Genomic DNA, 55,475 nt, shown 5'->3' with positions numbered 1-55,475 from the left:
CGCACCTCTCCTTCGGCGGCGGTCCGCACGAGTGCCCGGGCCAGGACATCGGCCGTGCCATCGCCGACGTCGGCGTCGACGCGCTGCTGATGCGGCTCCCGGACGTCGAACTCGACTGCGACGAGGACGAGCTGCGCCGGACCGAGTCGATCGCCTCGCGGCATCTCGTGGAGCTGCCGGTGCAGTTCGTGCCGAAGGCGCAGCAGGACGTACGGGAGAAGCCGTCGATCAGGGCCGTGCCGGCGCAGCGGCCCGCCTGGCAGATCGGCACCCCGGCTCCGGCCCCGCGGCCGGCGCCTCCGGTGCAGCCGTCGCAGGCTTCGCAGCCGTCGCAGGCTTCGCAGGAGGAGCCGCCCCAGCCGTCCGCCGCCGGGGCGCCCATGCCTCTTCCGGCCGGGCGCCCGGGGGCCTGGCAGCGGTTCCTGCGGTGGTGGCGCGGCTACTGACGGGCTGCCGCGGGCCGGTTCGCGGCGCGGGTCACCGGCCCGCCCAGTCGGCGTACGACGTCCATGCGGCGAGTTCGCGGGTGCTGGTGAAGCGGTGGGCCGCACCGGTGACCGGGTCGGTGAACTCCAGGGTGCGTGCCAGCAGTTGCAGGGGACGCCGGAAGTCGCCGGCCGGTACCGGCGGGGCGGGCTCGGGATAGAGAGGGTCGCCGAGGATGGGTACGCCGAGCGCGTTCATGTGCACACGGAGCTGGTGGGTCTGCCCGGTGGCCGGTACCAGCAGATAGCGGGCGTGTCCGTCGCCCCGGTGCTCGGCCGGTCCGATCCGGGTGACCGCGTTCGGCTCGCCCTCGACCTCGCGGGCGGTGAGCACCCCGCGCTCCTTCACGATCCTGCTGCGCACGGTGCGGGGGAGGGCGAGCCGGGGGTCGTGGGGGGCGACGGCCTCGTACTCCTTGTGCACCCGGCGGTCGCCGAACAGGGTCTGGTAGGCGCCGCGTTCCTCGGGCCGTACGGTGAACAGGACCAGGCCGGCCGTGAGCCGGTCCAGCCGGTGGGCCGCGCCGAGCGCGGGGAGGTCCAGGTCGCGTCGGAGCCGGGCGAGGAGCGTCTCGGAGACGTGGCTGCCGCGCGGGGTGGTGGCCAGGAAGTGCGGCTTGTCCGCGACGACGATGTGCTCGTCGCGGTACACGACCTCGACCGGGAAGGGAACGGGCACCTCGGGAGGCAGCTCTCGGTGGAACCACACGTACATGCCCGGCACGTACGCCGTGTCCGCGGTCACGGGACGCCCGTCGGCCCCGACGACCAGCCCGGCGTCCAGCATCCGTGCGACGACGCCGGTGCCCGCGCCGGACAGCCGCTCCACCAGATGCTCGCCGACCGTGGCCCACGCTCCGGTGCCGGGCAGCCGCACCCGCACCGGATCCACACCGTCGCGCTGCGGCAGAGGGGAGGGCGGGGGAGGGGTACGGCGTCTCATCGCAGGCAAGCCTACGTCGCCCCGGGCGGCGCGTTCCGTCCCGGCGGACCCGTCCCGGCGGGGCGGGCCGGGTCCGTGCCCCGCGGTCCTGTGCCCGTGCCTTTGCCCCGGGCGAAAACCCGTTGGTCCCCTCCGGGCCGCTTGGCAGGATGCGCGGCATGCCGTATCTGACCGAACCCGTTCTGCCCGCGGGGAGCCTCGGCCGCCCGCAGCCCGTGATCCCCACCGGGGACGGCCTCCTGCTGCGCCCCTGGCGGGAGCCGGACGCGCCCGCGGTGTACGCGGCCTTCCAGGACCCGGTGCTGCGCCGCTGGCATGTACGGGCGGCCGGCTCCGAGGACGAGGTGCACGGCTGGATCGAGGAGTGGAACGCCGCCTGGGCCGAGGAGCGGGGCGCCCAGTGGGCCGTCGTCGACGCCGTCGAGGACACGCTGCTGGGGCGGGTGGCCCTGCGGGAGATACGGCTCGACGAGGGCGTCGCCGAGGTCGCCTACTGGACCACGGCCCAGGCCCGGGGCCGTGGCGTCGCCGCGCGTGCCACGACCGCGCTCTCCGGGTGGGCCCTGAAGGACGTCGGCCTGCACCGCCTCGAACTGCTGCACTCCGTGGCCAACGAGGCGTCCTGCCGCGTCGCGGGAAAGTCGGGGTTCGCCCTCGAAGGCACCAAGCGCAGCTCGGGCCTCCACGCCGACGGCTGGCACGACATGCATCTGCACGCGAGGGTCCAGGGCGACTGACGCACGGCCGGGCGGCGGCACCCCGTCGACGGGGTGCCGCCGCCCGCGCGGTCTCATGCGGCCGGAGCCGTGCTCTCCTGCTCGGCCTCGATGCGGGCGTTCCACTCCCGCTTGGACGCCTGCCAGCCGTCCTCGTCGTGCCCGAGCCGCCAGTAGCCGGAGATCGACAGGTCCTCGCGGGGGATCTGCCGTTCCACCCGCAGCAGTTGCCGCAGCTCCTTCACACAGCTCGCCTCGCCGTGCACGAAGGCGTGCACGCGGCCGTCGGGCCAGGAAAGCCCCCGGACCGCCTCGACCAGCGCCTCACCGACCCGCCGGTCACCGCGGTGCAGCCAGACGACCTCGACGTCGGAGTCGATCTTCACCTCCTCCTCGGCGCCGGAGACCTCCACGAAGGCGCGCACGTCGGCGCCTTCGGGCAGTGCCTCCAGGGCGGCCGCGATGGCGGGCAGCGCGCTCTCGTCGCCGGCCAGCAGATGCCAGTCGGCCTGCGTGTCGGGGGCGTAGGCGCCGCCGGGGCCCATGAACCGCACGGTCTCACCGGGCCGGACGCGCGTCGCCCAGGGGCCGGCCAGGCCCTCGTCGCCGTGGACCACGAAGTCCAGGGTCAGTTCGCGCGTCTGCCGGTCCCAGGCACGGACGGTGTACGTCCGGGTCACCGGCCACTGCTCGCGGGGGAACTCCTCGCGGATGCGCTCCAGATCGAAGGGCTCGGGGTAGGTCACACCCTCGGCCGGGGGGAACAGCAGTTTCACGTAGTGGTCGGTGTGGGTGCCCACGGTGAAGTCGGCGAGGCCGTCGCCGCCGAGCACCACGCGCTGCATGTGCGGGGTGAGCCGCTCGGTGCGGACGACCTGCGCGGTGTGGGGCTTCCGTGCCGTGCGGGCCGGACGTAGTGCCATGGCGGCCTCCCTGCGTTACCGTGCTTAGGTATACCTAAGTTATCACTACCCCCCAGACATGTGCGCGCAACGGGTGCCCACTTGAGCACCGCTGAAGACGGAATCGATCAGGTTCCCAGCGTCAGCAGAAGCCGGTTCAGCGAGCCGCCCAGTCCCCAGCGCGCCCCCAGCTCCGTCACCGCGCCCGGATCGCGCGGGGCGCGCGGCAGGGCCGGGTCGACGTCCGGCAGCGGGACGTCGCCCGCCACCTGCACGACCTTCGGGGCCACCGCGACATAGGGCCGCGCCTCCGTGAGCCGCTTGCGCTGCGAGGGCGTGAGCTTCGCCTCCGGGTCGTCCACCGCGGCCATGATCCCGGCGAGGTCGCCGAACTCGGCCAGCAGTTTCGCGGCCGTCTTCTCTCCGATGCCGGGCACCCCCGGCAGGCCGTCGCTCGGGTCGCCGCGCAGCAGGGCCAGGTCCGCGTAGCCGGGGCCGTCCACGCCGTACTTCTCGCGCAGCACCGCCTCGTCCGTGAGCTGGAGCGTGCCGACACCCTTGAGCGGATACAGCACGCGCACCCCGCGCGTGTCGTCGACCAGCTGATAGAGGTCGCGGTCGCCGGTCACGATGTCGACCGGGCCCTCGGCCCGCGCGGTGAACGTGCCGATCACGTCGTCCGCCTCGTAGCCCGCGACGCCCACGCGCGCGATGCCGATCGCGTCGAGGACCTCCTCGATCACCGGCACCTGGGGCGAGAGGGTGTCCGGCACCTCCTCCTCGTCCGGTCCGGCCTCGCGCTCCTCGGCGACGCGGTGCGCCTTGTACGAGGGGATCAGGTCGACCCGCCACTGCGGGCGCCAGTCGGCGTCCATGCAGGCCACCAGCTGGTCCGGGCGGTGGTCCCGGACCAGCCGGTCGATGAACTCCAGCAGCCCGCGCACGGCGTTCACCGGGGTGCCGTCCGGGGCCTTCACGGACTCCGGGACGCCGAAGTAGGCACGGAAGTAGAGCGAGGCGGTGTCGAGGAGCATCAGTCGTCCGGTCACGCCTCGCATCATGCCGCACCCCACCGACAACCTCCCCGCCGCACGCCGCACGCCGCACGCCGCACGCCGCACGCCGCCGACCCTGCCCCGGACCCCGGCCCCGGCGGCGTCCCGTCGCCCGCCGCTGGCGGCGGGCCGGACGAAACGTGTTGCGTCCTGCGCAACCCCGGTGAGCCGGCCCACTTCTGCGTTTGTGGTGTGCGGCCCGGGGCAGGCGCCGCCGCGGAGCGGTATCGGCCGTCGACCCCCCTCACACGGCGGCCGGCCGCTCCCTTTCCATTGCCCCCGAGACAAGAGGTTCGTGTGTCAGCCAGGCTTGAGGCCGACCATCTGTACAAGGTGTTCGGCAGACGACAGGACGAGGCGGTCGACCGGCTCCGCGAGGGAGCCGGCCGGGAGGAACTGCGCGCCGACGGCACCACCGCCGCCGTGATCGACGCCTCCTTCACGGTGGACGAGGGCCGGATCTTCGTCGTCATGGGCCTGTCCGGCTCCGGCAAGTCCACGCTGCTGCGCATGCTCAACGGCCTGCTGGAGCCCACCGCCGGGCAGGTCCGCTTCGACGGACAGGACCTGACGGCGCTCGGCGCCCGCGAGCTGCGCGAGGTCCGCTCGAAGAAGATCAGCATGGTCTTCCAGCACTTCGCTCTCTTCCCGCACCGCAGCGTCCTGGACAACGCGGCCTACGGTCTCGCCGTGCAGGGCGTCCCCCGCCCGGAGCGGGAGCGGCGGGCCGCCGAGGCCCTGGAGCTGTGCGGCCTCGCGGGCTGGGAGAAGTCGTGGCCGGACGAGCTGTCCGGCGGCATGCAGCAGCGTGTGGGCCTGGCCCGCGCGCTGGCCACCGACGCCGACCTGCTGCTGATGGACGAGTCCTTCAGCGCGCTGGACCCGCTGATCCGCCGCGACATGCAGGACCAGCTGCTCGCCCTCCAGCGGACCCTGAAGAAGACCGTCGTCTTCATCACCCACGACCTCAACGAGGCCATGCGCCTCGGCGACCGCATCGCCGTCATGCGCGACGGCCGGATCGTGCAGAACGGCACCGCCGAGGACATCCTGCTGCGCCCCGCCGACGACTACGTCGCCTCCTTCATCAAGGACGTCGACCGCTCCCGTGTCCTGACGGCCGCCGCCGTGATGGACACCGAGCTGCGCGGCGACGAGGCCGACTGCGGCTGCGAGACCGCCGCCCCCGGCACGCCGTTCGGCGAACTGTGTGCGATCAGCGCCCGGCTCACGCATCCGGTGGCCGTCCTCGACGAGCGGCGCACGCTCGTCGGCGTCGTCCCCCGGCAGCGGCTCGTCGGCCTGATCGGCGACGAGGAAGGGGTGCCCACGCCCTGCGGCCGGCCCCGCGGCGAGGGGAAGGTGACCGCCCGTGCCTAGGCTCCCTCTCGGCGACTGGGTCGACTCCGGCGTCGACTGGCTCGTCACCCATCTCTCCTGGCTCTTCGACGCGGTCAAGACGGTCGTCGAGGGCCTCTACGACGGTATCGACGCCGTCCTCACCGCGCCCGAGCCCCTGCTGCTCGCGGGCATCCTCGCGGTGCTCGCCTGGTGGCTGCGCGGCCTCGTCGCGGGTGTGCTGTCCTTCGCCGGGTTCGCCCTGGTCGACTCGCTCGACCTGTGGGACCAGGCGATGTCCACGCTGTCCCTGGTGCTGGTCGCGACCCTGATCGCCCTGGTGATCTCGATCCCGCTGGGCATCTGGGCCGCCCGCTCCCGGACGGTGAGCGCCGCCGTGCGGCCCGTGCTCGACCTGCTCCAGACGATGCCGTCGATGGTGCTGCTGATCCCGGCGATCCTGTTCTTCGGCATGGGCGTGCCCGCCGGTGTCGTCGCCACGCTGATCTTCGCGCTCGCCCCCGGCGTCCGCATGACCGAACTGGGCATCCGCCAGGTCGACGCGGAACTCGTCGAGGCCGCCGAGGCGTTCGGCACCACCCCGCGCGACACCCTGCTGCGCGTCCAGCTGCCGCTCGCCCTGCCGACGATCATGGCGGGCGTCAACCAGGTGATCATGCTGGGCCTGTCCATGGTCGTCATCGCCGGCATGGTCGGCACCGGCGGCCTCGGCGGCGCGGTCAACGAGGCCATCGGCCGGCTCGACATCGGCCTCGGCTTCGAGGCGGGGCTCGGCATCGTCGTCCTCGCGATCTACCTGGACCGGGTCACCGGCGCGCTCGGCCGGCAGCTGTCCCCGCTGGGCCGCCGCGCCACCGCCAAGGCACGCCGGACCGTGTGGACGTACCGCCCCCGCCCGGCCGTCGCCGTGGTCGGCGCGGTCGTGCTCGCCCTGGTGGCCGGCGGCATGAACGTCTTCGGGACGAACGCCGGCACCGCCGAGGCGTCCGGCACGGACGTCGGCAAGGGCCGCGAGATCAGGATCGGCTACATCCCGTGGGACGAGGGCATCGCCTCGACCTACCTGTGGAAGGAGCTGCTGGAGCGCCGCGGCTTCGACGTCACCACCACCCAGTACACGGCGGGTCCGCTCTACACGGGCCTGGCCACCGGCCAGATCGACTTCCAGACCGACTCCTGGCTGCCGGTCACCCACGCCGAGTACTGGAAGAAGTACGGCAAGCAGCTCGACGACCTCGGCAAGTGGTACGGCCCCACCTCCCTGGAACTGGCCGTCCCGTCGTACATGAAGGACGTCGACACCCTCGCCGACCTGAAGGAGCACGCCGCCGACTTCGGCGGCAGGATCGTCGGCATCGAGCCGAGCGCCGGGATGATGGGCCTGCTCAAGGACAAGGTGCTCAAGGAGTACGGCCTGGAGGGCTCCTACGAGGTCGTCGACGGCTCCACCCCGGCGATGCTGGCCGAGCTGAAGCGGGCGTACGCCGCGAAGAAGCCGGTCGCCGTCACGCTGTGGTCCCCGCACTGGGCGTACAGCGACTACGACCTGAAGAAGCTGAAGGACCCCGAGGGCGCCTGGGGCGCCGGCGACGGCGTGCACACGCTGGCCCGCGACGGCTTCGCCGCCGACAACCCCGAGGTCGGCCGCTGGCTGAAGGACTTCTCCATGACCGAGCAGCAGCTCACCTCCCTGGAGTCGCGCATCCAGAAAGCGGGCAAGGGCAAGGAGCAGGACGCCGTGAGGGCGTGGCTGAAGGACGACCCCGGACTGGTCGACCGGTGGGCACCGGTCGCCGGGGACACGGACCGGGCGGCCGGGTGACCTGACGCACCCCGCCGCCCGAACGAGGGGCGGGCCGCCGTACGGCATCTCCCGCGTACGACGGCCCGCCCCTCCTCTTCGCCCCGGACCGGCCACCGCAGGGATCCGGCCAACCACGCAGAGCCACGCCGGGGCCCCTGAGCGGGCCGGGATCCCCGCCGAGTTCGACGCTGAGCGTTTCCGGGCATCGGGAACATGCGCGGGTCCTCACGCATTGAACCCGGAACGACCCTGTCGGCTGGCGTGAACTGTGAGGTCGGACCTCCGACAATGTGTCGTCGATGCGGCGGTCGCATGCAACGGTCTGCCGAACCTGCGTAGGGTGCAGAGAACCCTGCGGAGGACTCGGCCGGGGACCCGGCACGGGACGCGGCGGAGAACTCGCCGGAACAAGGGCATCCGCGACCGGACCGACGGGCGAAGGAGGGAGCCGGAGCGATGGGCGACCACAAGGAGCAGCCTCTGCGCGTGGGCGCGGCCGTGCGGCGTCGTCGTCGTGCGCTGGAGCTCACCCTTGCCGTCGTGGCCGAACGCAGCGGCCTGTCGGTGCCCTTCCTGAGCCAGATCGAGAACGACCGCGCGCGGCCCAGTACCGGCTCCCTGGAGAAGGTCGCCGACGCGCTGCGCACCACGGCCGTGGAACTGCTCGCCGCCGCCGACCCGGCGTGCACCGTCGACGTCGTCCGCGCGGAGGACCCCGAACCGCACCCCGAACCGCGGGTGCGGTCCCTGGTGCGAGGCCACCACCAGATGCACGCCTCGGAGTTCACCGGCGGCCACGAGGCGGGCCGGGAGTTCCAGCACCGCAACGACCAGCTGCTGTTCGTCGCCGACGGCGGTGTGGAGATCGAGGCGGAGGGCCGGGCCTACCGTCTGGGCCGCGGCGACACGCTGTATCTGACCGGGGGAGTGCGCCACCGCTGGCGGGCGACCGTGCCGGAGACCCGTGTGGTCGTGGTGGCCGTGGCCGACCACATCGAGGCCGTCGAGGACCGGAAGCGCCCATGAGGATCGTCTCGCTGGTGCCGTCGCTCACCGAGGCCGTGGCCGTGTCCGTGCCCGGTGTCCTGGTCGGCGCGACCGACTGGTGCACCCACCCTGCCGGCCTCGGTGTCACCAGGATCGGTGGCACCAAGAACCCCGCGCTCGACCGGATCCTCGCCCTCGGCCCCGATCTCGTGGTCGCCAACGAGGAGGAGAACCGCGAGCCCGATCTGGCCGCCCTGCGCGCCGCGGGCGTCGAGGTGCTGGTGACCGAGGTGCGCGACGTGCCGCAGGCATTCACCGAACTGGAGCGCGTCCTGCGTGCCTGCGGGGCCACGGCACGGCCGCGCTGGCTGGACGAGGCCGAGGCCGCCTGGGCGGCGCCGCCCGCCCTCCCGGGCCGTGCGACGGCCGTGGTGCCGATCTGGCGGCGGCCCTGGATGGTGCTGGGCCGGGACACCTTCGCCGGCGATGTGCTGGCCCGCCTCGGCGTGGACCATCTCCACGCCGGGCACGCCGACCGCTATCCGCGCATCGCGCTGGAGGAACTCGTCGCCGCGGCCCCGGACGTGGTCGTGCTGCCGGACGAGCCCTACCGCTTCACCGCCGACGACGGCCCCGAGGCGTTTCCCGGGCTGCCCTGCGCGCTCGTGGGCGGCCGCCACCTCACCTGGTACGGGCCGTCGCTGGCCGAGGCACCGCGGGTGCTGGGCGAGGCCCTGCGAGCAGCTCTCCGCCCCGCAGCCCCCTGACCGTGCCGATCGCGGCGGCGGCCCAGGCGCCGGCCAGGACGGCGTACAGCGCCGCCGCGAGCGCGTCGAAGGCGAGCAGCCCGGTGTGCCGGCCCAGCGACAGCGCGCCGGTGACACAGGTGCCCACCGGGAAGGTGAACGCCCACCACGTCATCGCGAAGCCCATCCCGTGCCGCCGGGCCCGCAGCACATGCGCCGTGGCGAGCCCCAGCCACAGCAGGGCGAAGCCCATGACCGGCACGCCGTACAGGACGGCCAGGACGCCGAAGCCGTCGGCGTACGGGGCGGGCACCACACCCGGTGCCACGTCGGCGAAGTTGCCGACGGCGGTGGTGGACTGGCCCAGCGGGCCGAGCACCAGGAACAGCGTCGGGGTCAGCGCGAGCGGCAGCGGGCCGCCGGCGACCAGCCGGGCGAACACCAGCGGCAGCATCACCAGCGTGGCCAGCAGGCTCAGCCCGAACAGCGCGAGACAGCCGAGCAGCAGTGTCTCGCGGGCCTGTCCGGCCGGCAGATGCGGCACCAGCAGCGGCCCCTGCGCCGCCGACACCATGGGCGCGACCAGCGGCAGCAGCCACACCGGCGTGGCCTGCTCCGGCGTCACCCGGTGCCGTACGGCCATCAGGTACGGCACGGCCACGGCCGCGGCCAGCCCCACGGCGGTACCGGCGCTGAACAGCACGGCGTCGAGGGCGAGCGCCGCCCGCGGGCCGATCCAGACCTGCCCGGCGGTCATCGCCCCGCCGCCTACGGCCAGCAGCGCCATCGCCAGGCAGCCGTAGAAGGGCGCCGTCGCCGGGTCCAGGAGGTGGGCGCGGGCCTGGTCGCGGTGATGGCGCCAGTGCAGGGCGCGGGCGGTCAGCAGGACCGCCAGCAGCACCAGGGAGAGCGTCCAGACCGCGGCGCGCAGCGCGTCCGGCCCGGGTGCGTGCGGCGGCAGCGCGCCGGCGACGATCGCGGTGCCCATGACCGTGGCGTACCAGTTCGGGCCGAGGTGCCGGACGGAGGCCGCGCGGGGGCGGCGGGACGGAGCGGACGCGGGCAGGGGATGGGCGGCGGTGACCATGGCCCCACGGTCTCCCCGCCGTCGGGTCGTCACCAGGGATGATGTTCCTATGAGGGCATAAGGTGAGGTTATGAGCAGCAGGGATGGGCAGATCGGTGACACCCGGCCGGGCGGGGGTTCGCTGGCGCACCGGGTGCCGGACCTGGGCGCGCTGGAGCTGCTGCTCGCGGTCGCCCGGCTGGGCAGCCTCGGCGCGGCGGCCCGGGAGGTGGGCATCACCCAGCCCGCCGCGAGCAGCCGCGTCCGCTCGATGGAACGCCAGCTGGGTGTCGCCCTGGTGGACCGCTCGCCGCGCGGCTCCCGTCTCACGGACGCGGGCGCGCTGGTGACGGACTGGGCGCGGCGGGTGGTGGAGGCGGCGGAGGCGTTCGACGCGGGCGCCCAGGCCCTGCGGGACCGGCGCGACTCCCGACTGAGGGTCGCCGCCAGCATGACGATCGCCGAGTATCTGCTGCCCGGGTGGCTGCTCGCGCTGCGCGCCCAGCGGCCCGACACGGCCGTGTCCCTGCTCGCGGGCAACTCCCTCGCCGTGGCCGAGCGGCTGCTGGCGGACGAGGCCGACCTGGGGTTCGTGGAGGGGCTGACGGTCCCCGCCGGACTGGACTCGGCGGTGATCGCCCATGACCGTCTGATCGTGGTGACCGCCCCGGCTCATCCCTGGGCCCGCCGCGGGCGCCCGCTGGCCGCGGACGAGCTGTCGGTCACGCCGCTGATCCTGCGCGAGAAGGGCTCCGGCACCCGTCAGGTCCTCGACGCGGCCCTCGGCGGCCTCGCCCGCCCGCTGATCGAGCTGTCCTCCACGACGGCCGTCAAGGCGGCCGCGGTGGGCGGCGCCGGACCCGCCGTCCTGTCCGAGCTCGCCGTCGGGGAGGAGCTGGCCATGCGCCGTCTGGTGCGCGTTCCTCTGGACGGCGTCACCCTGGAGCGCTCCCTGCGCGCGGTCTGGCCGACCGGTCACCGCCCGACCGGCCCGGCGAGGGACCTGCTGTCGCTGACCCGGGGGTAGGAGCTGCCGTCCGGATCGGGCCGCCGGATCGGGGCGGCTGTGAGGAGCCGGCCGCGGAGGGGGGCCGTGGAGGGCCGGCCGGGTCGGTTCGTCCGGGTCGGTTCGTCCGGGTCGGGGCGTCCGGGTCGGGCGGCTGTGAGGAGTCGGCCGCGGAGGGCGGCCGCGGAGGGGCCGTGGAGGGGCGGCCTCTCAGGTGAGCGGCGCGGGCGGGCCGGCGTGGCGGGCCGCCGCCGTGACCAGGGCGCGCACGACCCGTGGGTCCTCGCCCATCTCCGGATGCCACTGCACCCCGAGCACCCAGTGCGGGCCGGGCAGCTCGACCGCCTCCACCGTGCCGTCGGCCGCGTGGGCCGACGGGAGCAGGCCGGTGCCGAGGCGGTCGACCGCCTGGTGGTGGTGGGTCGGCACGGAGGTCTCCTCGGGGACCGCCCCGGCGTACCGCGTGCCGGGGACCGGCCGCACCGGGTGCCGGCCGAAGACGCCGGGGCTCTCGGTATGGCCGTCGATGTGCTGGAGCAGAGTGCCGCCCAGAGCGGTGTTCAGCAGCTGCATGCCCCGGCAGACACCCAGCAGCGGGGTGCCGGCGGCCAGCGCCGCCCGGATCAGGGCCAGTTCCCAGGCGTCCCGCGCGTGCGCGGGCGGCCCCGTGCGCGGGTCCCGCTCGGCGCCGTAGCGGGCCGGGTCGACGTCGGGGCCGCCGGCGATCACGAGCCCGTCCAGCCGGGCGACCGTCTCCTCGGCATGGTCCGGCGTGTCCGGGGGCAGCATCGCGGCGAGCCCGCCCGCCCGCTGGACCAGCCGGGGATACCCGGCCGGGAGCAGCGCGGCCTCCAGATCCCATACGCCCCAGCGCGTCCGTGCCTCCAGGTACGTGCTGATCCCGACGAGCGGCCTGTCCGCCATGTGCTCTCCCGCGCTCTCAATGGACTGTGCAGATACCTTTGCCGGTGCCTTTGCCGTGCCGGTCCCCGGGCCGCCGTACGGAAGGGGTCCTCAGGTGAGGAACCCCCGCAGGAGCGCCGCCGTGCCCGCGCAGTGCTCCCGCATGATCTCCCGCGCCCCGTCCGCGTCCCCCTCCAGCACCGCCTCCACCAGCGCCGTGTGCTGGTGCTGCGAGTGCTCCAGGTTGCGCACCAGCAGCGGGATGCAGTCGAGCAGGTCGTTCACCGTGGCCCGCACGGCCGCGTACCGGGCGGCCAGCGTGGGGGAGCCGGACAGCTCGGCCAGGGTGAGATGCAGCAGCGTGTCCGCCCGCCGGTAGTCCGCCAGCGGCGCGTCGTGCGTCCGGGCCAGCGCCTCGCGCAGCCGCTCGCCCCGCCCGTCCGCCGGCCCGTGCGCCGCGCAGAGCCCGGCCGCGCCCACCTCCAGCACCTCCCGGAACCGCAGCACGTCCTCCACGTCGACCCCGGCGACCCGCCGCCGCAGCTCGTCCTCGCCCGTGGCGTCCCGGCGGGGCAGCACGAACGTGCCGCCGTACCGGCCCCGCCGCGACTCCAGCAGGCCCTGCTCCTGGAGCACCTTGAGCACCTCGCGCAGCGTGACCCGGCTGATCCCCAGCCGCTCCGCCAGCTCCCGCTCCGCCGGCAGCCGCCCGCCGACGGGCACCAGGCCGAGCCGGACGACCTGGAGGATCTGCTCCAGGGCCTCCTCGAACCCGTTGCCCGCCCGTACCGGCCGCAGCACCGCCGTCAGCCGGTCACCCGCTCCGGCCGCGTCCTCCGGCATCCCGCCGTGCCCCCTTCCCAAGCAATGGTTTCCGGCAATACCTTATGGCTCGGCTGGTCGAAGGAGAACGAGGAAGCCCCGAGGAGGCCCTCCCGTGACAGACCGCACACCCCCGCTCGGCGTCGAGGAACTGCACGCCCTCGTCGCCGCGGGCGAGATCGACACCGTCGTCCTGGCCTTCCCCGACATGCAGGGCCGCCTCCAGGGCAAGCGGTTCGCGGCGCGCTTCTTCCTCGACGAGGTCCTCCGCCACGGCACCGAGGGCTGCAACTACCTCCTCGCCGTCGACGCCGAGATGAACACCGTCGACGGCTACGCCATGTCCTCCTGGGACCGCGGCTACGGCGACTTCGCCATGCACCCCGACGCGGCCACCCTGCGCCGCGTCCCCTGGAACCCCGGCACGGCGATGCTGATCGCCGACCTCGCCTGGGAGGACGGCACCCCGGTCGTCGCCGCGCCCCGCCAGATCCTGCGCCGCCAGCTGGAGCGCCTCGCCGGGCACGGCTGGACCGCCCAGGTCGGCACCGAGCTGGAGTTCATCGTCTTCCGGGACACCTACGAGGCGGCCTGGGACGCGCACTACCGCGGACTGACCCCCGTCAACCAGTACAACGTCGACTACTCCATCCTCGGCACCGGCCGCGTCGAACCCCTGCTGCGGCGGCTGCGCAACGACATGGCGGGCGCCGGCCTCACCGTCGAGTCCGCCAAGGGCGAGTGCAACCCCGGCCAGCACGAGATCGTCTTCCGCTACGACGAGGCCCTGGTCACCTGCGACCAGCACGCGGTCTACAAGACCGGCGCCAAGGAGATCGCCGCGCAGGAGGGCGTGTCGCTCACCTTCATGGCCAAGTACAACGAGCGCGAGGGCAACTCCTGCCACATCCACCTCTCGCTCACCGACGCCGACGGCGCCGGCGTCATGGCCGCCGGGGACGGCATGTCCGACGTCATGCGGCACTTCCTCGCCGGACAGCTCGCCGCCCTGCGCGACTTCTCCCTCCTCTACGCCCCCCACATCAACTCCTACAAGCGGTTCCAGCCCGGCTCCTTCGCGCCCACCGCCGTCGCCTGGGGCCGTGACAACCGCACCTGCGCCCTGCGCGTCGTCGGCCACGGCCGCTCCCTGCGCTTCGAGAACCGTCTGCCCGGCGGCGACGTCAACCCGCACCTCGCCGTCGCCGGACTGGTCGCCGCCGGCCTCCACGGCGTCGAGAACCGGCTCCAGCTGCCCGAACCCTGCTCGGGCAACGCCTACGCCGGCGACTACGAGCACGTGCCCACCACCCTGCGCGAGGCCGCCGAGCTGTGGGAGAACAGCCCGATCGCCAAGGCCGCCTTCGGCGACGAGGTCGTCGCGCACTACCGCAACATGGCACGCGTCGAGCTGGAAGCCTTCGACGCCGCGGTCACCGACTGGGAGCTGCGCCGCTCCTTCGAACGCATGTGAGGCACCCCTTGCCCGATCCGTCCGACCCGTCCGCGCTCTCCGGTCTGCCCGACGAGCTCCAGGTGCTCAACCCGGCCACCGAAGAGGTCGTCGCCACCGTCCCGGCGGCGAGCCCGCACGACGTGGACGCCGCCGTCCGCCGCGCCGCCGCCGCGCAGGCGCTCTGGGCCGCCCTGGCACCGGGCGAGCGGGCGCGGCTGCTGCGCCGGTTCGCCGTCGCCGTCGACGAGCACCGCGAGGAACTGGCCCGGCTGGAGGTCCGAGAGGCCGGCCACACCCTCGGCAACGCCCGCTGGGAGGCCGGCAACGTCCGTGACCTGCTGGACTACGCGGCCGGGGGAGTGGAGCGCCTGACCGGCCGCCAGATCCCGGTGGCCGGGGGCCTGGACGTCACCTTCCTCGAACCGCTCGGCGTGGTGGCCGTCATCGCCCCCTGGAACTTCCCCCTGCCCATCGCCGCCTGGGGTGCCGCCCCCGCCCTCGCCGCCGGCAACGCCGTGCTGGTCAAACCCGCCGAGACCACCCCCCTGACCGCTCTGCGCCTCGCGGAACTCGCCCTGGAGGCCGGTCTGCCCGAGAGCCTCCTCCAGGTGCTGCCCGGCCACGGCCCGGTCACCGGGAACGCCCTCGTCGAGCACCCCGGCGTCGCGAAGATCGTCTTCACCGGGTCGACCGCCGTGGGCAGGCAGGTACTGGCCAAGGGCTCCGCCCTGCTCAAGCGCGTCACCCTCGAACTCGGCGGCAAGAGCCCCAACATCGTCTTCGCCGACGCCGACCTGAAAGCGGCCGCCGACCCCTTCTCCTTCCTCGACAACTCCGGCCAGGACTGCTGCGCCCGCACCCGCGTCCTCGTCCAGGAACCGGTCTACGACGAGGTCCGCGCCCTGCTCGCCGACGCCCTCGCCTCGGTCGTCGTGGGCGACCCGGCCGACGAGAAGACCCAGATGGGCCCGCTGATCTCCCGCAGACAGCTGGACCGCGTCCGCTCCTACGTCCCCGACGACGCCCCCGCCCTGCGCGGCAGCGCGCCCGAGGGGCCCGGCTTCTGGTTCCCGCCGACCGTGCTCACCGGCGAGCGGCCCGACTCGGCGGCCGCCCGCGAGGAGATCTTCGGCCCCGTCGCCGTCCTGCTGCCGTTCACCGACGAGGAGGACGCGATCCGTCTGGCCAACGACACCCCCTACGGCCTCTCCGGCTCCCTGTGGACCCGCGACATCGGCCGCGCCCTGCGGGTCTCCCGGGCCGTCCGCGCCGGGAACCTGTCCGTCAACTCCCACTCCAGCGTCCGCTACTGGACCCCGTTCGGCGGCTTCAAGCAGTCCGGCCTCGGACGCGAGCTGGGGCCGGACGCACTGACCGCCTTCACCGAGACCAAGAACGTCTTCATCAGCACGGAGGGCCCCGCACAGTGACCGACACCCCTGTCTGCCGCCGCCTGGTCGGCCGTACCGCCGTCATCACCGGAGCCGGCAGCGGCATCGGCCTCGCCACCGCCCGCCGCCTCGCCTCCGAGGGAGCCCACGTCGTCTGCGGCGACATCGACGAGGTCCGCGGCAAGGCCGCCGCCGACGAGGTCGGCGGACTGTTCGTCGAGGTCGACGTCACCGACCCCGGACAGGTCGAGGCACTGTTCCGGGCGGCGCACGACACCTACGGCAGCGTCGACATCGCCTTCAACAACGCCGGGATCTCCCCGCCCGACGACGACTCCATCCTGGAGACCGGCCTGGAGGCGTGGAAGCGCGTCCAGGAGGTCAACCTCACCTCCGTCTACCTGTGCTGCAAGGCCGCGCTGCCCTACATGCGCCGCCAGGGCAGGGGCTCCATCATCAACACCGCTTCCTTCGTGGCGAGGATGGGCGCGGCGACCTCCCAGATCTCCTACACGGCCTCCAAGGGCGGTGTCCTCGCCCTGTCCCGCGAACTGGGCGTGCAGTTCGCCCGGGAGGGCATCCGGGTCAACGCCCTGTGCCCCGGACCGGTCAACACCCCGCTGCTCCAGGAGCTGTTCGCCAAGGACCCCGAGCGCGCCGCGCGCCGCCTGGTGCACATCCCGCTCGGCCGGTTCGCCGAGGCCGACGAGATCGCCGCCGCGGTCGCCTTCCTGGCCAGCGACGACTCCTCGTTCGTCAACGCCACCGACTTCCTGGTCGACGGCGGGATCTCGGGGGCGTACGTCACGCCCCTGTAGGGCTCCCCCTAGAGTGCCGGGATGAGCATGACACCACCGCCCGGCTGGTACCCCGACCCCCATGCCCCGCACGTGGAGCGCTGGTGGGACGGGAACGCCTGGACCGAGCACCGGCGTGCCCCCGGGCCCACGGGGCCGCCGGTGACCGTCGCCGTGCCCGCCGCCGACGGCCCGGGACGGGCCAGAGCCGTGGCTCTGACGGTGGCCGGAGCGGTCCTGGTCGCCGCGATCACCACCGGCGCGATCGTGCTGGGCGGCGGGGACGACGGCAGCGGCACCCGGTCCGACCCCGCGCCGACCACCCCGTTCACCGCCGCACCCCCGACGACCGGGCCGGCCCCGTCCTCCCCGGAGACGGAGGAGTCCGCGCCGGACACCGGGGATCCGTCCGTCGTCGTGGACCAGCTCAACGGGATCACCTTCCCGCTGCCCGAGGGCTGGGTCCCGCCCGAGCACGTCACCGACAACTCCGTCGTGATGACCACCGACGGCACCTACGACTGTCCCGGCGACTGGGGCGTGTGCCGGCACGGCCTCGTCAGCTCGCGCACCGTCAGCTCGGACGGGAAGACCCCCGAGGCCCTCGCCGAGGAGGACATCGCCGACGCCGCCGAGGAGGCGTACGGCCGCAACCGGATCGACCGGCGCCCCTACGGCGGCATCACCTCCCACCGGCAGGTCGCCGCCGGACCGGTCGCCGTGGCCGGACGCGCCGGGCACTACGTGCGCTGGCGGGTCAGCACCGCCGAGGGGCCCGGCGGATACGTGCAGTCGCTCGTCTTCCCGTCCACCGTCGGCGTCGGGTCGCCCGTCGTCGTCCGGTTCGTCCTCGACGCGGGCGAGGACGGGCCCCCGCTCACCGACATCGACCTGATCACCGACGGCATCCGGCCCGTCGGCGACGCGGACACCGGCGGCGGCGTGGGCACGAGCGTGGGCCCGTCCGACTGAGCGGCGGGTGTGCCTTCCGGGTCCGGGTGCGCCTTCCGGGCGAGGGTGCGCGTCCCCGGTCCGTGCGCGCATCCGGGCCCGGGGGGCCTACAGGAAGGTCCGGCCCTCGCCCCGGTACGTCGGCACGGTCGCCGTCACCTCGTCCCCCTCCACCAGGTGCAGCGTCTCGAAGCGCTCGCACAGCTCGCCGGCCTTCGCGTGCCGGAACCACACCTTGTCGCCGACCAGCAGATCGTCGGCCGGGGAGCCCAGCAGCGGCGTCTGCACCTCGCCGGGGCCCTCCTGGGGGTCGTAGCGCAGCCCCTCCGGCAGATACGGCACCGGGAGCCGGTCGGGCCCCGCCGCACCGGAGGCCGGGTAGCCGCCGCCCAGGACGGTCACCACCCCCACCCCGGGCCGGCGGACGACGGGCTGCGCGAAGAGCGCGGCCGGACGCCCGCTGAACGAGGTGTAGTTGTCGAACAGCCGCGGCACGTACAGTCCGGACCCCGCCGCGATCTCCGTGACCGCGTCCTCGGCGGCCGTGTGCTGCACACTGCCCGTGCCGCCGCCGTTGACGAACTCCAGACCCGGCACCACGGCACGCACCGCCCGCACCGCCGCCGCCCGGCGCTCCGCCAGTTCCCGGCGGGCCGCCGACTGCATCAGCCGGATCGCCCGCGACCGCAGCGGCCGGCCGGCCACCGCGTCGCCCACGCCCGCGACATGGCCCTCGTACGCCATGATCCCCACGACCTCGAAGCCCGGCCGCCGGGTCACCGCCCGGGCCACTTCCGCGAGTTGAGCGGGGGAGTGCAGCGGGGAGCGCAGCGCGCCGACCCGCACGCGGCCGCCGAGCAGCTTCAGGGACGTGTCCAACTCCAGGCACACCCGCACCACTTCGCGGCCGCCCGCACGGGACGCCTCGATCAGATCGAGCTGTGCCACGTCGTCGACCGTCACCGTCACCGCCGCGGCCAGCTTCGGATCGGCCGTCAGTTCCGCGAAACCGGCCCGGTCGGCCGACGGGTAGGCCAGCAGCACGTCGTCGAACCCGGAGCGGGCCAGCCACAGCGACTCGGCCAGTGTGTACGACATGATCCCGGCGAAGCCGTCCCTGGCCAGCACGCGTTCCAGCAGGGCCCGGCAGCGTACGGACTTGCTGGCGACCCGGACCGGCTTCCCGCCCGCCCGCCGGACCAGATCGTCCGCGTTGGCGTCGAATGCCTCCAGATCCACGATCGCGACGGGGGCGTCGAGATGGGCGGTGGCCCGGTCGTAACGGGCCCGGTCGGCGGCGCGCGCAGTCATGGACGCAGCCTGCCAGACAGGATTACCGCAGGGTAGGGGGACGATCCGGGCAGATGCCTCCGGCTCGTGGACCGGTTCCCCCCGGGGCCGGGGCAACCCGTAGAGTGACGCGCACGCACACGCGCCGACGAGGCATCCGCAGGCGCACCGGCGAGGCGCTCGCACCACCGGCGAGACCACCCGCAGGCGCACCGCGGGTACGTCCGCCGACGCACCGAGAGGGCGTCCGCAGGCGCACCGAGGACACGCTCACGGGCACATGGACACGCGCTCGCGGGCGCACCGGGCACGGCACGAGGAACGCCGTCACGGCACGAGGGAACGGGGGGTGCATGAGCACGGAAGCGCAGCGCGCCCCCGTCCCCCCGCGCCCCTCCGCCCCGCCGATGCCGGCCTCGCCCCCTCCGCCCGCGGACCCGCAGGCCCCCCGTCCGTCCGAGCCCCGGGGGAGCGCCCCCGCGCCCGCAGCGTCCGGCCCGTCCCGCGGGGACGAGCCCACCCGGGGGACAGCCCCGTGGCCGCCCCCCGCCGCCCCTCCCCGCCCGGCCTCCGCCCCGTCCGTCCCCGGCGCCCCGTCGCGCCCGGCCTCCGGTCAGGGCCCTGCTGTGTCTGCATCCGCGCCGGGTCCTCGTCCGGCCTCCGCCCCGTCCGTTCCCGGCGCCCCGTCGCGCCCGGCCTCCGGTCAGGGCCCTGCTGTGTCTGCATCCGCGCCGGGTCCTCGTCCGGCCTCCGCCCCGTCCGTTCCCGGTGTCCCGTCGCGCCCGGCCTCCGGTCAGGGGGCCGCTGTATCTGCTTCGGCCTCCGGGGCGGCCGCGCCCGGCTCCGCGTCGCTCTCCGGCCAGGGGCCCCGGTCCGCCTCCGGGGCGTTTCCGTCCGGGCGTGGCCGGTCCGGTGAGGTGCCCCGTCTCCCGAGGCCGGGGGCCGCCGGAGAGCGGCCCCGTGGTGAGGCGGTGCCCCCGCCTCCGCGGGCATCCGCCCGTTTCCCGGACGCGCCGCCGGGCGCCGCCGGGGCGCCGGGCGGGATACCCGAGGAGATCACCACCCGCCTCCGCCCGCTCCCGGCCGAAGCCCAGGAACCCGCCCCCGTCCTCCCCCCGCCGATGCCCCCCACCTCGCACCCCCACGGCCCCGACGCCTTCGACTCCTGGGCTCCTCCCGAGACGCGGCCCGTCGTGACGTTCGGGCAGCCGGAGACGTACGACGACCGGGGACGCGCCCCGCGCGGCCGCGGCCGCACCGCCGTGGCCACCGCCTGCGTGGTGCTCGGGCTCGGCCTCATCGGCGGCGCGGTGACCGGCAGTTGGCTGGTCGGCGACTCCGCCGAGGAGCGGCAGCGCAGTGCCTTCGCCGCCGCCGGCGACCTGTGGCACAACATGCCGGTCGACGGTCTGTTCCCGCCCACCGTGGAGGGCGGCGGCGCCGGCCCCGGCGGAGCCGACCGCACCTGGACCCGGGTCGCCGTCGCCCCGGACACCGGCTGCGCCGGCGCCTTCGACCCGCTGCTGGGCAAGGCCCTCGCCCCCGTCGGCTGCGAGCGTCTGCTGCGCGCCACCTACGCCGATGCCACCGGAAGCCATGTCACCACCGTCGGCCTGCTGTTCACCGAGGCCGAGGCGCCTGCCATGCGCTCCCTGGAACGGCAGTTCGAGACGGAGAACCTGGCCCGCCGCACCGATCTGATGCCCCGCCCCTACGCCGCGAAGGGCACCGTCGCCGCCGGCTTCGGCACCCGGCAGCGCGCCTCCTGGACCGTCTCGGTGCTGACCGACGCACCCGTCGTCGTCTACGCCGTCTCGGGCTGGGCGGACGCCCGCAGGGTCGACGACCCCCAGCCCGCCGCCGAGGCCATGCGCGACGACGCCACGGCCGCGTCCGCCCAGGCCGGCCTCGGCCACGAGGCGCAGGGCCTCGCCGACCGCATCGAGCGCGGCCTGCGCAGACATGCCGCCACGGCCACGGAGCAGCCGTCATGACCCGCCGTACGACCGCCAGGACCGCCCTCCTCGGGAGCCTCCTGGCCGCGTCCCTCGCCCTGGTGCCGCCGACCGCCGCCCACGCCGACTCGATACGGGGCGAGCAGTGGGCGCTGGAGGCCATGCACACCGACGAGGTCTGGAGGACCACCAAGGGTGAGGGCATCACGGTCGCCGTCCTCGACACCGGCGTGGACGCGAGCCACCCCGACCTGGTCGGAAACGTCCTGACCACCAAGGACATGGTCGGCTTCGGCGCGGGCAGGGGCGACCGTGCCTGGGCTCGGCACGGCACGGCGATGGCCGGCATCATCGCCGGCCACGGACACGGTCCCGGCGGCGCCGACGGCGTCCTCGGGGTCGCCCCCGCCACGAAGATCCTCCCGGTCAGGGTGATCCTCGAGGACGGCGACCCGGCCCGTGCCAAGGCCCGCAAGTCCCGTGGCAACGCCCTCGCCGACGGCATCCGCTGGGCCGCCGACCAGGGCGCCGACGTCATCAACCTCTCCCTCGGCGACGACTCCAAGTCCGCGCACCCCGAACCCGCCGAGGACGAGGCCGTCCAGTACGCCCTGAAGAAGGGCTCCGTGGTCGTCGCCTCCGCCGGCAACGGCGGTGAGAAGGGCGACCACATCTCCTACCCGGCCGCGTACCCGGGTGTCATCGCGGCCACCGCCGTCGACAAGTTCGGCACCCGCGCCTCCTTCTCCACCCGGCGCTGGTACGCCACGGTCAGCGCCCCCGGCGTCGACGTCATCATCGCCGACCCCGACCGCAAGTACTACGAGGGCTGGGGCACCAGCGCCGCGGCCGCCTTCGTCTCCGGGGCCGTGGCGCTCGTCAAGTCCGCCCACCCCGGTCTGACCCCCGCCCAGATCAAGAAGCTCCTGGAGGGCACGGCCCGCAACGCGCCGGAGGGCGGCCGCGACGACTCCCGCGGCTTCGGCTTCGTGGACCCGGCGGCGGCCGTCGAGGCGGCGGCCCGTCTGGAGCCGGAGGGCCTCAGCGCGGCGGCGTACGGCAAGAAGTACTTCGGCGAAGGCCCCGACGAGGCGAAGCCCGACACGGGCCCGGCGGACTGGGCGGCCCCCCTGGCGGGCACGGCCGGCGGCGCCCTGCTGGTGGTGGCGGTAATCCTCTGGCGAGGCCGCAGACGAACCCCGTGAAGGTCACGGGAGACGCCCCGGCACTCCGGCGGCATCCCGCACGCCGACACCCGAGGGGCGCGGGGAACTGCGCGACCGGCCGACAGCGACCCGCACCTGTACGACGACGGATCCCCTGCGACGACGGATCCCCTGCGGCCCGGAGACCGCGACCGGCGAGCCACAACAGCTGCACCGAACCACTGAACGGCTGAGCCGAACCGCTGAGCGGCCGCACCGAACTACGCCGACTCGGCGAGAACCCCCACCGCCGCCACCGCCGCGCCCTCCACCAACGCGACCCCGTCGTCCATCGTGGCGTTCCCGTCGGACAGCACCGCGACCAGGTACGCCCGCCCGTCCAGGGCGACGCGCCCCACACTGTTGACGTCCCACCGCCCCGTCGCGGTCCGCGGCAGCCACCCGTTCTTCAGCGCGCACCCCGCCCCGTCCGCGGCGGCGGACACCCCCCAGTCCTGCCCCGCGACGACCTGCCCCATCAGCCCCTGGACATAGGTCCGGGACTCCTCGCTCAGCTCCGACCCGGACCCGAACACCTGCCGGAGCAGCACCAGCTGATCCGAGGCCGTGGTCTGCGTGAGTCCCCACAGCGCCCCGTCACCGCCCTGTGTGCCGGTCATCCCGAACCGCTCGTTGGCGGCGTCCAGACCCGGTGCGCGCCCGATGGACTCCCAGAGGGCGGAGGCGGAGGCGTTGTCGCTGTGCTCGATCATGGCGGCGGCGTACGTCTTCTCGGCCGCGGTGAGCGACCGGCCCTCGTCCTGCGCCCGCAGCAGCAGTGCCGCCAGGATGTCGACCTTCACGATGCTCGCGGTGTCGTAGGAGCCTGCGCCGTGCACCGCGCGGTCCCCGGACGCCAGGTCCAGCACGGCGACGGACAGCCGGACCCCGTCCGGCACGGACAGCGCCTCCAGGGCCTCGGCCAGCAGCGCGTCCTGGTCCTCCGCCGGCTCCACCACAGGTTCCACGGCAGCCTCCCCGTCCGTCGCCACGGACCCCGTCCCGGACCCGGTGGGCGACGATACGGCCCTCGGCGCGGGCACCCGCACATGGGCCACCCCGGCGGCCGCACCGGCGATCACGACGGCACAGGCGAGAGCGGACCACAGGAACCACAGGGACCACAGGAGCGGACGGCGGCGGCGGGGGACTCCGGACGACTGCATGACCGAGATCGTCGGGGCCTTGTATGTGCGCGCCGTAAGACGGACGTTAGATCCACGTACGGGAACCCTGAGAAACAGGTGAGGGACCGGCCCCCGATAGGGTCGGGCGCGTGAACAAGAACATCCCCGACCCCGGTTTCCGCGACGACGACGGCTCCGCCGACCCCCGGCTGGCCGCGGCCCTCGCGGCCTGGGCCGAGGACCGCACCGCTGTCGGCCCGGTGCTTCAGGCACTCAAGGGCGCCCGGCTGCTCGTGCCCGTCGTGGCCGTGCTCGGCGAGGTCGAGGAGGACGAGAACGGGCTGCGCCGCGAGAAGACCAGCGACATGGCCGTGCCCACCCTGAAGGCCGGCGGCCGCACCGCACTGCCCGCCTTCACCTCGACCGACTCGCTGGCCCGCTGGGACCCCGAGGCCCGCCCCGTCGCCGTGCCGCTGCACCAGGCGCTCCGGGCGGCCGCGCACGAGAAGGCCGACACGGTGGTGCTGGACCTGGCGGGGCCGGTGGCGTTCGAGCTGACCGGGCCCGCGCTGCTGGCCCTCGCCGAGGGCCGCACCAGCACCGACCCGCTGGCCGACCCGGCGGTCGTGGAGGCCGTGCGCACGGCGGTCGCCGCCGAGCCCGCCGTGCTCAGCGCCCACCTCGGCCCGGGCCAGGCCGACGGCACCCTCGCCCTGGTCGTGGACCCGGCCGTGCCGCCCGCCGAGGCCGCGCGGGCGGTGGCGCGGCGGCTGGCGGCCGACGAAACGCTGAGGGCCCGCCTGGTGCACGGCCTCGACCTGGCACTGCTGCCGGCCGGGACCACGCCTCCCGGCGAGCCCCTGTACGTACGCGGATGAGCTCCGGCTAGCCGTAGACCGGCCCGGTGTACTTCTCGCCCGGGCCCTGGCCCGGCTCGTCCGGGACGACGGACGCCTCGCGGAAGGCGAGCTGGAGCGACTTCAGGCCGTCGCGCAGCGGGGCGGCGTGGAAGGAGCTGATCTCGGTCGTGCTGGCGTCCAGCAGACCGGCGAGGGCGGTGACCAGCTTGCGGGCCTCGTCCAGGTCCTTGTACTTGTCGCCCTCCTCGGTCAGGCCGAGCTTCACCGCGGCGGCGCTCATCAGGTTGACGGCGACCGTCACGATCACCTCGACCGCCGGCACCTCCGCGATGTCGCGGGTCATCTCGTCGTAGGCGGGCGTGTCTGGAGAGGTCTCACTCATGCCTCTCACGATAGGCCCCGGATCAGCCCGGTTAGCACCACCCCCGGCTTGCTGCTAGCCTTGTGTAACGACCGGCTGGACATTCACGTGTCCGGCCCACAAGTGGAGGCTCCGTTCTCCCACCCGACCGCCCTCCGGGACGGCGGGTCTCCGGTCAGGCGGCCACCATCGTTCCGTACGGACGATGGAGTCGCCCGAAAGCGCGCCCCGCGATCGTTCGCGGCGGTGCTCCGGTTGTATGGAGCCCCGCCTGTGATCGTCCGGGGCATTTTTTGTGCTTCGGCGCGGTTAGGTCTCACGAAAACAGACGTACGCGGCCGTCCGCCAGACCGCCGTGTGGTGCTACCGAGGAGGATCCATCAGCGCCGAGCCCCGCATCAACGACCGGATTCGCGTTCCCGAGGTGCGACTTGTCGGTCCCAGCGGCGAGCAGGTCGGGATTGTTCCGCTTGCCAAGGCCCTGGAGCTTGCGCAGGAGTACGACCTCGACCTGGTCGAGGTGGCGGCGAACGCCCGTCCGCCGGTCTGCAAGCTCATGGACTACGGGAAGTTCAAGTACGAGTCGGCCATGAAGGCCCGTGAGGCGCGCAAGAACCAGGCGCACACGGTCATCAAGGAGATGAAGCTCCGGCCGAAGATCGACCCGCACGACTATGACACCAAGAAGGGTCACGTCGTCCGGTTCCTCAAGCAGGGCGACAAGGTCAAGATCACGATCATGTTCCGTGGTCGCGAGCAGTCCCGGCCCGAGCTGGGCTACCGACTGCTGCAGCGTCTCGCGGAGGACGTCCAGGACCTCGGTTTCGTCGAGTCGAACCCGAAGCAGGACGGCCGGAACATGATCATGGTTCTCGGTCCGCACAAGAAGAAGACCGAGGCGATGGCCGAGGCCCGCCAGGCGCAGGAGGCCCGCAAGGCCGACGCGAAGGCCAACCCCGGCCGCTCGCAGAACGCCGCGGACACCGACAACGCCGCGGAGCCCGAGGCCGTCGAGGCCCCTGCCGAGGCATCCGCCGAGGCGTGATCCCGGGGGACGCGAGTCCCCAGGACGTAACCGATACAAGAGCGACGCTCCACCGTGCCCGGTTCTCGGACCGGGCACCGGAGTGCCACCGACGAGGAGAGAACGGCGCTATGCCGAAGAACAAGTCGCACAGCGGTGCCAGCAAGCGCTTCAAGGTCACCGGCTCCGGCAAGGTGCTCCGTGAGCGCGCCGGCAAGCGCCACCTGCTCGAGCACAAGTCGTCCCGCGTGACGCGTCGCCTCACCGGCAACGCCGAGATGGCCCCGGGCGACGCCGCGAAGATCAAGAAGCTTCTCGGCAAGTGAGGTCGGGCGCACAGCGCCTGATCCACCGACACCGGGACCCAATCGTTTCCGGGCCGTGTGACGACAACCACGGCCCCGCTACAAGGAGTTAACAAGTGGCACGCGTCAAGCGGGCAGTCAACGCCCACAAGAAGCGCCGGGCGATCCTCGAGGCGGCCTCCGGCTACCGCGGTCAGCGTTCGCGCCTGTACCGCAAGGCCAAGGAGCAGGTCACCCACTCTCTGGTCTACAACTACAACGACCGCAAGAAGCGCAAGGGCGACTTCCGTCAGCTGTGGATCCAGCGCATCAACGCCGCTGCCCGCGCCAACGGCATGACCTACAACCGCTTCATCCAGGGTCTGAAGGCCGCCAACGTCGAGGTCGACCGCAAGATCCTCGCGGAGCTCGCCGTCAACGACATCAACGCGTTCGCCGCGCTGGTCGAGGTGGCCCAGAAGGCGCTGCCGAGCGACGTCAACGCGCCGAAGGCTGCGTGACGCCGCGCCGGCCCTGAGCCGACGTGACCGACGGACCCGTGGGCTGATGCCTGCGGGTCCGTCGTTTTCTGTGTGGTGCCGAGACATGAAGGTGAACCGATGTCCCCAGCCAGCCCCGAGCTGATCTCCCCCCGCTCGCCCCGCGTGTCCGCCGCGCGACGGCTCGCCAGGCGCAACTTCCGGGGCAAGGAGCGGTTGTTCCTCGCGGAGGGGCCGCAGGCCGTACGGGAGGCGGCGGGGCACGGGGACCACCTCGTCGAGCTGTTCACCACCGTCGAGGCGGCGGAGCGGTACGCCGACATCGTCGGGGAGGCGCGCGACGCCGGGGCGCGGGTGCACCTCGCCTCCGAGGAGGTCGTCGCCGACATCTCCACCACCGTCACCCCGCAGGGGCTGGTCGGGGTGTGCCGGTTCCTGGACACGCCCTTCGAGGAGATCCTGCGCGCCCGCCCCAGGCTCGTCGCCGTCCTCGCCCACGTCCGCGACCCCGGCAACGCGGGCACCGTGCTGCGCTGCGCCGACGCGGCCGGAGCCGAGGCGGTCGTCCTCACCGACGCCTCCGTCGACCTCTACAACCCCAAGGCCGTACGGGCCTCCGTCGGCTCCCTGTTCCATCTGCCCGTCGCCGTCGGAGTCCCGGTCGAGCGGGCCGTCGCCGGGCTGAAGGAGGCGGGTGTGCGCATCCTCGCCGCCGACGGGGCCGGGGACCGCGACCTCGACGAGGAACTGGACAAGGGCACCATGGGCGACCCCACGGCATGGGTGTTCGGCAACGAGGCGTGGGGGCTCCCCGAGGAGACCCGCGCGCTCGCGGACGCCGTGGTGCGCGTGCCGATCCACGGACGGGCCGAGAGTCTGAACCTCGCGACCGCCGCCGCCGTATGTCTGTATGCCTCGGCCCGTGCACAGCGCGCGGCCGGAGGCTGCCGCTCCGTCACCCAGAGCTAGTAGGGTGACCTGCCCGGGGGCCGACCTCCACCGAGCTCTCGGCCGCGCTCGTCGAGCGGGGAGGCACCCCCATGCCGTCTGAGAGGTGGGACACGGCGATATGACCGTCGGCACGGGCAGCGCACCGGGGGCAGGAGAAGCCGGACGCCCCCTCGACCCGAGCCGAGCCGCCCCCACCGGTCTCGAACACACCTCCGGCGCCCGAACCCGTGTCGGCGCCGCCGGGCTCGGGATAGACCCCGACGACCTGCCCGAGGGACTCGTCGTCGCGGACGCGCGGGGCCGGGTGATCTGCTTCAACGCCGCCGCCGAGCGCATCACCGCCGTCCGCGCCGCCGACGCGCTCGGCCGCCCGCTGGACAAGGCGCTGCCGCTGGAGGACCTGGAGGGCCGCCGCTGGTGGCAGCTCACCGACCCCTACGGCGGCCTCGCCATCCGCGTCGGACAGCCCGAGCGCAACCTGCTCCTGCCCGGCGGCCGTGAGGTGCTGGCCTCCGCCCGTTACGTGCGCAGCGAGCCCACCGGCCCCGTCAGCCGGGTCGTGGTGTGCCTGCGCGACACCGAGGCCCGCCGCCGCACCGAGCGCAGCCACGCCGAGCTGATCGCCACGGTCGCCCACGAGCTTCGCTCCCCGCTCACCTCCGTCAAGGGCTTCACCGCGACCCTGCTCGCCAAGTGGGAACGCTTCACCGACGACCAGAAACGGCTGATGCTGGAGACGGTCGACGCCGACGCCGACCGTGTCACCCGGCTCATCGCCGAACTGCTCGACATCTCCCGCATCGACTCCGGCCGCCTGGAGGTGCGCCGCCAGCCCGTCGACATCGGCGCGGCCGTCGGCCGGCACATCCAGGCGTACGTCGCCGCCGGTCAGCCCGCCGACCGGTTCCTGCTGCGCATCGAGCAGCCGCTGCCCGACCTGTGGGCCGATCCCGACAAGATCGACCAGGTGCTCGGCAACCTCCTCGAAAATGCCGTGCGGCACGGTGAGGGAACTGTCACGATCGAGGTGAGGCCCGCCGCCTCGCCCCGCGAGGGGGAGGACACCGGCACGTCGGTCACGGTGAGCGACGAGGGCCCCGGCATCCCGGAGGAGTCCATGAACCGCGTCTTCACCCGCTTCTGGCGGGGCAGCAAGCGCGGCGGCACCGGGCTCGGGCTCTACATCGTCAAGGGCATCGTCGAGGCCCACGGCGGCACCATCACGGTCGGCCGCGCCCCCGCCGGCGGAGCCGAGTTCCGATTTACCCTGCCCGTGGCAGCCCCGGCGTATCTCGCCTAGTGGCCCACGGGCGCATCCGCGTACCTCCACCCCGTTAGACTCGGCCTTTGGCACCTTTGTGTCCTGCTCACGGCCCTGCCGAGCTCACCGGCCGGTCACGGGGACCATCCGCCAGCCAATCGGAAGCACGGGAAGAGATGTCGGCACCGAATAAGTCGTACGACCCTGTCGAGGTCGAGGCGTTGAAACCGGAAGAGATCGAGCGCATGCGGGACGAGGCGCTCGCCGCCTTCGCCGCAGCGGGCTCCCTCGACGCGCTCCAGGAGGCCAAGACCGCCCACGCCGGCGGCACCTCCCCCCTGGCCCTCGCCAACCGCGAGATCGGCGCCCTGCCCCCGCACGCCAAGGCCGCGGCGGGCAAGCTCGTCGGCCAGGCCCGCGGCGCGGTGAACAAGGCGCTCGCGGTCCGCCAGACGGAGCTGGAGGCCGAGCGCGACGCGCGTGTCCTGGTCGAGGAGGACGTGGACGTCACGCTGCCGTACGACCGCGTACCGGCCGGCGCCCGCCACCCGCTGACCACCCTGTCGGAGCGCATCGAGGACATCTTCGTGGCCATGGGCTACGAGGTCGCCGAGGGCCCGCAGGTCGAGGCCGAGTGGTTCAACTTCGACGCCCTCAACATCGGCCCGGACCACCCGGCCCGCGGCGAGGCCGACACCTTCTTCGTCGAGGGTCCGGACGGCGGCTCCGAGTCCGGCGTCGTGCTGCGCACCCACACCTCGCCCGTGCAGATCCGCTCCCTGCTCGACCGCGAGCTGCCGGTCTACGTGATCTGCCCCGGCCGCGTCTACCGCACCGACGAGCTGGACGCCACCCACACCCCGGTCTTCCACCAGGTCGAGCTCCTCGCCGTGGACGAGGGCCTGACCATGGCCGACCTCAAGGGCACCCTGGACCACATGGTCCAGTCCCTGTTCGGCGAGGGGATGAAGACCCGGCTGCGCCCGAACTTCTTCCCGTTCACCGAGCCGTCCGCCGAGATGGACATGGTGTGCTACGTCTGCCGCGGCGAGTCCGTCGGCAACCCCGACCGGCCCTGCCGCACCTGCTCCAGCGAGGGCTGGATCGAGCTCGGCGGCTGCGGCATGGTCAACCCGAAGGTGCTGGCCGCCTGCGGGGTCGACCCGGAGAAGTACAGCGGCTTCGCCTTCGGGTTCGGCATCGAGCGGATGCTGATGTTCCGCCACAACGTCGATGACATGCGAGACATGGTCGAGGGTGACATCCGGTTCACCCGGCCCTTCGGGATGGAGATCTGATGCGGATCCCGCTTTCTTGGCTGCGGGAGTACGTCGACCTGCCGGCGAGCGAGACCGGCCGTGACGTCCAGGCCAAGCTCATTTCGGCCGGCCTGGAGGTCGAGACGGTCGAGCAGCTCGGCCACGACCTCAAGGGCCCCCTCGCCGTCGGCCAGGTGCTGACCGTCGAGGAGCTGACGGACTTCAAGAAGCCGATCCGCTTCTGCACCGTCGACGTCGGCCAGGCCAACGGCACCGGCGAGCCCCAGGAGATCATCTGCGGCGCCCGCAACTTCCAGGTCGGCGACAAGGTCGTCGTGGCCCTCCCCGGGGCCGTGCTGCCCGGCGACTTCCAGATCGCCGAGCGCAAGACGTACGGCCGGATGTCCCGCGGCATGATCTGCTCCAGCGACGAGCTGAACATGGGCGACGACGGCACCAAGGGCATCATCGTCCTGCCGCCGGAGACCGAGATCGGCCGCGACGGGGTCGAGCTGCTGGAGCTGGTGGACGAGGTCCTCGACATCGCCGTCACCGCCAACCGCGGCGACTGCCTGTCCATCCGCGGCGTGGCCCGCGAGACCGCCATCGCCTACGGCCTGCCGCTGCGCGACCCGGCGCTGCTCGACGTGCCGGCCCCGAACGCGTACGGCTACCCCGTCGAGGTCTCCGACCAGGCCGGCTGTGACCGCTTCACCGCCCGGACCGTCTCCGGCCTGGCTCCCGAGGCGCGCTCCCCGATCTGGCTCCAGCGCCGGCTGCAGAAGGTCGGCATGCGCCCGATCTCCCTCGCCGTGGACGTCACCAACTACGTGATGATGGAGCTCGGCCAGCCGCTGCACGCCTACGACCGCAGGCTGGTCCAGGGCACCATCGGCGTGCGCCGTGCCGAAGAGGGCGAGAAGCTCAGGACCCTCGACGGCGTCGAGCGCACGCTGCACGCCGAGGACCTGGTCATCGTCGACGAGCGCGGCCCCATCGGCCTCGCCGGTGTCATGGGCGGCGCCGACACCGAGATCGCCGACCACGACGACCTGGAGAACGCCACCGGTGACGTGGTGATCGAGGCCGCGCACTTCGACGCCGTCTCCGTCGCCCGTACGGCCCGCCGCCACAAGCTCTCCTCCGAGGCGTCGCGCCGCTTCGAGCGGGGCGTCGACCCGGCCGCCGCCGCGGCCGCCGCGCAGCGGACCGTGGATCTGCTGGTCCTCCTCGCCGGCGGTACCGCCGACGCGGGCGTCACCGAGGTCGTCGGACCGTCCGCGCCGCACACCGTCACCGTCGCCGCCGACCACCCCGACAAGGTGGCGGGTGTGACCTACGGCCGTGAGACCGTGGTGCGCCGCCTCCAGGAGATCGGCTGCGACGTCCACGGGCAGGACGAGCTGATCGTCACCGTCCCGTCCTGGCGCCCCGACCTCGTCGAGGTCAACGACCTCGCCGAGGAGGTCATCCGCCTGGAGGGCTACGAGAACCTCCCGTCCACCCTGCCCAAGCCGCCGTCCGGCCGCGGACTGACCCACCGCCAGCGTCTGCACCGCCGTGTCGGCCGGGTCCTGGCGGGCGCGGGCTACGTCGAGGCACCGAACTACCCCTTCGTCGGCGAGCAGGTCTTCGACCAGCTCGGCCTGGAGGCCGACGACCCGGCCCGCCGCGTCGTCAGGCTGGTCAACCCGCTCAACGACGAGGAGCCCGCGCTGCGCACGACGCTGCTGCCGGGCCTGCTCGGAGCGCTGCGCCGCAACGACGGCCGGGGTTCGCACGACCTCGCGCTGTTCGAGACCGGACTGGTCTTCCACCCGCGCGAGGAGCAGCGGGCGGCCACGCACCTGTCGGTCGACCGCCGGCCCACCGCCGAGGAGATCGCCGAGCTGGACGCCGCGCTGCCCGAGCAGCCGCGCCATGCCGCCGTCGTCCTCGCGGGCGCCCGCGAGCAGGCCGGATGGTGGGGCAAGGGCCGTCCGGCCGACTGGGCCGACGCCGTCGAGGCGGGACGCCTGGTCGCGCGGGAGTCCGGTGCGGAGCTGATCGTCCGCAAGGGCGCCCACGGGCCGTGGCACCCCGGCCGCTGCGCCCAGTTCGTGGTCGTCGCCGACGGTGCCGAGCAGGTCGTCGGACACGCCGGTGAACTGCACCCGCGGGTGGTGAAGGCGTTCGGTCTGCCCGAGCGCGCCTGCGCCATGGAGCTGGACCTGGACGCGCTGGAGCGGGCCGGCGACGGCGTGCCCCAGGCGCCGGGCATCTCCGCCTTCCCCGTCGCCACGCAGGATGTCGCGCTCGTCGTGGACAAGCCGGTGCCGGCGACCGAGGTGGAGGCCGCGCTGCGCGAGGGCGCGGGTCCCCTGCTGGAGGCCATCCGGCTGTTCGACGTGTACGAGAACGCCGAGCAGCTGGGCGAGGGACGCAAGTCGCTGGCGTACGCGCTGCGCTTCCGTGCCGGTGACCGCACGCTGACCGTGGACGAGGCATCGGCCGCGCGGGACGCCGCCGTCGCCCTCGCCGGTGAGCGGACCGGGGCCGTGCTGCGCGGATGAGTGCGGTGGGGGGCCGCGTGAGTCACCCGGCCGCGGCTTCGCCGTGGTTCCTCGCGCGGCGCTCCTCGCCCCCGGAGGGCTCCCCGGCGGATCACATCACTCGTACGGGTGACAAAACCGGGCGTAGTGGCCCTCCTCGGCCCTGAGTCGACAGAATCGGACCGGCCTTTCGGGGCCGGCCCGATTCTGTGCTGTCAGGGCCTGGTCTGTGCTGTCAGGGCCTGGACGGGGGGCCAACGACATGATCCGCATCAGGCGGACCTCGCGCAGGGCCCTCGTGCTGGGGCCGTCCACGGCGTGGGGCGCCATGGCCGTCACGTACAAGCTGGCCTGGCCGACGGAGCAGCAGGCCGGGCTCGGTGTGCGGATCGGCACCAGCGCCCTGTTCTTCGCCGTCGGCACCGGGCTGATACTGCATGTGCGGTGGGTCCTGCTGCGGGAGCTGCGGCAGGCACGCCGGGTCGCCCGCGCCGCGCAGAGCGTGCTGCTGCGGCCACCGCCCCCGCGTGTCGACGGACTGAGCACCGCCGCCGTCCAGCTCTCCGCCGACCGCGGTGCGTGCGTCGGGGGAGACCTGTACGACGTCGTCGCCACCGAGCACGGCGTACGAGCCGTCATGGGCGACGTACGCGGACACGGTCTCGGCGCGCTGGGGGCGGTCGCCGCGCTCCTCGGCAGTTTCCGCGAGGCCGTCCACGACGAGCCCGACCTCGGCCGTGTGCTGCGCCGCATGGACCGTGCGTTCGCCCGCCATCTGCGTGAGCGGGCCGACGGGGAGCATCCCTGCGGCGCGGCGCCCTCCGACCCGGTGACCGAGGAGTTCGTCACCGTCCTGCTGCTGGAGATCCGCCCCGACGGCGGGATTTTCGCCCTCAACTGCGGCCACCCCTGGCCGTACCGGACGGCTGCCACGGTGGAGTCCCTGACCAGGGCCGACCCGCTGCCTCCGCTGGGCCCGTTCCCCCTGCCGGCCGACCTCCCCGCCCTGTCCTGCGGCCCCCTCCTGCCGGGCCAGTCCCTGGTCCTCTACACGGACGGGGCGGAGGACGCCCGTGACGGCCGGGGCCGCTTCTTCGACCTGCGCCAGGCACTGGGCCGGACGGCCGGGGACCGCCCGCGGGTGATGCTGCACACGGTCCTGAAGGCCCTGAAGAGGCACACGGGCGGCCGTCCGACGGACGACGTCGCTCTGCTGATCCTGCAGAACGACCGACCGGAGCCCCCGTGCACCCCCTCGGGGGCGCGGGACGCCGACGTCGGGGACTCCGCAGCGCGGGCGCGAGAAGCGGCCACGCACCCGCAGCCGACGCCTCACACCTAGCCGGCCCGGGCGGTGCCGCTCCGCAGGGGCCGGCAGGCCGTCCGCCCCGCCACGGAGTGTCGGGCAGGCAGCTGGGCGGACGGCGGGAAGCGGGCCGCCGATCTGTACGAGGGGGAGCCGACGGCCCGGCCGGCCTCTTGCGAGGCACCCAAGTCAACCGGCCGGAAACTCTCCGCAACAGCGCGCACACAGCGCGGATTCGCGCACTCCGTTCACACCCCGTGTGAAGACGGGCACACAGAGGAATCCCACCCACTACGCTGTCGGCACCGAGCCTTCGGGGGGCACCCATGCAGCCCAACACACTGCTCGACGCGATCCTGGACGAAGCCGGGATCTCGCACGCCGGGCTGGCCGCACACGTCAACCAGACCGGGCGGGGCCGCGGTCTGGCGCTGCGGTACGAACACACGGCCGTGGCCCGCTGGCTGAAGGGCCAGCGGCCGCGCGGACAGGTGCCGGACCTGATCTGCGAGGTGCTCGCGGCCCGGCTGCACCGGCCCGTCACCCTCGACGACATCGGCCTGGGCGTCCCCGGCGAACCCGCGGTCACGCACTCCGGCTCGCTGTCCGGGTTCGTGGAGCGGGCCACCGCCCTGTGGCGTTCCGACGAGCAGCAGCGCCCGCACATCCTCGGCGCCCCCGCGGTCACCGGCACACCGGCCGTGATGCCGGTGTGGGAGTGGGAGAACCCGCCCGAGGACGTGGACGTCTCGCGCGGCGGCCGGCACCGCGTCACCCCGGCCGACCTGGAGATGCTGCGGGCCGCCCGGACGCACTACGAGCAGATGTACCGCAAGGCCGGCGGAGTGGCCACCCGCAGCCGGATCGTCGGCTTCCTCAACGCCGAGGCCGCTCCGCTGCTGCGCGGCGGCTACACCGACGCGACGGGCCGTCAGCTGCACCGGGCCACCGGGGGACTGGTGGCCGTCGCGGGCATCTGCGCGTACGACTCCGACGCGCACGGCCTCGCCCAGCGCTACTTCCACCAGGCACTGCGGCTCGCGAAGGCCAGCGGGGACCGGGGTCTGGGCGCCTATGTGATCGCGCTGCTGGTCAACCAGTCGCTGTTCATGTGCGAGCACCGGCAGGCCGTCGCCTTCGCCGAGGCCGCGCTGCGCACCGCCGGCCGGCACATCACCCCCGCCCTCGCCTCCGACCTCTATGCGATGCAGGCGAAGGCGTACGCGCACCTCGGTGACGGCACGAGCGCGCTGTCCTGCATACGGCGTGCCGAGACGGCCGCCGGACGCATCCGGCGCGGTCACGAGCCCGACGAGACCGGCTATGTCCAGCCGGGCCTGGTCAACGTCCAGGTGGCGGAGGCGCTGCTCAGCCTCGGCGAGCTCCGGGCGGCCGCCGAGCACGCCGCCGCCGCGGTGGACACCCCCGCGCACGACCGCGGCCGGGTGCACCGGCTGGCCATGCTCAGCACGATCGAGCTGCGTCAGGGCAACGCCGACAAGGCGGTGGCCACCGCGGTGCAGATGGCGGAGCAGGCCAGGGGAATGGAGTCCCAGCGCCTGCGCGACAGACTCCGGGCGGTGCGCGAGCACCTGGTGAACAGCGGGTGTTCGGGCACCGCCGAGGCCGCCGAACTCATCGACGGGGCGCTGCGCGTACCGCTGTGACCCCCTGAGGCTCTCTGCTCCACCGCGACCCGGTGCGCCCGTCGCGCTGCGAACGGCTGTCCCTGTCCCTGCTGTCGGGCCGTTCCTGCTGCGATATTGCCACTTACTCGGCGGAAGGTGGCAGAACCATGCAGTGGACGAAACAGAACGAACAAACTGTGTACTCAAACCGCTGGTTCAGCGTCAATCTGGCAGATGTGGAACTGCCGGACGGACGGCATCTCGACCATTTCCTGATCCGGCTGCGGCCCGTCGCCGTGGCCACGGTGGTGAACGAGGCCAATGAGGTCCTCCTTCTGTGGCGCCACCGTTTCATCACCGACAGCTGGGGGTGGGAGCTCGCGGCGGGCGTCGTCGAGGACGGCGAGGACATAGCCCGGGCGGCCGCCCGGGAGATGGAGGAGGAGACCGGCTGGCGGCCGGGACCTCTGCGCCACCTGATGAGCGTGGAGCCGTCCAACGGGCTCACCGACGCCCGGCACCACATCTACTGGTCCGACGAGGGCGAGTACGTCGGTCACCCCGTGGACGACTTCGAGTCGGACCGCAGGGAATGGGTCCCCCTCAAGCTCGTCCCCGACATGGTCGCCCGCGGCGAGGTCCCGGCCGCCAACATGGCGGCCGCACTGCTGTTACTGCATCACCTCAGGCTCGGCCAGGACGCCGGTCCCCGAGGTGTGACGGACTAACGTCCGAGCGCCTGCCAGATCGTCACGACGAGCGCGCCCACGGCCGTGGCGGCCGCGATCGAGGGCAGCGGCCAGCGGGCGTGCTCCAGTGCGGCGAGCCGCGTGTGCAGCTCGTCGACCTCCTTGGCGGTCTCCTCGGTGCGATGGGTGAGCAGTGTCAGCCCGCCCTCCACCCGGGCGTAGGCCACATCCAGTCGGCGTCGTAACTCTGCGAGTTCTCCATGGACCACGGGATGCTCGGGATCGGCGGTCACGTGTCCGCTCCTTTCCGTAGTCGATTCACATCCCTTGCATGCGCATAAGAGTCAACTCGCCTGGTGGGCGCGTGGGGAGAGTGTGCGAAGGGCATATGCGTGCCCGCCGCGCACACGGTGTGCGAATGCCGCGGGCCCGGCGCTCCGAAGAGTGCCGGGCCCGTTCCCGTGACGGTGCGTGCTCAGGGGTACGTGTAGAAGCCCGAGCCGCTCTTGCGGCCCAGCCGGCCCGCGTCCACCATGCGCTGGAGCAGCGGGGGAGCGGCGTACAGCGGCTCCTTGTACTCGGCGTACATCGAGTCCGCGATCGAGGCGATCGTGTCCAGGCCGATGAGGTCGGAGAGCTTCAGCGGGCCCATCGGGTGGGCGCAGCCGAACTCCATGCCGTTGTCGATGTCCTCACGGCTGGCGATGCCCGACTCGAACATCCGGATCGCCGACAGCAGATAGGGCACCAGCAGCGCGTTGACCACGAAGCCGGAGCGGTCCTGCGCGCGGATCGCGTGCTTGCCGAGGGCCTTCTCGGCGAAGACCTGGGCGCGGCTGATGGTGCCCTCGGAGGTGGTGAGCGCCGGGATCAGCTCGACCAGCTTCTGCACCGGGGCCGGGTTGAAGAAGTGGATGCCGATCACATGGTCGGGGCGGGAGGTCGCCACGGCCAGCTTCACCAGCGGGATGGAGGAGGTGTTGGAGGCCAGGATCGCGTCCGGGCGGGTCATGACCTGGTCGAGGACCTGGAAGATCTCGGTCTTGACCTGCTCGTTCTCCACGACGGCCTCGATCACCAGATCGCGGTCGGCGAACTCGCCCAGGTCGGTGGTGAAGCTCAGGCGCGCCAGGGTCGCGTCCCGCTCCTCCTCGCTGATCTTGCCCCGCTCGGCCGCCTTCGCCAGGGAGTTGAACAGCCGGGTACGGCCGATCTCCAGGGCCTCGCCGGTGGTCTCGGCGACCTTGACGTCCAGTCCGGAACGGGCGCACACCTCGGCGATGCCCGCGCCCATCTGACCGCAGCCCACCACTCCGACGCGCTCGATGTCTGTCACATCGTCCCTTTCGCTGCTTGTGGCTGTGGCAGGCCGACGGTGTTCCGTCCCTGCTCCGTTCGTGGCACGTTACCCCGAAGTATCGATGATCGATCGGCGGGGTCGGGCATCCTGGCCGCGGAGACGGTCCGTGACCGTGCGGATCCGTGGCGTATGTGGGGTGTGTGCGTGGGACGGATGTCACGGCGTGCGTTCGCCGGAGCCGCGCTGGCGGGTCTGCTGGGTCCGGGCGAGGCCGAGGCGGCGGTGTGGACCGGGGCGGCCGGGGCCGCAGGGACGACGGGCTTCGCCGAGGCGGGCGGGGTGCCCGCGCCGCCGGGCGCCGGGCCGGGCGGGGCGCGGCGGCCCCGGGCGGCCGTGGAGATGCGCGGCATGTGGCTGGCGACCATCCAGAACCGGGACTGGCCCTCGCGCAGCGGTCTGTCCGCGGCCCGTCAGCGCGCCGAACTGATCGCCCACCTCGACCGGGCGGTGGAGCGGCGGCTGAACACGGTGGTCCTCCAGGTACGGCCCTCGGCCGACGCGCTGTGGCCCTCGGCGTACGAGCCCTGGGCGGAGTGCCTGACCGGGGTGCAGGGCCGCGACCCCGGCTGGGACCCGCTGGGCACGGCCGTGGAGGAGGCGCATGCGCGCGGCCTCCAGCTGCACGCCTGGTTCAACCCGCTGCGGATCGCGAACCACGGCGACGTCACGAGGCTCGCAGCGAACCATCCGGCCCGCCGCAATCCCGGCTGGGTGGTGCCCTACGGTGGCAGGCTCTACTACGACCCGGGCCTGCCCGAGGTCCGGGCCTTCGTGCAGGACGCGATGCTCGACGCGGTCCGCCGGTACCCGGTCGACGCGGTCCATTTCGACGACTACTTCTACCCCTATCCCGTCCCGGGCCAGATCTTCGACGACGACCGCGCCTACGACGCCCACGGCGGCGCCTTCGCCCACCGCGCGGACTGGCGGCGCGACAACATCGACCGCCTGGTGCGCGACACCGCGGCACGGATCGGGCAGGTCCGGCCCGGCACCCGCTTCGGCATCAGCCCGTTCGGGGTGTGGCGCAACGCGGGCACCGACGCGCGCGGCTCGGACACCCGCGCACTCCAGGCGTACGACGACCTGTACGCGGACACGCGCACATGGGTGCGCAACAACTGGATCGACTACGTCGTCCCGCAGCTGTACTGGCACATCGGGCACGCCTCCGCCGACTACGCCGAGCTCGTCTCCTGGTGGGCCTCGGTGGCGCGGGGCACCAAAACCCTCCTCTACGTGGGCGAGGCGCTGTACAAGGCGGGCGACCCGGCGCAGCCCGCGGCCTGGCGCGACCCGGCCGAGCTGTCCCGGCACCTCACCCTGGCCAAGAGCCACGCCGAGGTGCGCGGGCACGTCTTCTTCTCGGCGACGGAGGCGGGCACGGACCCCGCCGGGGCGCTGGCCCGCGTCGTGGCCGACCACTACACCGGCCCGGCGGTGGCCCCACGCTGAACCGCGCTCCGGCGCCGGGAGCGGCTCACTGCCCGGTCATCGGGCTCCTGTGGCGGATCTCGGTGTCCGGGCCCGGGGAGCAGATGCCCTCGTGCCCGTCCGCGAAGCGGACGCGGTACGGCGGGTTGCCCTGCCTGCCCATGACCTCGACGATCTCGCCGACCTTGTCGTGCTGTCCGACCACCCTGCCGTGCTGGACAAGCTGGTCGCCCTCGGTTGCACGCATCTGGGCCTCCTCACGGTCTGCGGGAGCAGCGGTCCGTGGCCTGGAGCCCACGGCGCCCGCCCGGAGCGCGGGGAAAGGCGGTCTGTGAGGCCCGCTCAGCCGCGCGCTCGTTGGGTGACGGCGATGCACACCAGCACCGCCGCGGCCGTCAGCGGGGCGGCCACTGTCAGGTGCTCGCCCAGCAGCAGCACCGACCACACCAGTGTGAGCAGCGGCTGGGCCAACTGCAACTGGCTGGCCTTGGGAATCCCGATGACCGCCATGCCGCGGTACCAGACGACCAGACCGAGGAACTGCGAGCCCGCCGCCACCCACAGCAGCCCGCCGACACTGTGCGCGGTGAGCTCGACCGGCTCGTACGACAGCGCCACCGCCGCCCCGGCCGCGCCGAGCGGCAGGCACAGCACCAGCGCCCAGCCGATGACCTGCCAGCCGGGCATCACCCGGGCCAGCCGGCCGCCCTCGGTGTACCCGGCCGCGCACACCAGCAGCGCGGCGAAGAGACAGAGGTCGGCACCGCCGAGGGCACCACCGCTCTGCTGCACGGTGAACGCCGCGACCACGGCCGCGCCGGCCAGGGCCGCCGTCCAGAAGGTGCGCGAGGGGCGGCTGCCCGTGCGCAGCGCGGAGAAGAGGGCGGTCGTCAGCGGCAGCAGTCCGACCACGACGGCCGCGTGCGCGGTGGTGGAGGTCCGGAGCGCGAGCGTGGTCAGCATCGGGAAGCCGACGACGACCCCGGCGCCGACGACGGCGAGCCCCGGCCAGTGCGCCCGCGCGGGCAGCGGCACCCTCAGGGCGAGCAGACAGCCGCCGGCGATCAGCGCGGCCAGCACGCTGCGCACCGCCACCAGCGACCAGGGACCGAACCCCTCCAGGCCCCACGCGGTCGCGGGGAAGGTCAGCGAGAAGGCGGTGACACCGAGGGCGGCCTGGACGACGCCGAAGGAGGCCGGCCGCTCCGGGGCGTCGACTGCTATCCGGCTCGGAGCGATAGCGCTACTCTGTACTCTCATGCATGAGCGTAGCAGTGTCGGTGAACTGGCGAACCTCCTGAGGAGCGAGCTCAACCGCTACTCTCCAGGTGAGAAGCTGCCGTCGAGCCGTGCCCTGGTCGAGCGGTTCCGGGTCAGCCCGGTGACCGTGTCGCGGGCGATCGCCCAGCTCGCCGCCGAAGGGCTCGTGACGACCCGGCCGGGCGCCGGGGCCTTCCGGGCACGGCCGCGGGAGACGCCCGCCGCGGCCGGTGACACCTCCTGGCAGGAGATCGCCCTCAGCGCCGACGGCGCCGCCGACCTCGTGCCGCGCACGGTCGACGCCTCCGGGGTGACCGTCTCGCTGGCCGCGCCGCCGCCCGGTGTGATCGAGTTCAACGGCGGCTATCTGCACCCCTCCCTCCAGCCGGAGAAGGCCATGGCCGCGGCGCTGTCCCGGGCCGGCCGCCGCCCGGGCGCGTGGGGGCGCCCGCCGCTGGAGGGGCTGCCGGAACTGCGCGAGTGGTTCGCCCGAGGCATCGGCGACACCGTCGGCCCCGCCGAGGTCCTCGTCACCGCGGGCGGCCAGTCGGCGCTCACCACCGCCCTGCGGGCGCTGGCCCCGCCCGGCGCCCCCGTCCTCGTCGAGTCGCCCACCTATCCGGGGATGCTGGCCATCGCGCGCGCAGCCGGGCTGCGTCCGGTGCCGGTCCCGGTGGACGCCGACGGGGTCCGCCCGGACCTGCTGGCCGACGCCTTCAGGGCGACCGGCGCCCGGGTGTTCGTCTGCCAGCCGCTGTTCCAGAACCCGACCGGCGCGGTGCTCGCCCCCGGGCGGCGGGGCGAGGTGCTGCGCATCGCGCGCGCCGCCGGGGCGTTCGTCGTCGAGGACGACTTCGTACGGCGCCTCGCGCACGAGGACGCCGGTGAGCTGCCGCGCCCGCTGGTCGCCGACGATCCCGACGGCGTGGTCGTCCACGTCGGTTCGCTGACCAAGGCGACCTCGCCGAGCTTCCGGGTCGGCGCGCTCGTCGCCCGCGGGCCTGTGCTGGAGCGGCTGCGGGCGATCCAGGTGGTGGACACCTTCTTCGTGTCCCGGCCGCTCCAGGAAGCGGCCCTGGAACTGGTCGGCTCCCCGGCCTGGCAGCGTCATCTGCGGGCGCTCGGCGGACAGCTGCGCGCCCGCCGCGAGGCGATGGCCGCCGCCGTGCGGCTGCACCTTCCCGAGCTGGACCTCCCGCACGTCCCGTCCGGCGGCTACCAGCTCTGGGTCCGGCTTCCCGACGGCCTCGACGAGGCCGCCCTCCCGGCGGCCGGTGCCCGCGCCGGCGTCGCCCTCACCCCCGGCCGCCCCTACTTCTGCGCCGAACCCCCGGCCGGCCATCTCCGCCTCAGCTTCGCCGCGGTCGCCGGCACCGGTGAGATCGCGGAGGGCGTACGCCGTCTGCGCACGGCCTGCGACGAACTGCTCGGCCCCTGACCGCACGCGCCGGCCCGCACGCGCCGGCCCGCACGCGCCGGCCCGCACGCGCCGGCCCGGGCGCGGCTGTCCGGGCCACGGCTGTCCGGGCCACGGCTGTCCGGGCCACGGCTGTCCGGGCTGCGACCGCCCGGGCTGCGACCGCCCGGGCTGCGACCGCCCGGGCTGCGACCGCCCGGGCTGCGACCGCCCGGGCTGCGACCGCCCGGGCCGTGGCTGCCTCGGCCGCGCGGAAAACCTTTCGACCGCACCCCGGTCTGCCTGGAACTCTCCCCCCATGACAGACATCACCGGCCTTCCCGACGGCTACGAGATCTCCACCGACCCCGGCCGCGTCGACGCCGAGCGGGTCCACCGCTGGCTGTCCACGGACGCCTACTGGGCCATCGGGCGGCCGCGCGAGAAGCAGGACCGGGCGATCGCGGCGTCGCTCAACTTCGGTGTGTACGACACGGCGTCGGGGGAGCAGACGGCGTACGCGCGGGTGGTGACCGACGGCGTCACCTTCGCCTGGCTCTGCGATGTGTACGTGGACCCCTCGGCGCGGGGCAAGGGCCTCGGGACCGCGCTGGCGACCGCGGTGCGCGAGCACCTGAGGCCCCTCGGTCTGCGGCGGATCCTGCTGGCCACGCACGACGCGCACGGGGTGTACGCGAAGGCCGGGTTCACAGGACTGGAACGGCCGGACCGGTGGATGGCGCACGTTTTCGGCCAGTGAGCTGGGGTGCACGCTGGGTGACCTCGCGGTAACACCTCTTGACCTGCGCACTCCTCGGGCTCACCATCCCCGCATGGTGTTTAGGGTCACGTTCGTCGCGGCCGCGCGCAGCTCCCCGCTGCTCGCGGAGCGCTTCCAGGACGACCGGCCGCTGGACCAGGCGGGCTGGGACGAGGTCCAGTACATGGCCGGCGGTCTGCTGCCGCTCGCGGCCGCCGACCTGCGCTACTGCTCGCCCACCCAGCGCAGCCGTGCGACCGGCGACGCCCTCGGTTACGCGCCCCTGGTCCAGCTCGCCCTGCGCGACTGCGACATGGGCCGCTGGCGGGGGCTGACCCTGGGCGAGGCGATGGCGCGCGAGCCGGGCGCGGTGGACGCCTGGCTCGGCGACGCGCGCTGCACACCGCACGGCGGGGAGTCGCTGCTGGCGTTCATCTCCCGGGTCGGCGGCTGGCTGGACACCCGGCCGGTCGACGACGGCTGCCGGGTCGTCGCGGTGGCCGAGCCGTCGGTGATCCGGGCCGCGCTGGTGTACGCCCTGAAGGCGCCGCCCGCGACCTACTGGAACCTCGACGTCCGTCCGCTGTCCACGACCACGCTCGCCGGGCACCAGGGCCGCTGGAACCTCCGCTTCGACGGGGGCGCGGCCCACGCGGCGTAGCGGGCCGCCAAGGGCCGCCGTCCGGATCGGGCCGGCCGTGAAGGGACGGTCCCCTGAGGGCCCGCGCGGTCCGAACGGCAGCCCCCAGGGCCCTTCTGGCGGATCTCCGCGGCGTCGCGGCGCCCGGCACGCATTCCCCACTGCCTCAAGGGCGTGGGAGGTACCCCCGGCCGCACGGCGCGAAGGGCCGGGTGACCCCGCCGCACGACCCGCCGTGCCGCAGGCCGATCGCACGCCGCTCCTACTCCCGCGGAGATCCATCAGCAGGGCCCCGGCTCTCGCGGGTGTACTCCGTGACCAGCAGCAGGTCCTTGGCCGGGCCGCCCACCCGCCACACCGTCCGCCAGCGGCCGGCGCCGCCGACGGTGAACTCCCCGCGGTAGAGGTCCGCCACGCAGGGATGGTCGGCCACGTGCCGTCCGCTCGTCAGGTCGAGGCCGTGGAAGGGCCGTCCGTCGGCGAACCGCACGTCCGCCGTCCCGGGCTCCGGTCCCGGCAGGAAGCGCAGGGTCCGCTCGGCGGGCCGTGCGACGCCGTGCCAGGTGAACACACCCGTCTCCCGGTGCAGCAGCCCGCCTTCCGGAAGCGGCGAGAAAAGGGTGCCGCCGCTGAAGGTGCCCGTCGCGCCGTCACCGAGGTCGCGCACCGACCGCTCCACCCGCCAGTTCCCCGCCAGATAGGCGAGCACATCGCGCACCGGCCAGAACTCGCCCATGCCGTACCGCTCCCGTCCCGTCGGCCGCCGCGCGACCCGTTGACGCCTCGACGCCCCCTCCCTATCTTGCCGTTCGAAGTGCTGATCATTGTCCGATATTCCGCACAGTCCGGTCACCGCCAGGGACCCCGCCTGGCGGGACCGCGACCTGAAGGTGCGGGCCACCAAGAGGTCCGGCAAGGAGGGCTTCCTGGTCGCCTTCGGCGTCAAGGACACCGGCACCTGCCACTGATGGAACCTCGGCGGCTGGAACGAGACCCGGTCCGCCGCCGAACAGGCCGTGGACGGCGGCAAGTCCACGCTGCCCTCCGAGACCGGGTCGATCGAGACCGGCCGCGCCCACGGCATCGAGGCCGAGGTGCGCGGACGTCTCACCGCGGGCCAGGGTGACCACGCCGACCGCCGCGCCCGACGACGTCACCACCGAGTAGGACACCCCCGTCACCCCGGCGACCTCCACCTTCACGGGCGTGGCCGACACGTTCACCTGCACCTTCCCGGCCGGCTCCGTGACGTTCCCGCGGATCGGGCGGCATCGGCACCCTCCGTCCGCGCGGCCCCGTGGAGACCGGGGCCGCGCGGTCACGCCGGACCGGCGAACGCCGGCAGCGCCCTGAACCGCTCGTCGAGCGCGACCGTCGGCGTGATCCGGTCCAGCGCCGCGCGCACCCGGGTGAGCGGATGGTCCGGGAACTGTGCGTCCCACTCCTCGTGGTCCGCGACGTGGTACGGCAGCCCGCCCTCCAGGCCGGGGGCGTACGGGTGCGGCCGGAAGTAGTCGGCCGGACCCACCCGGGCCATCACCGTCGCCTCGCGCATCCCGGTCGTGGCCCCCTCGGCGGCCTGCACCTTCACCACGGTGCTGCACCCCGCCCGCGGAACCGTCCAGGAGCCGAGGAACGCCTGGCCGCGCCTGCCCGGCAGCGGCACCTTCACCAGCTGCCGCAGCGCCGGGACCCCGTCCACCTCGCCCGTCACGGTCTCGATCAGCCCGCCGCCCGCTCCGGCCACCGAGTGCGCGAGAGCGGACCGCAGCCGCTCGCCCTCCTCGAGCCGCGCGGGCAGATCCGGGACGAGCGGGAAGAAGTGGACCGACAGCACCAGGTTCCGTGCGTCGCTCCACACCCCCGGCTCGCGTTCGGTGAAGCCGGTCAGGTCCAGGGAGGTGATCGGAGTCATGGCGGTCATCATGACCGCCGGGCGACGCCACGAATAGCCCGGGCACCGCCCCGGGCATACGGTCGGTGTGTGGAGGCATCGCACCCTCTCGACGCCGACGACGCCCGGATCCTGAAGCTGGAGTCCGCCGCGGTCGCCGGTCACACGCTGAAGATGGTCGTGCTCGGGCCCGGCGGGGCCCCGCTCGACATCGACCGGCTGCGGGAGAGCGTCGACGCCCGGCTCGGCACCGGGTCTCCCGGCCGCGCCCGTCTGGCGCTGCCCGACCCCCGCTGGGTGCCCGACGACGGCTTCGACGTCGGCGCGCACGTCCGCCGCCGCGAGGGCACCGCCGGGATCGGCGAGCGGGGCGTCTGGACGGTGGCGGGCGAGCTGATGTCGGAGCGTCTCGACCACGGCCGCCCGCTGTGGGCGTTCGACCTCGTGGGCCCGCTGTCCGACGGCCGTGAGGCGATCGTCGCCCGTGTCCACCACGCCATGGCCGACGGGATCAGCTGTCTGCGCTTCCTCGACGAGGTCCTGTGGGACCCGGCGGACCCGGTGCCCGCCCCGCCGCGCCGCACCACGGCGCCCCCGGCGGCGGGCGGACCGGCGCACGAACTGCGCCGGCTCCCGGCGGCGCTCCTGCGCGAGCTGGGGCACCGCGCCCGGGGCTCCCCGCTCGACCGCAGGATCGGGGCCGGGCGCGAACTCGCCTTCGTCACCGCCCCGCTCGACGAGCTGAAGGCGATCGGTGCCGCACGGCCCCGCCGGGCGACGGTCAACGACGTGCTGCTCGCCGCCGTGTGCGGGGCCCTGCGCGTCTGGCCGGGCGGCAGCGGCGGGCCCGCCGGGAGGCTGCGGGCGCAGGTGCCGGTCAGCCTCCACCACCGCGACCAGGACGCCGCCGGGTCCGCCAACCGTGACTCGTTCCTCAACGTCGACCTGCCGCTCGCCGAACCCGACCCGCTGGCCCGGCTCGACCTCATCAGCCGCGAGACCTCCGCCCGCAAGGCCGCGGGCGACGCCGAGGAGCTCTACGACCTCTTCCACGCGCTCGCCTGCTGCCCGCCGCTCGGACGGGCCGTCGAGCACCTCGTCGCCGGCCCGCACCGGTTCAGCCTCGCGATCTCCGACGTGCCCGGCCCGCGCGCCGCGCTCACGGTCACCGGCCGTCCGGTCCAGGGGTTGTACTCGGCCGCCGAACCGGCGCAGCACCATGCTCTGAGGGTCTCGGCGATCTCCTACGCGGGCACGGTCGGCGTCGGCGTCTGCACCGATCCCGAGGCGCTGCCGGGAACGGGCCGGTTCGCCGACGCGATCGGCGCCTCGATCGCCGAACTGCACGGTGCGGCACTCGGCCGGTCCCCGCGCCCATGACGCGGGCTCCCGCCGCCCGGACCGGCCGGGCTCCGTGCACCTGCCGGGCTCCGTGTCGGGCCGGGCTCCGTGCCAGGCCGGGGCTCCGTGTCAGGCCGGGGCGAGGACGCGGAACTCGTGTCCCTCCGGGTCGGTCATGCAGGTCCAGGGGGCGTCGCCCCGGCCGATGCCGAGGACGCCGGCGCCGAGGTCCCGCAGCCGGGCCACCTCCGCCTCCCTGTCGTCGCCGGGGTACGGCAGCAGATCGAGACGGACGCGGTCCGGCGCGGTCTTCGCCCCGGGCGTGCGGAGGAACTCCAGATACGGGCCGGTGCCCCCGGCGGAGCGCAGCACCGCGTGATCGTCGGTCACCTCGTGCAGGGTCCAGTCCAGTGCCTCGTCCCAGAACCGGGCCATGGCCCGCGGATCCGCGCAGTCGACCAGCACCACGGCGACCGGCCCGGTGTCCCGGTGGATCTCCCGGGGCTCCAGCACACAGAACTCGTTGCCCTCCGGGTCGGCGAGGACCGTCCACGGCACCTCTCCCTGGCCCACCTGGACACGCTTCGCGCCGAGGGCCTCCAGACGCGCGACCAGCTCCGCCTGATGAGCCGCGGAGGCGGTCGCGAGATCGAGGTGCACACGGTTCTTCGCCGCCGTCCTCGGCTCCGGGACGGGGACGACGTCGAGGCCGAGGAAGACCGGGTCCGGCCGGACCGGCCCGCCGGCGGGCCCCACGTAGGTGGTCGGGCCGGCACTGTAGGCACTCCAGCCGAGCGCCTCCGCCCAGAACCGACCGACCGCCGAGTGGTCACGGGCTTTGATGTTCACATGAACGGGTCGCAGTGCCATGCCGGTGATCCTATGCACCTGTTCCGGAGGGACATCCGCAAGACCTTGATTGCATAAACGTGCAGCGAAACGTATAGTCATGCCATCCAGGAGGAGGATCCATGACGGTACGAGCGGCAGTGGCCGGAGCGAGCGGGTACGCGGGCGGCGAGGTGCTGCGCCTGCTTCTGGGACACCCCGAGGTGGAGATCGGCGCGCTGACCGCGGGCTCCAACGCGGGCCAGCGCCTCGGAGCGCTCCAGCCGCACCTGCTGCCGCTGGCCGGCCGGGTGCTGGAGGAGACCACCCCCGAGGTGCTCGCCGGACACGACATCGTCTTCCTGGCCCTGCCGCACGGACAGTCCGCCGCCGTCGCCGAGCAGCTCGGCCCCGACGTGCTCGTCGTCGACATGGGCGCCGACTTCCGGCTGCGCGACGCCGCCGACTGGGAGACGTTCTACGGCTCCCCGCACGCCGGCACCTGGCCCTACGGCCTTCCCGAACTGCCGGGCGCCCGCGCCGCGCTGGAGGGGTCCAAGCGCATCGCGGTGCCCGGCTGCTACCCCACCGCGGTCTCGCTCGCCCTGTTCCCGGCCTACGCCGCCGGCCTCGCCGAGAACGAGGCCGTGGTCGTCGCCGCGTCCGGCACCTCCGGCGCGGGCAAGGCCCCCAAGCCGCACCTCCTGGGCAGCGAGGTCATGGGCTCCATGACCCCGTACGGCGTCGGCGGCGGCCACCGCCACACCCCCGAGATGATCCAGAACCTCAGCGGGGCGGCCGGCGAGCGGATCTCCGTCTCCTTCACGCCCACCCTCGCGCCGATGCCCCGCGGCATCCTCGCCACGTGCAGCGTGAAGGCGAAGCCCGGCGTGGGGCCGGACGCCGTCCGCGCCGCCTACGACAAGGCCCTCGCCGACGAGCCCTTCGTCCATCTGCTCCCCGAGGGCCAGTGGCCGGCCACCGCGTCCGTCCAGGGTTCCAACGCCGTTCAGATCCAGGTCGCGTACGACGCCGCCGTGCACCGCATCATCGCGATCAGCGCCATCGACAACCTGACGAAGGGCACCGCCGGCGGTGCCGTCCAGAGCATGAACATCGCCCTCGGGCTTCCCGAGGAGCTCGGTCTTTCCACGATCGGAGTCGCACCGTGAGCGTCACGGCAGCCAAGGGATTCACAGCGGCGGGCATCGCCGCCGGGATCAAGGAGAACGGCAACCCGGACCTGGCCCTCGTGGTCAACACCGGTCCGCGCCGCGCCGCCGCGGGCGTCTTCACCTCCAACCGCGTCAAGGCCGCTCCCGTCCTGTGGTCCGAGCAGGTCCTCAAGGGCGGCGAGCTGGCCGCGGTCGTCCTCAACTCCGGCGGCGCCAACGCCTGCACCGGTCCCAAGGGCTTCCAGGACACCCACGCCACCGCCGAGAAGGTGGCCGACGTCCTCGGTGTCGGCGCCGGCGAGGTCGCCGTCTGCTCGACCGGCCTGATCGGTGTGCTGCTCCCGATGGACAAGCTGCTGCCCGGCATCGGGACCGCCGCCGCCCAGCTCTCCGAGCACGGCGGCGAGAAGGCCGCCATCGCCATCAAGACCACCGACACCGTCCACAAGACGTCCGTCGTCACCAAGGACGGCTGGACCGTGGGCGGCATGGCCAAGGGCGCCGGCATGCTCGCCCCCGGCCTCGCCACCATGCTGGTCGTCCTCACCACCGACGCCGACCTCGACAGCGCGGTCCTGGACCGGGTCCTGCGCGGCGCCACCAAGGTCACCTTCGACCGCGTCGACTCCGACGGCTGCATGTCCACCAACGACACCGTGCTGCTGCTCGCCTCCGGCGCCGCGGGCGTCACCCCGGCCGAGGACGAGTTCGCCGCGGCCGTCCGCCAGGTCTGCGACGACCTGGGCCGGCAGCTGATCCGGGACGCCGAGGGCGCCGGCAAGGACATCAAGGTCGAGGTGATCAACGCCGCGACCGAGGACGACGCCGTGGAGGTGGGCCGCTCCATCGCCCGCAACAACCTCCTCAAGTGCGCCGTCCACGGCGAGGACCCCAACTGGGGCCGGGTGCTCTCCGCGATCGGCACCACGGGAGCCGCCTTCGAACCGGATCAGCTCAACGTCGCCATCAACGGCGTCTGGGTCTGCAAGAACGGCGGCGTCGGCGAGGACCGCGACAAGGTCGACATGCGCTACCGCGAGGTGCACATCGTCGCCGACCTCGCCGCGGGCTCCGAGACCGCCACGATCTGGACCAACGACCTGACCGCCGAGTACGTCCACGAGAACAGCGCCTACTCGTCATGAGCACCCGTAAGCACACCGCACTGCCGAAGGCGCAGATCCTCATCGAGGCGCTGCCCTGGCTGACCCGTCACCACGGCCGGACCGTCGTCATCAAGTTCGGCGGCAACGCCATGGTGAACGAGGAGCTCAAGGCCGCCTTCGCCCAGGACGTCGTCTTCCTGCGGCACGCCGGCCTCAAGCCGGTCGTCGTGCACGGCGGCGGCCCCCAGATCAGTGCCGCCCTCGACCGGCACGGCATCGTCAGCGAGTTCAAGGCCGGCCTGCGCGTCACCACCGAGGACGCCATGGACGTCGTTCGCATGGTGCTCGCCGGACAGGTCCAGCGCGAACTGGTCGGGCTGCTCAACCAGCACGGCCCGCTGGCCGTCGGCCTGACCGGCGAGGACGCGCACACCATCACCGCGGTCAAGCACCAGCCCGAGATCGACGGCGAGCCCGTCGACATCGGCCGGGTCGGCGAGATCACCGCCATCGACACCGGAGCCATCCAGGCGCTGCTGGCGGACGGCCGGATCCCGGTCGTCTCGTCGATCGCGCGGAGCGAGGACGACGGACACGTCTACAACGTCAACGCCGACACCGCGGCCGCGGCCCTCGCCGCGGCGCTGGGCGCCGAGACCCTCATGGTCCTCACCGACGTCGAGGGCCTCTACGAGGACTGGCCGAACAGCGACGAGGTGATCAGCCGGCTGACCGCCTCCCAGCTGGAGAAGCTGCTGCCGGAGCTGTCCTCCGGCATGGTCCCGAAGATGGAGGGCTGCCTGCACGCCGTCCGCAACGGCGTCACCACCGCCCGCGTCATCGACGGCCGGGTCCAGCACTCGATCCTGCTGGAGATCTTCACCGACGAGGGCATCGGCACGATGGTCGTGCCCGACCAGGACACCGAGGGGGAGTCATGAGCAACCAGGAGATGACCGCGCGGTGGCAGAGCGCGCTCATGGACAACTACGGCACCCCGCGGCTGCCCCTGGTCCGCGGCGAGGGCACCCGGCTGTGGGACGCCGACGGCCGGGAGTACCTCGACTACGTCGGCGGCATCGCCACCAACGCGCTCGGCCACGCCCACCCGGCGGTCGTGGAGGCCGTGAGCCGGCAGATCGCCTCCCTCGGCCACATCTCCAACTTCTTCATGGCCGAGCCGACCGTCGCCCTCGCCGAGCGGCTCCTGACCCACTTCGGCCGGGACGGCAAGGTCTTCTTCTGCAACTCCGGCGCCGAGGCCAACGAGGCCGCCTTCAAGATCGGCCGGCTCACCGGGCGCACCCACGTGGTCGCCGCCCAGGGCGGCTTCCACGGCCGCACCATGGGAGCCCTCGCGCTCACCGGCCAGCCCGCGAAGCGGGACCCGTTCCTGCCGCTGCCCGGCGACGTGACCCATGTCCCCTACGGCGACGCGCAGGCCCTGGCCGCCTCGGTCACCGAGGACACCGCCATGGTGATCATCGAGCCGGTCCAGGGCGAGAACGGCGTCGTCGTGCCGCCGCCCGGCTACCTCAAGGCCGCCCGCGCCATCACCGCCGCCACCGGCGCGCTCCTCGTCCTCGACGAGGTGCAGACCGGCATCGGCCGCACCGGCCACTGGTTCGAGTACCAGGCCCACGAGGGCGTCCTGCCCGACGTCGTCACCCTCGCCAAGCAGCTCGGCGGCGGACTGCCGCTCGGCGCGACCGTCGCCTTCGGGCGGGCCGCCGAGCTGCTCCGGCCCGGCCACCACGGCACGACCTTCGGCGGTAACCCGGTCGCCTGCGCCGCCGGTCTCGCCGTGCTGGACACCATCGCGCACGAGGGACTGCTGGAGAACGTCAAGCGGCAGAGCGAGGCCCTGCGCGAGGGAATCGAGTCGCTGGGCCACCCGCTGGTGTCCCACGTCCGGGGCGCCGGCCTGCTGCTGGGTATCGTGCTCACCGAGCCGCTGTCGCCGAAGGTGCAGCAGGCGGCTCAGGACGCCGGTTTCCTGGTGAACGCGCCCGCCCCCGATGTCGTACGGCTCATGCCGCCGCTCAACATCGCCGACGGCGAAGTGGAAGCGCTTCTTCGGGCTCTGCCCGGCATCCTTGACGCAGCCCACGGGGACGCACGAGCCGGAGAATGAGACGACGATGAGCCAGGCGCAGGACCACGAGCAGACCTCCGGGCCGGCCGTGCCGCAGACCCGCACCGCACGCCACCGCCGGATCGTGGACATCCTCAACCGGCAGCCGGTGCGCTCGCAGAGCCAGCTGGCGAAGCTGCTGGCCGACGACGGGCTGACCGTCACGCAGGCGACTCTGTCCCGGGATCTCGACGAGCTGAACGCGGTGAAGATCCGCAACACCGACGGCGAGCTGATCTACGCCGTGCCCAGCGAGGGCGGTTTCCGAACGCCGCGCGCTCCGCTGGGAGGGTCGGCGAAGGAGGAGCGGATGCGGCGGCTCTCGCAGGAGCTGCTGATCTCCGCGGAGGCGTCCGCGAACCTCGTGGTCCTGCGCACGCCTCCCGGCGCCGCGCAGTTCCTCGCCTCGGCCATCGACCAGGCCGAACTGCACGACATCCTCGGGACGATCGCGGGCGACGACACGCTGCTGCTGATCAGCCGGGAGCCGAGCGGGGGACAGGCGCTGGCCGACCACCTGCTGCGGCTGGCCCAGAACGGGCACTGAGTCCGGCTCCCGCGCCCGTCCACCGGGCGCGGGAGCCGGCTGTGGTCCTCCCGTGCGGCCGGGGGCGTGCTCTCAGCCCAGCCAGGAGGCGAGGCCCTCCGTGCACCTGACCTCGTCGCCCGCCGTGATCAGCAGGGCCTCCACCTCCGGCAGGGACTCCAGCCAGGCGAGGGCCTGCCGGGAGCCCATGGCGAAGGCCGCCGTGGCCCAGCAGTCGGCCCAGGTCAGGGACGGGGCCACGACCGTGACCGCGACCAGGTCCGTGACGGCCGGCCTGCCGGTGCGCGGGTCGGTGATGTGCGCACCGCGTTCGGCGGTGCCGGAGGTGGCGACGGCCAGTTCGGCGGCCCCCGTGGACGAGACGACCGCCGCCAGACCGCCCGGGCGCAGCGGGTCCGCGACGCCCACGCGCCACGACCGGTGAAGCTCCGGGACCCCCAGCAGCTGCACGTCCCCGCCGCCGTTGAGGCTGACGCCGGTCGCACCGGCCTTCCTGAGGCGGCGAGCCGCGCGTTCGGTGGCCCAGCCCTTGACGATGCCGGTCGGGTCCGGCCGCCCGGCGTACGACGTGCTGAACCAGCCGTCGCTGAGCCGCTCCGCCTCCGTGCCGAGGGCGAGCACCTCCGCGACCTCGGGGGCGCAGTCGGCGAGGGCCAGTTCACCGCGCGCGAGGCGGGAGATCTGGCTGTCCTCGCGGTAGGTGCTGAACACCTCGTCGGCCCGGTGCAGCGAGGCCACCGCGTCGGCGAGCGCCGACCGGACCGCTTCGGGTTCCCCGCCGCGGACGTCGAAGGAGAAGACAGTCCCCATGACTTCCTCCGTCCGACGCACCGCGGCGGGAGTCTGTGCCGGCCGGTCAGACACCGGCCTGGTCCAGGGCCGACTGGAGCGACTTGCGGTAGCCCTCGCTGGTGTAGGTCGCGCCGGAGACGGTGTCGATCTGGGCGCTCTGTGCGGTGACGGCGGCCTGGTTGAGGCGGGGTACGGCGTTGTCGCTGATCTGGGTGGAGCGGCCGCCGCTGGGTGCCTGGACGGCCTCGGCCTGGGTGATCTTCCCGCCGGCGACGGTGAGGCGGACCTGGACGGGCCCGTACTCGGTCTTCACGACCGAGCCGGTGACCGTGGTGGCGGCCGGAGCCTGCGCACCGCCCCCGGCCCCGGCCCCGGTCCCGCCTCCGCCCTGGTCCGCGGCCTCGCCTCCGCCCTGGTTCGCGCCTCCGCCCTGGTTCGCGGCCCCGGCCTGGTCCAGGGCCGACTGGAGCGACTTGCGGTAGCCCTCGCTGGTGTAGGTCGCGCCGGAGACGGTGTCGATCCGGGCGCTCTGTGCGGTGACGGCGGCCTGGTTGAGGCGGGGTACGGCGTTGTCGCTGATCTGGGTGGAGCGGCCGCCGCTGGGTGCCTGGACGGCCTCGGCCTGGGTGATCTTCCCGCCGGCGACGGTGAGGCGGACCTGGACGGGCCCGTACTCGGTCTTCACGACCGAGCCCGTGAGCGTGGCGGCGCCGGCGGCCTGCGCCCCGCCCTGGGCCGAGGCGGCCGGGGGCGCGGCCGGGGCGGCGCCCGCCGCGGCACTGGCCGGGTCCGCACCCGGCTTCAGCGACAGCAGCAGCACGATGCCGGACACGGTGGCGGCGGTGGCGAGCACGGCACGCCGCAGGGGATGACTCTTCTTCATCGGTTCCGCAACTCCTGGGTCGCCCTGGGCGGGCTCACATCTCGAAGGACTCGTGGTGGATGCGGCGGGCCGGGACACCCGCGCCGCGCAGCGCCTCGTACACCGACTGCGCGAAACCGGGCGGGCCGCACAGGAACACGTCGTGGCGTTCGATCTCCGGGATCTTGCGCTGCAACGACTCCGCGGAGATGTCCGGCCGTTCGCCGCCGGGGCTGTTGACCGCGTACATCAGGCGGGCGCCCCGCTCGTCGGCGATGGAGGACAACTCGTCCCACAGGGCCAGGTCCTGGGTGCTGTTGGCGCGGTAGAGCAGGGTGATGTCACCGGCCGCCCCCGGCAGCGTCTCGAACAGCGCCCGCATCGGCGTGATCCCCACACCGCCCGCGACCAGCAGCACCTTGCCGCGGCTGCGCCGTTGCGCGGTCAGCGCCCCGTACGGGCCCTCGGCCCACACCCGGGTGCCGGGCTCCAGGTCGCGCAGCCGGGAGCTGTGGTCGCCGATCGCCTTGACGGTGATGCGCAGCATGCCGGGCCGGGGCGCCGCCGACAGCGAGTAGGGATGCGAGCTGAACCGCATGCCCGGGGCGAGGAACCGCCAGCGGAAGAACTGCCCGGCCTCCGCGCCCATCCGGTGCAGCTTGCGCCCGCTGATCAGCACCGACACGATGCCCGGCGTCTCCTCGATCACCGCCTCGACGCGCATGCGGTGCTTCAGGTTGAGCCGGAGGGGGGTCAGCACCCGGTACCAGAGCATCAGCGCGGTGACGCCGGCGTACAGCCCGATCCAGGCGGTCTTCGCGACGGGCTGCACGGCGAAGTCGTTGCCGGTGGTGATCTGGTGCCAGAACGTCAGGAACACCGCCGCGTAGGTCAGCAGATGCACGTGGTACCAGAGGTCGTACGGCAGCCTGCGCCGCACCCCGCCGACGGAGATCAGCCCGATGAGCACCAGCAGGCCGGTGCCGATCGCGGCCTTGCCCATGTCCGGCAGGCCGGTGACCGAGTCGACCGTCGTCTGCACGATGTCGCCGAGCCCCTGCCCGGCCTGGAGGGCGTACCCCCACATCGTCAGGAAGACATGGGCCAGCACCAGGGAGAGGGTGTAGCGCCCGCTCATCGCGTGCCAGCGGGCGGTCCGGTCCGAGCCCACCCGTCGCTCCAGCGCGGGCACCCGGGCCATCTGGAGCACCACCAGCGGCATCAGATAGCCGGCCAGCAGCCCTGTGATCCGCCCGGCGTTCAGGATCTGGGCGGCCCGGTCGCCGACGGCGGGTGTGTTGTCCCACCACAGCCACAGCACTCCTGCCGCTCCCGCCCACAGGGCGACTAGCAACGGCACGGCGGGCGAGCGGCGGGGCCGGATCCGGCGCATGGTCTGCCGCCGGGCGGCCCGGCCGCCTGCGAGCGTGGTGGTCACGATTCCTCCGGGGGACGGGGGAGGTGGTGTCTGTCCTTGGCCCAGAGGTACGTGCGGCGGCGGCCGAGCGTTCAGCTACCGGGGCGCGGGAGGCTCCTGGGCGAGAGGCGGCAGCGGGAGCGGCAGTCCCGCCAGCCCGTCGAGGCTCGTCGCGATGTGGTCCTTCTTCTCGAAGTAGGCGCTGAGCGAGGCGTCGTCCTCGCGTGCGAACCGCTTGCCGTGCAGATCGCGGTCCTCGTCGTACGTCATGAAGGGCACGGCGTATCCGCAGCTGTCGCGGACGAGTTCGGCGGAGACGACGACGATCGCGCGCAGGCCGTGCAGGGACGGGTCGATGTCCGGGAAACGGGCGAGCAGGTCCAAGAAGCGCGGGTCGTCACGGAACACCGGCTCCCCGCGGCCGTGGACACGCACGATGTTCGGCGGTCCCTGGAAAGCGCACCACATCAGCGTGATCCTGCCGTTCTCCCGCAGATGCGCGACGGTCTCCGCGGTGGACCCCGCGAAGTCCAGGTAGGCCACGGTGAGTTCGTCGAGCACCACGAAGGAGCCCCTGAGGCCCTTGGGGGACAGGTTGATCGTGCCGTCGCCGGCGAGCGGCGCGGTCGCGGTGAAGAAGAGCGGCTGCGCCTCGATGAAGGCACGGAGCCGTCCGTCTATGCGTTCGTAAGTTTTTCCCATGTCCAGGGATTCTCGTCGATCACCGTCCACCGGTCCGACGAACATGCGCATCCGGCCGTCCGCGCGCGGACACGGCGGCGGGCGCCCCCCCCGGGGGGGGGGGCGCCCCCCCCGCGCGTAACCACACGTCACGGGCCGGCCTCCCCCCCGTGCCGCCAGTCCCGGGGGGCGGGCGGGGGTGGGGGCGCTGGTGTTGGCGATGCGGGC

At 73.6% G+C, this 55,475-nt stretch carries 54 protein-coding genes and 1 pseudogene (1 of these 55 running past the window's edge); 35 read left to right on the top strand and 20 right to left on the bottom strand.

Annotation, left to right across the window (positions count from 1 at the left end; genetic code table 11):
• On the top strand, positions 1 to 446 hold the 3' end of the coding sequence (locus ACIQGV_RS36610; protein ID WP_402503028.1) for a cytochrome P450. It extends 1,078 nt beyond the left edge of the window; the window shows 446 of its 1,524 coding nt (coding positions 1,079-1,524); its start codon lies beyond the left edge, outside the window; it ends in the stop codon at positions 444 to 446.
• A gap of 31 nt (positions 447 to 477) precedes the next feature.
• Here ACIQGV_RS36610 and ACIQGV_RS36605 read toward each other — a convergent pair whose 3' ends face one another.
• On the bottom strand, positions 478 to 1,428 hold the full coding sequence (locus ACIQGV_RS36605; RefSeq protein ID WP_402503026.1) for a pseudouridine synthase: 951 nt from the start codon (positions 1,426 to 1,428) through the stop codon (positions 478 to 480).
• A 158-nt stretch (positions 1,429 to 1,586) separates the two neighbouring features.
• Between ACIQGV_RS36605 and ACIQGV_RS36600 the strand changes: the two genes are divergently transcribed.
• Entirely contained in the window at positions 1,587 to 2,165 is a 579-nt protein-coding gene (locus ACIQGV_RS36600) for a GNAT family N-acetyltransferase (protein WP_402503024.1), read from the top strand.
• 53 nt (positions 2,166 to 2,218) lie between these two features.
• Here the strand turns inward: ACIQGV_RS36600 and ACIQGV_RS36595 are convergent, their stop codons facing one another.
• Positions 2,219 to 3,067 (bottom strand): siderophore-interacting protein, encoded by an 849-nt coding sequence (locus ACIQGV_RS36595; protein WP_402503022.1) that lies wholly within the window; start codon positions 3,065 to 3,067, stop codon positions 2,219 to 2,221.
• A gap of 107 nt (positions 3,068 to 3,174) precedes the next feature.
• Entirely contained in the window at positions 3,175 to 4,104 is a 930-nt protein-coding gene (locus ACIQGV_RS36590) for a 5'-3' exonuclease H3TH domain-containing protein (protein ID WP_402503110.1), read from the bottom strand.
• Positions 4,105 to 4,398: 294 nt separating this feature from the next.
• Between ACIQGV_RS36590 and ACIQGV_RS36585 the strand changes: the two genes are divergently transcribed.
• The 4 genes from ACIQGV_RS36585 (at position 4,399) to ACIQGV_RS36570 (ending at position 9,018) form a co-directional block, all read left to right on the top strand.
• Complete coding sequence (locus tag ACIQGV_RS36585; RefSeq protein WP_402503020.1) at positions 4,399 to 5,481, top strand: glycine betaine/L-proline ABC transporter ATP-binding protein; 1,083 nt, start codon at positions 4,399 to 4,401, stop codon at positions 5,479 to 5,481.
• A complete protein-coding gene (locus ACIQGV_RS36580; RefSeq protein WP_402503018.1) occupies positions 5,474 to 7,282 on the top strand; it encodes an ABC transporter permease/substrate binding protein in 1,809 nt (602 codons plus the stop codon). Before ACIQGV_RS36585 ends, ACIQGV_RS36580 begins: the two co-directional genes overlap by 8 nt.
• Positions 7,283 to 7,720: 438 nt before the next feature.
• Positions 7,721 to 8,290: a helix-turn-helix domain-containing protein gene (locus tag ACIQGV_RS36575; RefSeq protein ID WP_402503016.1), complete on the top strand. Its 570-nt coding sequence runs from the start codon at positions 7,721 to 7,723 to the stop codon at positions 8,288 to 8,290.
• The gene (locus ACIQGV_RS36570) at positions 8,287 to 9,018 is read left to right on the top strand and encodes a helical backbone metal receptor (RefSeq protein ID WP_402503013.1); all 732 of its coding nucleotides are present in this window, start codon (positions 8,287 to 8,289) and stop codon (positions 9,016 to 9,018) included. Before ACIQGV_RS36575 ends, ACIQGV_RS36570 begins: the two co-directional genes overlap by 4 nt.
• Here the strand turns inward: ACIQGV_RS36570 and ACIQGV_RS36565 are convergent.
• Positions 8,933 to 10,084 (bottom strand): TDT family transporter, encoded by a 1,152-nt coding sequence (locus tag ACIQGV_RS36565; protein WP_402503011.1) that lies wholly within the window; start codon positions 10,082 to 10,084, stop codon positions 8,933 to 8,935. The two genes, ACIQGV_RS36570 and ACIQGV_RS36565, sit on opposite strands and share 86 nt — an antisense overlap.
• Positions 10,085 to 10,154: 70 nt before the next feature.
• Here ACIQGV_RS36565 and ACIQGV_RS36560 point away from each other — a divergent pair, with 70 nt between their 5' ends.
• Positions 10,155 to 11,090: a LysR family transcriptional regulator gene (locus tag ACIQGV_RS36560; protein WP_402503008.1), complete on the top strand. Its 936-nt coding sequence runs from the start codon at positions 10,155 to 10,157 to the stop codon at positions 11,088 to 11,090.
• A gap of 189 nt (positions 11,091 to 11,279) precedes the next feature.
• Here ACIQGV_RS36560 and ACIQGV_RS36555 read toward each other — a convergent pair whose 3' ends face one another.
• Together ACIQGV_RS36555 and ACIQGV_RS36550 are read right to left on the bottom strand one after the other, a co-directional pair.
• Entirely contained in the window at positions 11,280 to 11,993 is a 714-nt protein-coding gene (locus ACIQGV_RS36555; RefSeq protein ID WP_402503005.1) for a gamma-glutamyl-gamma-aminobutyrate hydrolase family protein, read from the bottom strand.
• 90 nt (positions 11,994 to 12,083) lie between these two features.
• Complete coding sequence (locus ACIQGV_RS36550; RefSeq protein WP_402503003.1) at positions 12,084 to 12,815, bottom strand: FadR/GntR family transcriptional regulator; 732 nt, start codon at positions 12,813 to 12,815, stop codon at positions 12,084 to 12,086.
• 94 nt (positions 12,816 to 12,909) lie between these two features.
• Here ACIQGV_RS36550 and ACIQGV_RS36545 point away from each other — a divergent pair, with 94 nt between their 5' ends.
• Genes ACIQGV_RS36545 through ACIQGV_RS36530 form a run of 4 tightly spaced genes read left to right on the top strand, consistent with a single transcriptional unit; the run spans position 12,910 to position 17,410 of the window.
• Positions 12,910 to 14,268, top strand: coding sequence for a glutamine synthetase family protein (locus ACIQGV_RS36545; RefSeq protein ID WP_402503002.1), 1,359 nt, complete (start codon positions 12,910 to 12,912; stop codon positions 14,266 to 14,268).
• 8 nt (positions 14,269 to 14,276) lie between these two features.
• Entirely contained in the window at positions 14,277 to 15,680 is a 1,404-nt protein-coding gene (locus ACIQGV_RS36540; RefSeq protein ID WP_402502999.1) for an aldehyde dehydrogenase family protein, read from the top strand.
• Positions 15,677 to 16,459 (top strand): 3-oxoacyl-ACP reductase, encoded by a 783-nt coding sequence (locus ACIQGV_RS36535; RefSeq protein WP_402502996.1) that lies wholly within the window; start codon positions 15,677 to 15,679, stop codon positions 16,457 to 16,459. Before ACIQGV_RS36540 ends, ACIQGV_RS36535 begins: the two co-directional genes overlap by 4 nt.
• Before the next feature lie 27 nt (positions 16,460 to 16,486).
• The gene (locus ACIQGV_RS36530) at positions 16,487 to 17,410 is read left to right on the top strand and encodes a DUF2510 domain-containing protein (protein ID WP_402503108.1); all 924 of its coding nucleotides are present in this window, start codon (positions 16,487 to 16,489) and stop codon (positions 17,408 to 17,410) included.
• A gap of 87 nt (positions 17,411 to 17,497) precedes the next feature.
• Here the strand turns inward: ACIQGV_RS36530 and ACIQGV_RS36525 are convergent, their stop codons facing one another.
• On the bottom strand, positions 17,498 to 18,700 hold the full coding sequence (locus ACIQGV_RS36525) for an amino acid deaminase/aldolase (RefSeq protein WP_402502993.1): 1,203 nt from the start codon (positions 18,698 to 18,700) through the stop codon (positions 17,498 to 17,500).
• Positions 18,701 to 19,872: 1,172 nt separating this feature from the next.
• On the opposite strand from ACIQGV_RS36525, the gene ACIQGV_RS36520 reads away from it, so the two are divergent.
• Both ACIQGV_RS36520 and mycP read left to right on the top strand, forming a co-directional pair.
• Positions 19,873 to 20,673, top strand: a complete 801-nt coding sequence (locus tag ACIQGV_RS36520) for a hypothetical protein (RefSeq protein ID WP_402503106.1) — start codon at positions 19,873 to 19,875, stop codon at positions 20,671 to 20,673.
• The gene (gene mycP, locus ACIQGV_RS36515; protein WP_402502990.1) at positions 20,670 to 21,839 is read left to right on the top strand and encodes a type VII secretion-associated serine protease mycosin; all 1,170 of its coding nucleotides are present in this window, start codon (positions 20,670 to 20,672) and stop codon (positions 21,837 to 21,839) included. The genes ACIQGV_RS36520 and mycP overlap by 4 nt, the downstream gene beginning before the upstream one ends.
• Positions 21,840 to 22,060: 221 nt before the next feature.
• On the opposite strand, the gene ACIQGV_RS36510 is transcribed toward mycP, so the two are convergent.
• Positions 22,061 to 23,005: a serine hydrolase gene (locus ACIQGV_RS36510; protein ID WP_402502987.1), complete on the bottom strand. Its 945-nt coding sequence runs from the start codon at positions 23,003 to 23,005 to the stop codon at positions 22,061 to 22,063.
• Positions 23,006 to 23,115: 110 nt separating this feature from the next.
• Here ACIQGV_RS36510 and ACIQGV_RS36505 point away from each other — a divergent pair, with 110 nt between their 5' ends.
• Positions 23,116 to 23,844, top strand: a complete 729-nt coding sequence (locus ACIQGV_RS36505; RefSeq protein WP_402502985.1) for an SseB family protein — start codon at positions 23,116 to 23,118, stop codon at positions 23,842 to 23,844.
• A gap of 7 nt (positions 23,845 to 23,851) precedes the next feature.
• Here ACIQGV_RS36505 and ACIQGV_RS36500 read toward each other — a convergent pair whose 3' ends face one another.
• Complete coding sequence (locus ACIQGV_RS36500) at positions 23,852 to 24,208, bottom strand: DUF1844 domain-containing protein (RefSeq protein ID WP_402502982.1); 357 nt, start codon at positions 24,206 to 24,208, stop codon at positions 23,852 to 23,854.
• A 334-nt stretch (positions 24,209 to 24,542) separates the two neighbouring features.
• Between ACIQGV_RS36500 and infC the strand changes: the two genes are divergently transcribed.
• The 10 genes from infC (at position 24,543) to ACIQGV_RS36450 (ending at position 35,659) form a co-directional block, all read left to right on the top strand.
• A complete protein-coding gene (gene infC / locus ACIQGV_RS36495) occupies positions 24,543 to 25,232 on the top strand; it encodes a translation initiation factor IF-3 (protein WP_402502980.1) in 690 nt (229 codons plus the stop codon).
• Between the two features lie 110 nt (positions 25,233 to 25,342).
• Positions 25,343 to 25,537, top strand: coding sequence for a 50S ribosomal protein L35 (gene rpmI / locus ACIQGV_RS36490; RefSeq protein ID WP_004933563.1), 195 nt, complete (start codon positions 25,343 to 25,345; stop codon positions 25,535 to 25,537).
• Between the two features lie 95 nt (positions 25,538 to 25,632).
• Positions 25,633 to 26,016: a 50S ribosomal protein L20 gene (gene rplT / locus ACIQGV_RS36485; RefSeq protein WP_402502978.1), complete on the top strand. Its 384-nt coding sequence runs from the start codon at positions 25,633 to 25,635 to the stop codon at positions 26,014 to 26,016.
• 99 nt (positions 26,017 to 26,115) lie between these two features.
• The gene (locus tag ACIQGV_RS36480) at positions 26,116 to 26,964 is read left to right on the top strand and encodes a TrmH family RNA methyltransferase (RefSeq protein WP_402502976.1); all 849 of its coding nucleotides are present in this window, start codon (positions 26,116 to 26,118) and stop codon (positions 26,962 to 26,964) included.
• A 100-nt stretch (positions 26,965 to 27,064) separates the two neighbouring features.
• Positions 27,065 to 28,246 carry an ATP-binding protein gene (locus ACIQGV_RS36475; RefSeq protein ID WP_402502972.1) on the top strand — a complete coding sequence of 394 codons (1,182 nt, stop codon included), beginning with the start codon at positions 27,065 to 27,067 and terminating at the stop codon, positions 28,244 to 28,246.
• Between the two features lie 137 nt (positions 28,247 to 28,383).
• Positions 28,384 to 29,505, top strand: coding sequence for a phenylalanine--tRNA ligase subunit alpha (pheS, locus tag ACIQGV_RS36470; RefSeq protein WP_402502970.1), 1,122 nt, complete (start codon positions 28,384 to 28,386; stop codon positions 29,503 to 29,505).
• Entirely contained in the window at positions 29,505 to 32,018 is a 2,514-nt protein-coding gene (gene pheT / locus ACIQGV_RS36465) for a phenylalanine--tRNA ligase subunit beta (RefSeq protein ID WP_402502968.1), read from the top strand. The genes pheS and pheT overlap by 1 nt, the downstream gene beginning before the upstream one ends.
• 241 nt (positions 32,019 to 32,259) lie before the next feature.
• The gene (locus ACIQGV_RS36460) at positions 32,260 to 33,339 is read left to right on the top strand and encodes a PP2C family protein-serine/threonine phosphatase (RefSeq protein WP_402502966.1); all 1,080 of its coding nucleotides are present in this window, start codon (positions 32,260 to 32,262) and stop codon (positions 33,337 to 33,339) included.
• 290 nt (positions 33,340 to 33,629) lie between these two features.
• Positions 33,630 to 34,970, top strand: coding sequence for a transcriptional regulator (locus ACIQGV_RS36455; protein ID WP_402502963.1), 1,341 nt, complete (start codon positions 33,630 to 33,632; stop codon positions 34,968 to 34,970).
• Between the two features lie 128 nt (positions 34,971 to 35,098).
• A complete protein-coding gene (locus tag ACIQGV_RS36450) occupies positions 35,099 to 35,659 on the top strand; it encodes an NUDIX hydrolase (protein WP_402502961.1) in 561 nt (186 codons plus the stop codon).
• On the opposite strand, the gene ACIQGV_RS36445 is transcribed toward ACIQGV_RS36450, so the two are convergent.
• Complete coding sequence (locus ACIQGV_RS36445) at positions 35,656 to 35,913, bottom strand: hypothetical protein (RefSeq protein ID WP_402502958.1); 258 nt, start codon at positions 35,911 to 35,913, stop codon at positions 35,656 to 35,658. The genes ACIQGV_RS36450 and ACIQGV_RS36445 overlap by 4 nt on opposite strands.
• Positions 35,914 to 36,095: 182 nt before the next feature.
• Positions 36,096 to 36,956 carry a 3-hydroxybutyryl-CoA dehydrogenase gene (locus ACIQGV_RS36440; RefSeq protein WP_402502955.1) on the bottom strand — a complete coding sequence of 287 codons (861 nt, stop codon included), beginning with the start codon at positions 36,954 to 36,956 and terminating at the stop codon, positions 36,096 to 36,098.
• A 177-nt stretch (positions 36,957 to 37,133) separates the two neighbouring features.
• Between ACIQGV_RS36440 and ACIQGV_RS36435 the strand changes: the two genes are divergently transcribed.
• Positions 37,134 to 38,435 (top strand): glycoside hydrolase family 10 protein, encoded by a 1,302-nt coding sequence (locus tag ACIQGV_RS36435; protein WP_402502953.1) that lies wholly within the window; start codon positions 37,134 to 37,136, stop codon positions 38,433 to 38,435.
• Between the two features lie 25 nt (positions 38,436 to 38,460).
• Here the strand turns inward: ACIQGV_RS36435 and ACIQGV_RS36430 are convergent, their stop codons facing one another.
• Positions 38,461 to 38,661, bottom strand: coding sequence for a DUF1918 domain-containing protein (locus ACIQGV_RS36430; protein ID WP_402502951.1), 201 nt, complete (start codon positions 38,659 to 38,661; stop codon positions 38,461 to 38,463).
• Between the two features lie 95 nt (positions 38,662 to 38,756).
• Complete coding sequence (locus ACIQGV_RS36425) at positions 38,757 to 39,674, bottom strand: DMT family transporter (RefSeq protein WP_402502949.1); 918 nt, start codon at positions 39,672 to 39,674, stop codon at positions 38,757 to 38,759.
• On the opposite strand from ACIQGV_RS36425, the gene ACIQGV_RS36420 reads away from it, so the two are divergent.
• From ACIQGV_RS36420 to ACIQGV_RS36410, 3 genes are all read left to right on the top strand, one after another.
• A complete protein-coding gene (locus tag ACIQGV_RS36420) occupies positions 39,673 to 41,112 on the top strand; it encodes a PLP-dependent aminotransferase family protein (protein ID WP_402502948.1) in 1,440 nt (479 codons plus the stop codon). The two genes, ACIQGV_RS36425 and ACIQGV_RS36420, sit on opposite strands and share 2 nt — an antisense overlap.
• A gap of 277 nt (positions 41,113 to 41,389) precedes the next feature.
• Positions 41,390 to 41,830 carry a GNAT family N-acetyltransferase gene (locus tag ACIQGV_RS36415; protein WP_402502946.1) on the top strand — a complete coding sequence of 147 codons (441 nt, stop codon included), beginning with the start codon at positions 41,390 to 41,392 and terminating at the stop codon, positions 41,828 to 41,830.
• 73 nt (positions 41,831 to 41,903) lie between these two features.
• The gene (locus ACIQGV_RS36410) at positions 41,904 to 42,491 is read left to right on the top strand and encodes a histidine phosphatase family protein (protein ID WP_402502943.1); all 588 of its coding nucleotides are present in this window, start codon (positions 41,904 to 41,906) and stop codon (positions 42,489 to 42,491) included.
• Between the two features lie 241 nt (positions 42,492 to 42,732).
• On the opposite strand, the gene ACIQGV_RS36405 is transcribed toward ACIQGV_RS36410, so the two are convergent.
• Complete coding sequence (locus tag ACIQGV_RS36405) at positions 42,733 to 43,206, bottom strand: DUF6314 family protein (protein ID WP_402502941.1); 474 nt, start codon at positions 43,204 to 43,206, stop codon at positions 42,733 to 42,735.
• 112 nt (positions 43,207 to 43,318) lie between these two features.
• Here ACIQGV_RS36405 and ACIQGV_RS36400 point away from each other — a divergent pair.
• Positions 43,319 to 43,733, top strand: a pseudogene (locus ACIQGV_RS36400) (alpha-N-arabinofuranosidase); the annotation flags it as partial.
• A gap of 55 nt (positions 43,734 to 43,788) precedes the next feature.
• Here ACIQGV_RS36400 and ACIQGV_RS36395 read toward each other — a convergent pair.
• A complete protein-coding gene (locus ACIQGV_RS36395) occupies positions 43,789 to 44,385 on the bottom strand; it encodes a hypothetical protein (RefSeq protein ID WP_402502938.1) in 597 nt (198 codons plus the stop codon).
• Between the two features lie 69 nt (positions 44,386 to 44,454).
• Between ACIQGV_RS36395 and ACIQGV_RS36390 the strand changes: the two genes are divergently transcribed.
• Positions 44,455 to 45,744: a wax ester/triacylglycerol synthase domain-containing protein gene (locus ACIQGV_RS36390; RefSeq protein ID WP_402502937.1), complete on the top strand. Its 1,290-nt coding sequence runs from the start codon at positions 44,455 to 44,457 to the stop codon at positions 45,742 to 45,744.
• A gap of 90 nt (positions 45,745 to 45,834) precedes the next feature.
• Here ACIQGV_RS36390 and ACIQGV_RS36385 read toward each other — a convergent pair whose 3' ends face one another.
• A complete protein-coding gene (locus ACIQGV_RS36385; RefSeq protein WP_402502935.1) occupies positions 45,835 to 46,575 on the bottom strand; it encodes a VOC family protein in 741 nt (246 codons plus the stop codon).
• Between the two features lie 101 nt (positions 46,576 to 46,676).
• Between ACIQGV_RS36385 and argC the strand changes: the two genes are divergently transcribed.
• From argC to ACIQGV_RS36360, 5 genes are read left to right on the top strand one after another with little or no spacing between them, the layout of a single operon-like run.
• Positions 46,677 to 47,705, top strand: a complete 1,029-nt coding sequence (gene argC, locus ACIQGV_RS36380; RefSeq protein ID WP_402502933.1) for an N-acetyl-gamma-glutamyl-phosphate reductase — start codon at positions 46,677 to 46,679, stop codon at positions 47,703 to 47,705.
• A complete protein-coding gene (gene argJ / locus ACIQGV_RS36375) occupies positions 47,702 to 48,853 on the top strand; it encodes a bifunctional glutamate N-acetyltransferase/amino-acid acetyltransferase ArgJ (RefSeq protein WP_402502931.1) in 1,152 nt (383 codons plus the stop codon). Before argC ends, argJ begins: the two co-directional genes overlap by 4 nt.
• Positions 48,850 to 49,755, top strand: coding sequence for an acetylglutamate kinase (gene argB / locus ACIQGV_RS36370; RefSeq protein WP_402502928.1), 906 nt, complete (start codon positions 48,850 to 48,852; stop codon positions 49,753 to 49,755). Before argJ ends, argB begins: the two co-directional genes overlap by 4 nt.
• Positions 49,752 to 50,948 (top strand): acetylornithine transaminase, encoded by a 1,197-nt coding sequence (locus ACIQGV_RS36365; protein ID WP_402502927.1) that lies wholly within the window; start codon positions 49,752 to 49,754, stop codon positions 50,946 to 50,948. Before argB ends, ACIQGV_RS36365 begins: the two co-directional genes overlap by 4 nt.
• Positions 50,949 to 50,955: 7 nt before the next feature.
• Complete coding sequence (locus tag ACIQGV_RS36360; protein WP_402502925.1) at positions 50,956 to 51,495, top strand: arginine repressor; 540 nt, start codon at positions 50,956 to 50,958, stop codon at positions 51,493 to 51,495.
• A 72-nt stretch (positions 51,496 to 51,567) separates the two neighbouring features.
• Here ACIQGV_RS36360 and ACIQGV_RS36355 read toward each other — a convergent pair whose 3' ends face one another.
• From ACIQGV_RS36355 to ACIQGV_RS36340, 4 genes are all read right to left on the bottom strand, one after another.
• On the bottom strand, positions 51,568 to 52,305 hold the full coding sequence (locus ACIQGV_RS36355; RefSeq protein WP_402502923.1) for an FAD:protein FMN transferase: 738 nt from the start codon (positions 52,303 to 52,305) through the stop codon (positions 51,568 to 51,570).
• A gap of 46 nt (positions 52,306 to 52,351) precedes the next feature.
• Positions 52,352 to 53,170, bottom strand: coding sequence for an FMN-binding protein (locus ACIQGV_RS36350; RefSeq protein WP_402502920.1), 819 nt, complete (start codon positions 53,168 to 53,170; stop codon positions 52,352 to 52,354).
• Between the two features lie 34 nt (positions 53,171 to 53,204).
• Complete coding sequence (locus ACIQGV_RS36345) at positions 53,205 to 54,587, bottom strand: ferric reductase-like transmembrane domain-containing protein (RefSeq protein WP_402502918.1); 1,383 nt, start codon at positions 54,585 to 54,587, stop codon at positions 53,205 to 53,207.
• A gap of 75 nt (positions 54,588 to 54,662) precedes the next feature.
• Complete coding sequence (locus tag ACIQGV_RS36340; RefSeq protein ID WP_402502915.1) at positions 54,663 to 55,268, bottom strand: pyridoxamine 5'-phosphate oxidase family protein; 606 nt, start codon at positions 55,266 to 55,268, stop codon at positions 54,663 to 54,665.
• Positions 55,269 to 55,475: the final 207 nt, after the last annotated feature.

Origin of the sequence: Streptomyces sp. NPDC093094 (assembly GCF_044754345.1) — a bacterium.
GTDB lineage: Bacteria > Actinomycetota > Actinomycetes > Streptomycetales > Streptomycetaceae > Streptomyces.
The sequence above is the reverse complement of the archived record's forward strand: the minus strand, read 5'-3'. Positions and strand labels throughout refer to the sequence as shown.

Coding starts and splice junctions, on each gene's coding strand:
- ACIQGV_RS36420 (WP_402502948.1), top strand. CDS start 39,673: ATGCATGAGCGTAGCAGTGTCGGTGAACTGGCGAACCTCCTGAGGAGC.
- ACIQGV_RS36395 (WP_402502938.1), bottom strand. CDS start 44,385: ATGACTCCGATCACCTCCCTGGACCTGACCGGCTTCACCGAACGCGAG.
- ACIQGV_RS36430 (WP_402502951.1), bottom strand. CDS start 38,661: ATGCGTGCAACCGAGGGCGACCAGCTTGTCCAGCACGGCAGGGTGGTC.
- ACIQGV_RS36350 (WP_402502920.1), bottom strand. CDS start 53,170: ATGAAGAAGAGTCATCCCCTGCGGCGTGCCGTGCTCGCCACCGCCGCC.
- rpmI (WP_004933563.1), top strand. CDS start 25,343: ATGCCGAAGAACAAGTCGCACAGCGGTGCCAGCAAGCGCTTCAAGGTC.
- ACIQGV_RS36340 (WP_402502915.1), bottom strand. CDS start 55,268: ATGGGAAAAACTTACGAACGCATAGACGGACGGCTCCGTGCCTTCATC.
- ACIQGV_RS36435 (WP_402502953.1), top strand. CDS start 37,134: ATGTCACGGCGTGCGTTCGCCGGAGCCGCGCTGGCGGGTCTGCTGGGT.
- pheT (WP_402502968.1), top strand. CDS start 29,505: ATGCGGATCCCGCTTTCTTGGCTGCGGGAGTACGTCGACCTGCCGGCG.
- ACIQGV_RS36605 (WP_402503026.1), bottom strand. CDS start 1,428: ATGAGACGCCGTACCCCTCCCCCGCCCTCCCCTCTGCCGCAGCGCGAC.
- pheS (WP_402502970.1), top strand. CDS start 28,384: ATGTCGGCACCGAATAAGTCGTACGACCCTGTCGAGGTCGAGGCGTTG.
- ACIQGV_RS36570 (WP_402503013.1), top strand. CDS start 8,287: ATGAGGATCGTCTCGCTGGTGCCGTCGCTCACCGAGGCCGTGGCCGTG.
- ACIQGV_RS36600 (WP_402503024.1), top strand. CDS start 1,587: ATGCCGTATCTGACCGAACCCGTTCTGCCCGCGGGGAGCCTCGGCCGC.
- ACIQGV_RS36595 (WP_402503022.1), bottom strand. CDS start 3,067: ATGGCACTACGTCCGGCCCGCACGGCACGGAAGCCCCACACCGCGCAG.
- argC (WP_402502933.1), top strand. CDS start 46,677: ATGACGGTACGAGCGGCAGTGGCCGGAGCGAGCGGGTACGCGGGCGGC.
- ACIQGV_RS36525 (WP_402502993.1), bottom strand. CDS start 18,700: ATGACTGCGCGCGCCGCCGACCGGGCCCGTTACGACCGGGCCACCGCC.
- ACIQGV_RS36425 (WP_402502949.1), bottom strand. CDS start 39,674: ATGAGAGTACAGAGTAGCGCTATCGCTCCGAGCCGGATAGCAGTCGAC.
- ACIQGV_RS36550 (WP_402503003.1), bottom strand. CDS start 12,815: ATGCCGGAGGACGCGGCCGGAGCGGGTGACCGGCTGACGGCGGTGCTG.
- ACIQGV_RS36455 (WP_402502963.1), top strand. CDS start 33,630: ATGCAGCCCAACACACTGCTCGACGCGATCCTGGACGAAGCCGGGATC.
- ACIQGV_RS36530 (WP_402503108.1), top strand. CDS start 16,487: ATGACACCACCGCCCGGCTGGTACCCCGACCCCCATGCCCCGCACGTG.
- ACIQGV_RS36410 (WP_402502943.1), top strand. CDS start 41,904: ATGGTGTTTAGGGTCACGTTCGTCGCGGCCGCGCGCAGCTCCCCGCTG.
- ACIQGV_RS36365 (WP_402502927.1), top strand. CDS start 49,752: ATGAGCAACCAGGAGATGACCGCGCGGTGGCAGAGCGCGCTCATGGAC.
- ACIQGV_RS36355 (WP_402502923.1), bottom strand. CDS start 52,305: ATGGGGACTGTCTTCTCCTTCGACGTCCGCGGCGGGGAACCCGAAGCG.
- ACIQGV_RS36560 (WP_402503008.1), top strand. CDS start 10,155: ATGAGCAGCAGGGATGGGCAGATCGGTGACACCCGGCCGGGCGGGGGT.
- ACIQGV_RS36590 (WP_402503110.1), bottom strand. CDS start 4,104: ATGCGAGGCGTGACCGGACGACTGATGCTCCTCGACACCGCCTCGCTC.
- ACIQGV_RS36385 (WP_402502935.1), bottom strand. CDS start 46,575: ATGGCACTGCGACCCGTTCATGTGAACATCAAAGCCCGTGACCACTCG.
- ACIQGV_RS36475 (WP_402502972.1), top strand. CDS start 27,065: ATGACCGTCGGCACGGGCAGCGCACCGGGGGCAGGAGAAGCCGGACGC.
- mycP (WP_402502990.1), top strand. CDS start 20,670: ATGACCCGCCGTACGACCGCCAGGACCGCCCTCCTCGGGAGCCTCCTG.
- ACIQGV_RS36480 (WP_402502976.1), top strand. CDS start 26,116: ATGTCCCCAGCCAGCCCCGAGCTGATCTCCCCCCGCTCGCCCCGCGTG.
- argB (WP_402502928.1), top strand. CDS start 48,850: ATGAGCACCCGTAAGCACACCGCACTGCCGAAGGCGCAGATCCTCATC.
- ACIQGV_RS36415 (WP_402502946.1), top strand. CDS start 41,390: ATGACAGACATCACCGGCCTTCCCGACGGCTACGAGATCTCCACCGAC.
- ACIQGV_RS36565 (WP_402503011.1), bottom strand. CDS start 10,084: ATGGTCACCGCCGCCCATCCCCTGCCCGCGTCCGCTCCGTCCCGCCGC.
- ACIQGV_RS36500 (WP_402502982.1), bottom strand. CDS start 24,208: ATGAGTGAGACCTCTCCAGACACGCCCGCCTACGACGAGATGACCCGC.
- ACIQGV_RS36555 (WP_402503005.1), bottom strand. CDS start 11,993: ATGGCGGACAGGCCGCTCGTCGGGATCAGCACGTACCTGGAGGCACGG.
- ACIQGV_RS36510 (WP_402502987.1), bottom strand. CDS start 23,005: ATGCAGTCGTCCGGAGTCCCCCGCCGCCGCCGTCCGCTCCTGTGGTCC.
- ACIQGV_RS36450 (WP_402502961.1), top strand. CDS start 35,099: ATGCAGTGGACGAAACAGAACGAACAAACTGTGTACTCAAACCGCTGG.
- ACIQGV_RS36460 (WP_402502966.1), top strand. CDS start 32,260: ATGATCCGCATCAGGCGGACCTCGCGCAGGGCCCTCGTGCTGGGGCCG.
- ACIQGV_RS36360 (WP_402502925.1), top strand. CDS start 50,956: ATGAGCCAGGCGCAGGACCACGAGCAGACCTCCGGGCCGGCCGTGCCG.
- ACIQGV_RS36575 (WP_402503016.1), top strand. CDS start 7,721: ATGGGCGACCACAAGGAGCAGCCTCTGCGCGTGGGCGCGGCCGTGCGG.
- ACIQGV_RS36405 (WP_402502941.1), bottom strand. CDS start 43,206: ATGGGCGAGTTCTGGCCGGTGCGCGATGTGCTCGCCTATCTGGCGGGG.